The sequence below is a fragment of the Celeribacter sp. genome, from assembly GCF_048261515.1.
GTDB lineage: Bacteria > Pseudomonadota > Alphaproteobacteria > Rhodobacterales > Rhodobacteraceae > Celeribacter.
The window spans coordinates 451,344-505,468 of sequence record NZ_JBLXFZ010000001.1 but is presented as its reverse complement, the minus strand read 5'-3'; the positions used below and the strand labels follow the sequence as shown (position 1 = coordinate 505,468).

General features: G+C 61.0%; 59 protein-coding genes and 2 tRNA genes (2 of these 61 cut by a window edge). 29 read left to right on the top strand and 32 right to left on the bottom strand.

The window, feature by feature from the left end; genetic code table 11:
- Both ACN0SC_RS02500 and ACN0SC_RS02495 read right to left on the bottom strand, forming a co-directional pair.
- Positions 1–224: the 5' end (the start) of a valine--tRNA ligase gene (locus tag ACN0SC_RS02500; protein ID WP_417248542.1), read on the bottom strand. 2,818 nt of this gene lie to the left of the window's left edge; the window shows 224 of its 3,042 coding nt (coding positions 1–224); it begins with the start codon at positions 222–224; its stop codon lies off the left edge, out of view.
- A 108-nt stretch (positions 225–332) separates the two neighbouring features.
- Positions 333–767, bottom strand: coding sequence for an Lrp/AsnC family transcriptional regulator (locus ACN0SC_RS02495; RefSeq protein ID WP_417248088.1), 435 nt, complete (start codon positions 765–767; stop codon positions 333–335).
- 337 nt (positions 768–1,104) lie between these two features.
- On the opposite strand from ACN0SC_RS02495, the gene ACN0SC_RS02490 reads away from it, so the two are divergent.
- The 3 genes from ACN0SC_RS02490 (at position 1,105) to ACN0SC_RS02480 (ending at position 5,744) form a co-directional block, all read left to right on the top strand.
- Positions 1,105–2,271, top strand: a complete 1,167-nt coding sequence (locus tag ACN0SC_RS02490) for a type III PLP-dependent enzyme (protein ID WP_417248087.1) — start codon at positions 1,105–1,107, stop codon at positions 2,269–2,271.
- Positions 2,272–2,413: 142 nt separating this feature from the next.
- Positions 2,414–4,717: a xanthine dehydrogenase family protein molybdopterin-binding subunit gene (locus ACN0SC_RS02485; RefSeq protein WP_417248086.1), complete on the top strand. Its 2,304-nt coding sequence runs from the start codon at positions 2,414–2,416 to the stop codon at positions 4,715–4,717.
- Entirely contained in the window at positions 4,704–5,744 is a 1,041-nt protein-coding gene (locus ACN0SC_RS02480; RefSeq protein WP_417248085.1) for a DUF2235 domain-containing protein, read from the top strand. The genes ACN0SC_RS02485 and ACN0SC_RS02480 overlap by 14 nt, the downstream gene beginning before the upstream one ends.
- A gap of 32 nt (positions 5,745–5,776) precedes the next feature.
- Here the strand turns inward: ACN0SC_RS02480 and metF are convergent, their stop codons facing one another.
- Complete coding sequence (gene metF, locus ACN0SC_RS02475; protein ID WP_417248084.1) at positions 5,777–6,619, bottom strand: methylenetetrahydrofolate reductase [NAD(P)H]; 843 nt, start codon at positions 6,617–6,619, stop codon at positions 5,777–5,779.
- Positions 6,620–6,718: 99 nt separating this feature from the next.
- Here metF and ACN0SC_RS02470 point away from each other — a divergent pair, with 99 nt between their 5' ends.
- The 3 genes from ACN0SC_RS02470 to ACN0SC_RS02460 all read left to right on the top strand — a co-directional run bounded on the left by ACN0SC_RS02470 (position 6,719) and on the right by ACN0SC_RS02460 (position 8,883).
- Positions 6,719–7,621 carry a LysR family transcriptional regulator gene (locus tag ACN0SC_RS02470; protein ID WP_417248083.1) on the top strand — a complete coding sequence of 301 codons (903 nt, stop codon included), beginning with the start codon at positions 6,719–6,721 and terminating at the stop codon, positions 7,619–7,621.
- Positions 7,622–7,712: 91 nt separating this feature from the next.
- Complete coding sequence (locus ACN0SC_RS02465; RefSeq protein WP_417248082.1) at positions 7,713–8,501, top strand: inositol monophosphatase family protein; 789 nt, start codon at positions 7,713–7,715, stop codon at positions 8,499–8,501.
- 151 nt (positions 8,502–8,652) lie between these two features.
- Positions 8,653–8,883 (top strand): pilus assembly protein, encoded by a 231-nt coding sequence (locus tag ACN0SC_RS02460; protein ID WP_417248081.1) that lies wholly within the window; start codon positions 8,653–8,655, stop codon positions 8,881–8,883.
- 30 nt (positions 8,884–8,913) lie between these two features.
- Here ACN0SC_RS02460 and ACN0SC_RS02455 read toward each other — a convergent pair whose 3' ends face one another.
- On the bottom strand, positions 8,914–9,660 hold the full coding sequence (locus ACN0SC_RS02455; RefSeq protein ID WP_417248080.1) for a rhomboid family intramembrane serine protease: 747 nt from the start codon (positions 9,658–9,660) through the stop codon (positions 8,914–8,916).
- Positions 9,661–9,850: 190 nt separating this feature from the next.
- On the opposite strand from ACN0SC_RS02455, the gene ACN0SC_RS02450 reads away from it, so the two are divergent.
- A tRNA-Leu gene (locus ACN0SC_RS02450) sits at positions 9,851–9,937 on the top strand.
- A gap of 109 nt (positions 9,938–10,046) precedes the next feature.
- On the opposite strand, the gene metG is transcribed toward ACN0SC_RS02450, so the two are convergent.
- Together metG and ACN0SC_RS02440 are read right to left on the bottom strand one after the other, a co-directional pair.
- Entirely contained in the window at positions 10,047–11,765 is a 1,719-nt protein-coding gene (gene metG / locus ACN0SC_RS02445) for a methionine--tRNA ligase (protein ID WP_417248079.1), read from the bottom strand.
- A gap of 72 nt (positions 11,766–11,837) precedes the next feature.
- The gene (locus ACN0SC_RS02440) at positions 11,838–12,485 is read right to left on the bottom strand and encodes an ImuA family protein (RefSeq protein WP_417248078.1); all 648 of its coding nucleotides are present in this window, start codon (positions 12,483–12,485) and stop codon (positions 11,838–11,840) included.
- 211 nt (positions 12,486–12,696) lie between these two features.
- Between ACN0SC_RS02440 and ACN0SC_RS02435 the strand changes: the two genes are divergently transcribed.
- The 5 genes from ACN0SC_RS02435 (at position 12,697) to ACN0SC_RS02415 (ending at position 17,075) form a co-directional block, all read left to right on the top strand.
- Positions 12,697–13,740 (top strand): aldo/keto reductase, encoded by a 1,044-nt coding sequence (locus ACN0SC_RS02435; RefSeq protein WP_417248077.1) that lies wholly within the window; start codon positions 12,697–12,699, stop codon positions 13,738–13,740.
- Positions 13,741–13,810: 70 nt separating this feature from the next.
- Positions 13,811–14,173: a hypothetical protein gene (locus ACN0SC_RS02430; protein ID WP_417248076.1), complete on the top strand. Its 363-nt coding sequence runs from the start codon at positions 13,811–13,813 to the stop codon at positions 14,171–14,173.
- Positions 14,161–14,679: a lipocalin family protein gene (locus tag ACN0SC_RS02425; RefSeq protein ID WP_417248075.1), complete on the top strand. Its 519-nt coding sequence runs from the start codon at positions 14,161–14,163 to the stop codon at positions 14,677–14,679. The genes ACN0SC_RS02430 and ACN0SC_RS02425 overlap by 13 nt, the downstream gene beginning before the upstream one ends.
- Positions 14,680–14,709: 30 nt before the next feature.
- Complete coding sequence (locus ACN0SC_RS02420) at positions 14,710–15,600, top strand: NAD-dependent epimerase/dehydratase family protein (RefSeq protein ID WP_417248074.1); 891 nt, start codon at positions 14,710–14,712, stop codon at positions 15,598–15,600.
- 110 nt (positions 15,601–15,710) lie between these two features.
- A complete protein-coding gene (locus tag ACN0SC_RS02415; protein ID WP_417248073.1) occupies positions 15,711–17,075 on the top strand; it encodes an MATE family efflux transporter in 1,365 nt (454 codons plus the stop codon).
- A 179-nt stretch (positions 17,076–17,254) separates the two neighbouring features.
- Here the strand turns inward: ACN0SC_RS02415 and ACN0SC_RS02410 are convergent, their stop codons facing one another.
- Positions 17,255–17,659: a hypothetical protein gene (locus ACN0SC_RS02410; RefSeq protein ID WP_417248072.1), complete on the bottom strand. Its 405-nt coding sequence runs from the start codon at positions 17,657–17,659 to the stop codon at positions 17,255–17,257.
- Positions 17,660–17,741: 82 nt separating this feature from the next.
- On the bottom strand, positions 17,742–18,944 hold the full coding sequence (locus ACN0SC_RS02405; RefSeq protein ID WP_417248071.1) for a pyridoxal phosphate-dependent aminotransferase: 1,203 nt from the start codon (positions 18,942–18,944) through the stop codon (positions 17,742–17,744).
- 121 nt (positions 18,945–19,065) lie between these two features.
- Here ACN0SC_RS02405 and ACN0SC_RS02400 point away from each other — a divergent pair, with 121 nt between their 5' ends.
- Both ACN0SC_RS02400 and ACN0SC_RS02395 read left to right on the top strand, forming a co-directional pair.
- Positions 19,066–19,341, top strand: a complete 276-nt coding sequence (locus tag ACN0SC_RS02400) for a succinate dehydrogenase assembly factor 2 (RefSeq protein ID WP_417248070.1) — start codon at positions 19,066–19,068, stop codon at positions 19,339–19,341.
- Between the two features lie 131 nt (positions 19,342–19,472).
- Complete coding sequence (locus ACN0SC_RS02395) at positions 19,473–19,970, top strand: MarR family winged helix-turn-helix transcriptional regulator (protein ID WP_417248069.1); 498 nt, start codon at positions 19,473–19,475, stop codon at positions 19,968–19,970.
- 84 nt (positions 19,971–20,054) lie between these two features.
- On the opposite strand, the gene ACN0SC_RS02390 is transcribed toward ACN0SC_RS02395, so the two are convergent.
- From ACN0SC_RS02390 to ACN0SC_RS02380, 3 genes are all read right to left on the bottom strand, one after another.
- Positions 20,055–20,477 (bottom strand): VOC family protein, encoded by a 423-nt coding sequence (locus ACN0SC_RS02390; RefSeq protein WP_417248068.1) that lies wholly within the window; start codon positions 20,475–20,477, stop codon positions 20,055–20,057.
- A 137-nt stretch (positions 20,478–20,614) separates the two neighbouring features.
- Positions 20,615–21,946, bottom strand: a complete 1,332-nt coding sequence (locus tag ACN0SC_RS02385; protein ID WP_417248067.1) for a hypothetical protein — start codon at positions 21,944–21,946, stop codon at positions 20,615–20,617.
- A 62-nt stretch (positions 21,947–22,008) separates the two neighbouring features.
- Positions 22,009–23,004: a hypothetical protein gene (locus tag ACN0SC_RS02380; RefSeq protein WP_417248066.1), complete on the bottom strand. Its 996-nt coding sequence runs from the start codon at positions 23,002–23,004 to the stop codon at positions 22,009–22,011.
- Between the two features lie 334 nt (positions 23,005–23,338).
- On the opposite strand from ACN0SC_RS02380, the gene ACN0SC_RS02375 reads away from it, so the two are divergent.
- The 3 genes from ACN0SC_RS02375 (at position 23,339) to ACN0SC_RS02365 (ending at position 25,063) form a co-directional block, all read left to right on the top strand.
- Positions 23,339–24,133 (top strand): thymidylate synthase, encoded by a 795-nt coding sequence (locus ACN0SC_RS02375; RefSeq protein WP_417248065.1) that lies wholly within the window; start codon positions 23,339–23,341, stop codon positions 24,131–24,133.
- A gap of 7 nt (positions 24,134–24,140) precedes the next feature.
- Positions 24,141–24,623, top strand: coding sequence for a dihydrofolate reductase (locus tag ACN0SC_RS02370; RefSeq protein WP_417248064.1), 483 nt, complete (start codon positions 24,141–24,143; stop codon positions 24,621–24,623).
- Positions 24,624–24,763: 140 nt separating this feature from the next.
- Positions 24,764–25,063 (top strand): hypothetical protein, encoded by a 300-nt coding sequence (locus ACN0SC_RS02365; RefSeq protein ID WP_417248063.1) that lies wholly within the window; start codon positions 24,764–24,766, stop codon positions 25,061–25,063.
- Positions 25,064–25,066: 3 nt separating this feature from the next.
- Here ACN0SC_RS02365 and ACN0SC_RS02360 read toward each other — a convergent pair whose 3' ends face one another.
- The 3 genes from ACN0SC_RS02360 to ACN0SC_RS02350 all read right to left on the bottom strand — a co-directional run bounded on the left by ACN0SC_RS02360 (position 25,067) and on the right by ACN0SC_RS02350 (position 26,029).
- Positions 25,067–25,354: a hypothetical protein gene (locus ACN0SC_RS02360; protein WP_417248062.1), complete on the bottom strand. Its 288-nt coding sequence runs from the start codon at positions 25,352–25,354 to the stop codon at positions 25,067–25,069.
- Positions 25,315–25,408 (bottom strand) — tRNA-OTHER (locus tag ACN0SC_RS02355). The genes ACN0SC_RS02360 and ACN0SC_RS02355 overlap by 40 nt, the downstream gene beginning before the upstream one ends.
- Positions 25,409–25,822: 414 nt before the next feature.
- Positions 25,823–26,029: a cold-shock protein gene (locus ACN0SC_RS02350; protein ID WP_417248061.1), complete on the bottom strand. Its 207-nt coding sequence runs from the start codon at positions 26,027–26,029 to the stop codon at positions 25,823–25,825.
- A gap of 258 nt (positions 26,030–26,287) precedes the next feature.
- On the opposite strand from ACN0SC_RS02350, the gene ACN0SC_RS02345 reads away from it, so the two are divergent.
- Entirely contained in the window at positions 26,288–26,605 is a 318-nt protein-coding gene (locus tag ACN0SC_RS02345) for an arsenate reductase family protein (protein WP_417248060.1), read from the top strand.
- Here ACN0SC_RS02345 and ACN0SC_RS02340 read toward each other — a convergent pair.
- From ACN0SC_RS02340 to ACN0SC_RS02315, 6 genes are all read right to left on the bottom strand, one after another.
- The gene (locus ACN0SC_RS02340; RefSeq protein WP_417248059.1) at positions 26,581–27,138 is read right to left on the bottom strand and encodes a DoxX family protein; all 558 of its coding nucleotides are present in this window, start codon (positions 27,136–27,138) and stop codon (positions 26,581–26,583) included. The genes ACN0SC_RS02345 and ACN0SC_RS02340 overlap by 25 nt on opposite strands.
- Complete coding sequence (locus ACN0SC_RS02335) at positions 27,139–27,873, bottom strand: putative DNA-binding domain-containing protein (RefSeq protein ID WP_417248058.1); 735 nt, start codon at positions 27,871–27,873, stop codon at positions 27,139–27,141.
- A complete protein-coding gene (locus tag ACN0SC_RS02330; protein WP_417248057.1) occupies positions 27,870–28,742 on the bottom strand; it encodes a DUF692 domain-containing protein in 873 nt (290 codons plus the stop codon). The genes ACN0SC_RS02335 and ACN0SC_RS02330 overlap by 4 nt, the downstream gene beginning before the upstream one ends.
- Before the next feature lie 81 nt (positions 28,743–28,823).
- Complete coding sequence (locus ACN0SC_RS02325; RefSeq protein WP_417248056.1) at positions 28,824–29,126, bottom strand: DUF2282 domain-containing protein; 303 nt, start codon at positions 29,124–29,126, stop codon at positions 28,824–28,826.
- Between the two features lie 212 nt (positions 29,127–29,338).
- Positions 29,339–31,300, bottom strand: a complete 1,962-nt coding sequence (gene thrS, locus ACN0SC_RS02320; protein WP_417248055.1) for a threonine--tRNA ligase — start codon at positions 31,298–31,300, stop codon at positions 29,339–29,341.
- Positions 31,301–31,389: 89 nt separating this feature from the next.
- Positions 31,390–31,773, bottom strand: coding sequence for a VOC family protein (locus ACN0SC_RS02315; protein ID WP_417248054.1), 384 nt, complete (start codon positions 31,771–31,773; stop codon positions 31,390–31,392).
- A gap of 120 nt (positions 31,774–31,893) precedes the next feature.
- Between ACN0SC_RS02315 and ACN0SC_RS02310 the strand changes: the two genes are divergently transcribed.
- The gene (locus ACN0SC_RS02310) at positions 31,894–32,640 is read left to right on the top strand and encodes an alpha/beta hydrolase (protein ID WP_417248053.1); all 747 of its coding nucleotides are present in this window, start codon (positions 31,894–31,896) and stop codon (positions 32,638–32,640) included.
- A gap of 163 nt (positions 32,641–32,803) precedes the next feature.
- On the top strand, positions 32,804–33,517 hold the full coding sequence (locus ACN0SC_RS02305) for an alpha/beta fold hydrolase (protein WP_417248052.1): 714 nt from the start codon (positions 32,804–32,806) through the stop codon (positions 33,515–33,517).
- 89 nt (positions 33,518–33,606) lie between these two features.
- On the opposite strand, the gene phaZ is transcribed toward ACN0SC_RS02305, so the two are convergent.
- Positions 33,607–34,911, bottom strand: a complete 1,305-nt coding sequence (gene phaZ / locus ACN0SC_RS02300; RefSeq protein WP_417248051.1) for a polyhydroxyalkanoate depolymerase — start codon at positions 34,909–34,911, stop codon at positions 33,607–33,609.
- Between the two features lie 131 nt (positions 34,912–35,042).
- Here phaZ and ACN0SC_RS02295 point away from each other — a divergent pair, with 131 nt between their 5' ends.
- From ACN0SC_RS02295 to ACN0SC_RS02280, 4 genes are all read left to right on the top strand, one after another.
- Positions 35,043–36,836 carry a PHA/PHB synthase family protein gene (locus tag ACN0SC_RS02295; protein ID WP_417248050.1) on the top strand — a complete coding sequence of 598 codons (1,794 nt, stop codon included), beginning with the start codon at positions 35,043–35,045 and terminating at the stop codon, positions 36,834–36,836.
- Positions 36,837–37,001: 165 nt separating this feature from the next.
- Positions 37,002–37,445, top strand: a complete 444-nt coding sequence (locus ACN0SC_RS02290; protein WP_417248049.1) for a phasin family protein — start codon at positions 37,002–37,004, stop codon at positions 37,443–37,445.
- Between the two features lie 213 nt (positions 37,446–37,658).
- On the top strand, positions 37,659–38,210 hold the full coding sequence (gene phaR / locus ACN0SC_RS02285) for a polyhydroxyalkanoate synthesis repressor PhaR (RefSeq protein ID WP_417248048.1): 552 nt from the start codon (positions 37,659–37,661) through the stop codon (positions 38,208–38,210).
- Between the two features lie 78 nt (positions 38,211–38,288).
- Positions 38,289–39,248, top strand: a complete 960-nt coding sequence (locus tag ACN0SC_RS02280) for a LysR family transcriptional regulator (RefSeq protein ID WP_417248047.1) — start codon at positions 38,289–38,291, stop codon at positions 39,246–39,248.
- On the opposite strand, the gene ACN0SC_RS02275 is transcribed toward ACN0SC_RS02280, so the two are convergent.
- The 8 genes from ACN0SC_RS02275 to ACN0SC_RS02240 form a co-directional block, all read right to left on the bottom strand.
- Positions 39,249–40,460 (bottom strand): DegT/DnrJ/EryC1/StrS family aminotransferase, encoded by a 1,212-nt coding sequence (locus tag ACN0SC_RS02275; RefSeq protein ID WP_417248046.1) that lies wholly within the window; start codon positions 40,458–40,460, stop codon positions 39,249–39,251.
- A gap of 102 nt (positions 40,461–40,562) precedes the next feature.
- A complete protein-coding gene (locus tag ACN0SC_RS02270) occupies positions 40,563–41,282 on the bottom strand; it encodes a type 1 glutamine amidotransferase (protein ID WP_417248541.1) in 720 nt (239 codons plus the stop codon).
- 10 nt (positions 41,283–41,292) lie between these two features.
- Positions 41,293–42,120: an ABC transporter permease gene (locus ACN0SC_RS02265; protein ID WP_417248045.1), complete on the bottom strand. Its 828-nt coding sequence runs from the start codon at positions 42,118–42,120 to the stop codon at positions 41,293–41,295.
- The gene (locus tag ACN0SC_RS02260; RefSeq protein ID WP_417248044.1) at positions 42,117–42,995 is read right to left on the bottom strand and encodes an ABC transporter permease; all 879 of its coding nucleotides are present in this window, start codon (positions 42,993–42,995) and stop codon (positions 42,117–42,119) included. The genes ACN0SC_RS02265 and ACN0SC_RS02260 overlap by 4 nt, the downstream gene beginning before the upstream one ends.
- A 59-nt stretch (positions 42,996–43,054) precedes the next feature.
- Complete coding sequence (locus ACN0SC_RS02255) at positions 43,055–43,771, bottom strand: transporter substrate-binding domain-containing protein (protein WP_417248043.1); 717 nt, start codon at positions 43,769–43,771, stop codon at positions 43,055–43,057.
- Between the two features lie 32 nt (positions 43,772–43,803).
- Positions 43,804–44,625, bottom strand: coding sequence for an ABC transporter ATP-binding protein (locus tag ACN0SC_RS02250; RefSeq protein WP_417248042.1), 822 nt, complete (start codon positions 44,623–44,625; stop codon positions 43,804–43,806).
- Positions 44,626–44,797: 172 nt separating this feature from the next.
- Entirely contained in the window at positions 44,798–45,238 is a 441-nt protein-coding gene (locus tag ACN0SC_RS02245; protein ID WP_417248041.1) for a TerB family tellurite resistance protein, read from the bottom strand.
- Positions 45,239–45,304: 66 nt separating this feature from the next.
- Positions 45,305–45,898 carry a LysE family translocator gene (locus tag ACN0SC_RS02240; protein ID WP_417248040.1) on the bottom strand — a complete coding sequence of 198 codons (594 nt, stop codon included), beginning with the start codon at positions 45,896–45,898 and terminating at the stop codon, positions 45,305–45,307.
- Between the two features lie 82 nt (positions 45,899–45,980).
- On the opposite strand from ACN0SC_RS02240, the gene ACN0SC_RS02235 reads away from it, so the two are divergent.
- The gene (locus ACN0SC_RS02235; RefSeq protein ID WP_417248039.1) at positions 45,981–46,424 is read left to right on the top strand and encodes an Lrp/AsnC family transcriptional regulator; all 444 of its coding nucleotides are present in this window, start codon (positions 45,981–45,983) and stop codon (positions 46,422–46,424) included.
- A 52-nt stretch (positions 46,425–46,476) separates the two neighbouring features.
- The gene (locus ACN0SC_RS02230) at positions 46,477–47,157 is read left to right on the top strand and encodes an FMN-binding negative transcriptional regulator (protein ID WP_417248038.1); all 681 of its coding nucleotides are present in this window, start codon (positions 46,477–46,479) and stop codon (positions 47,155–47,157) included.
- Positions 47,158–47,375: 218 nt separating this feature from the next.
- Here the strand turns inward: ACN0SC_RS02230 and ACN0SC_RS02225 are convergent, their stop codons facing one another.
- Both ACN0SC_RS02225 and secG read right to left on the bottom strand, forming a co-directional pair.
- Positions 47,376–49,019: a CTP synthase gene (locus ACN0SC_RS02225; RefSeq protein WP_417248037.1), complete on the bottom strand. Its 1,644-nt coding sequence runs from the start codon at positions 49,017–49,019 to the stop codon at positions 47,376–47,378.
- 170 nt (positions 49,020–49,189) lie between these two features.
- Entirely contained in the window at positions 49,190–49,552 is a 363-nt protein-coding gene (secG, locus tag ACN0SC_RS02220; RefSeq protein ID WP_417248036.1) for a preprotein translocase subunit SecG, read from the bottom strand.
- A gap of 166 nt (positions 49,553–49,718) precedes the next feature.
- Between secG and ACN0SC_RS02215 the strand changes: the two genes are divergently transcribed.
- The 3 genes from ACN0SC_RS02215 to ACN0SC_RS02205 all read left to right on the top strand — a co-directional run bounded on the left by ACN0SC_RS02215 (position 49,719) and on the right by ACN0SC_RS02205 (position 51,941).
- On the top strand, positions 49,719–50,264 hold the full coding sequence (locus ACN0SC_RS02215) for a GNAT family N-acetyltransferase (protein ID WP_417248035.1): 546 nt from the start codon (positions 49,719–49,721) through the stop codon (positions 50,262–50,264).
- A gap of 123 nt (positions 50,265–50,387) precedes the next feature.
- Positions 50,388–51,683, top strand: coding sequence for an adenylosuccinate synthase (locus ACN0SC_RS02210; protein ID WP_417248034.1), 1,296 nt, complete (start codon positions 50,388–50,390; stop codon positions 51,681–51,683).
- Positions 51,684–51,692: 9 nt separating this feature from the next.
- Positions 51,693–51,941, top strand: coding sequence for a DUF2842 domain-containing protein (locus tag ACN0SC_RS02205; protein WP_417248033.1), 249 nt, complete (start codon positions 51,693–51,695; stop codon positions 51,939–51,941).
- A 93-nt stretch (positions 51,942–52,034) separates the two neighbouring features.
- Here ACN0SC_RS02205 and ACN0SC_RS02200 read toward each other — a convergent pair whose 3' ends face one another.
- Positions 52,035–54,125: the 3' portion of a hypothetical protein gene (locus ACN0SC_RS02200; RefSeq protein ID WP_417248032.1), read on the bottom strand. The gene runs 288 nt beyond the window's last position; the window shows 2,091 of its 2,379 coding nt (coding positions 289–2,379); its start codon lies off the right edge, out of view; the stop codon is at positions 52,035–52,037.

Here is a 54,125-nt window from a genome sequence, read left to right as displayed (position 1 = left end):
TCGAACCCGCGCATCCGGTGCCAGCGCACGAGGATGTCCTGAATGGTGTTGTTGAACGCATGGCCAACGTGAAGCGCGCCCGTCACGTTGGGCGGCGGGATCATGACCGAGAAAGTCTCGTCGCGTTTGGCATTCGCGCCTGCCTTGAAGGCACCCGCTTTTTCCCAAGCGTCATAAATCCGCGTTTCCGCTTCTTTGGCGTCAAAAGGTTTGTCCAGTTCCATAATATCCATGCCCGCAAGTCGCCTCTGATCCTGCGCTGTTTATCGCGCGCGGGAGCCAAGGGAAAGGGCGAAACCTGTGCGGCGACCATGTGCCGCTTCGGGGAGGGGTCACACGCTGCGGTCGAATTTTGTCGACAGGTGGATCAGACTCTCGATATCGGTGACGCCCGACAGCGCTGTAATCCGCTCCAGCGTATCATCGATTTCTTCGGTCGAGCCGCAGGCAATCTGCGCGATCAGGTCCACACGCCCCGTCGATGTGGCTACCATTTCCACTTCGGGGATGGCTTTGAGTTTGGTCACGACGCCCGCCGAACTGCGTGGTTCAATCTCGATCAACACGGTCGCACGCACCCGTCGCGCCTGCATCACGTCGCCGAGCTTGATTGTGTAGCCAGCAATCGTGCCGTTGGTTTCCATACGTTCGAGCCGCGCCTGCACCGTCGAGCGGGCCACTTTGAACCGACGCGCCATGCGCGACACCGAGGTGGAACTGTCCGCCACCATTGCGTTGAGAATCTTCTGATCAAGATCGTCGAGCATTGCGCCCTCCCTGACATCACGTCCCCGTATCCGCGCCGCCTGCCTGCCGCGCTCAATTCACAATTGCAGACATTGGGCGGTGCGAGAGCATAGGGTGGCTGAATATGTCAATTTAACCGACGAAACTAGCAAAATGTTACCACTTCCGAACATTTCAACTCTTTTTATCGGTCAAATCACCGCGCATATAGCGGAAACTGATTACAGGATGACAGGGCGCGTCGATCAGCAGATTCGGACCGCGCACCTGCCCTGGTTTGGATAACCGCGTAAGCGCAATCCCAACCGGAACCCCCGGGCAAGAGAGTGGCTGCGCCTTGTTGGTGAGGATACGCCGATGGGGCTCTCTAATCATATCTGGGCGACGCCCGCCGAATACCTGCGCAACCATGCTCCCGAGCATCCGGTTCTGTTCTTTTCGCCCGAGATCCTCGCGGCGAGTGCGCGTCATTTCCTTGACGCCTTTCCGGGCTTTGTGACCTATGCGGTCAAGGCCAATCCCGACGAGATGGTGCTCGAAAACCTGATCAATGCGGGTATCCGTGGCTTTGACGTGGCCTCTCCCGTGGAGATCGATACGATCCTGCGCCTCGCGCCCGATGCCGCGCTGCACTACAACAACCCCGTGCGCTCGCGCTCCGAGATCAAGCATGCGGTTAACGCAGGTGTGCAATCCTATTCGGTCGACAGCCATTCCGAACTGATCAAACTGGGCGAGTTGGTGCCCGCCGACGGTGTGGAAATCTCCGTGCGGTTCAAACTGCCCGTAGACGGAGCAGCCTATAACTTCGGCGCGAAGTTCGGTGCGACGGTTGAGGCTGCTATTGATCTGGTGCGTCTGGCGGAGCAACTAGGCTTCACGCCCTCGCTGACCTTCCACCCTGGAACGCAATGCACGGACCCGCAGGCGTGGAAAGCCTATATCCATGCCGCAGCAGAGATTGGTCGTGAGGCAGATGTGCAGATCAATCGTCTGAACGTGGGCGGCGGTTTCCCCTCCCATCGTCTGAACGACGTGGTGCCCGAGCTTGACGCGATTTTCGCTTTGATCGAGGCCGAAACCCGCGCCGCATTTGGTGAATGCGCGCCCACGCTGGTCTGCGAACCTGGGCGTGCGATTGTTGCCGAGAGCTTCAGCCTTGCCACCCGCGTCCGCGCGATCCGCGATGATCAGCATGTTTTCATCAACGATGGCATCTATGGAGCGCTCTCCGAGTTGCACCTCGTCGGTGTGATTGACCGCATCGAAGCCTTCGGTCCAGAAGGGCACAAGCGCAACGGCGCGCCTGTCCTGCGCACCGTTTTTGGCCCGACCTGCGACAGCACCGACAAGCTGCCCTCCGACATCGGTTTCCCCGCCGATATGGAAGAAGAGGACCACGTGATGTTCTATGGTGTCGGGGCCTATTCTCTGGCCACCGCGACCCGTTTCAACGGTTTTGGAAACATCACCGTAGAGACCGTGCAAGAGCATCTCGCAGCCCCCGTCGAAGTCGCTGCCTGACGTCACGCGTAATTGCGCCAAATGCACAAGGGTGATGCGCGCCTGACCCCTTTACCTTTGTCCCCCCGCCGCTACTCTCGATAGCGGCGGGGTTTTCATTTGTGACCCTGTGCGCGACAGAGATGGCAAAGGGAGAGGCGCAATGGACAAATTCGGCAAGAGCCAGCCAGTCAAGCGCAAGGAGGACACGCGCTTTCTGACGGGGCAGGGGCGCTATGTGGATGACATCGCGCCTGAGGGGGCGGCCCATGCGATTTTCCTGCGTTCGCCTGTCGCTCATGCCGAGATCACCGAACTGGATGTCGCGGATGCGCGCGAGGCCGAGGGCGTTCTGGCGGTTTTGACCTTTGACGATCTGGAGCCTTCGGGGCTGCACCCTTACCAGAAGGGCGAGGTCATCACCAATGCTGACGGTACGAAGGCGGCGGCTCCCAAACGTCCCATTCTGGCCGAGGGCCGCGTGCGTTATGTGGGCGAACCGATTGCCTGTGTGATCGCCGAAACGCTGGCGCAGGCGCGCGATGCCGCCGAGATGATCATGGTCGACTTCGACGATCTGCCTGTGCATACGGGCCTTGAGACGGGCGGGCCGCAAATCCACGAGGAAGCGCCTGACAATATCGCTTATGACTACGAGAAGGGTGACGGCGCGGAGGTGCGTGCCGCGCTTGAAGGGGCTGTGCATCGCGTCACGGTTCCCGTCTACGACAACCGCGTGATGATCGCGCCGATGGAGCCGCGCGGGGCTTTCGCCGAATGGGGCGAGGACGGGCGGGTGCATCTTTCATTTGGTGGTCAGGGCGTGTGGGGGATGAAAGGCGATCTGGCGGAAAACCTGCGCATTGACCCCGAGATGGTGCGCATCACCAACCCTGATGTCGGTGGCGGTTTCGGCCTCAAGGGGATGCCGTTCCCCGAGTATTTCGTCCTCGCGATTGCCGCCAAGGTCGTCGGCCGCCCCGTGCGCTGGATGTCCGAGCGCACCGAAGGGATGCTGTCGGATCATGCGGGACGTGATTTGATATCCATCTGTGAATTGGGCTTTGACGAGGATCATAAATTGATCGCCTACGCGGTGGACACGATCTCCAACCTCGGTGCCTACAACTCGCATTTCGGTCAGGCGATCCAGTCGGCGCTTTTCGAAAAAGTGCTCATGGGCACCTATGATTGCCAGAATGCTCATCTGCGTGTGCGGGGCATCTATACTAACACTACGCTGGTCGACGCCTATCGCGGTGCGGGGCGGCCAGAGGCGATCTTTGCACTGGAACGCGCGATGGATCAGGCCGCACGCGAATTGGGCGTCGATCCTGTCACGCTCAGGCGCAAGAACTTCATTCCCGTCGATGCCTTCCCCTACAGCACCGCCACAGGTGAGCTTTACGACGTCGGTGATTTCAACAAGGTGCTGATGCGCGGTCTGACCGAGGCCGATTGGGATGGATTTGCCGTGCGCAAGGCGGCGTCCGAGGCTGCGGGCAAACTGCGCGGGCGGGGGCTATGCTACTATATCGAGAGCATTTTGGGGGATGCCGATGAGTGGGCTCATGTCGAGTTCCGCGAGGATGGCGGCGTCAATCTCTATGTTGGCACCCAGTCGAACGGGCAGGGGCACGAGACTGTCTATGCCCAGTTCCTCGCCGACCAAACGGGCATTCCCGCCGAAATGATCGACGTTGTGCAGGGTGACAGTGACCGTATCCCGTCGGGCGGTGGCACGGGTGGATCTCGCTCGGTGACAACGCAGAACAACGCGACGCTGAAAACCGTTGAGATGATCGTCACGCGGATGCAGGCCTTTCTCGCGGAACGCTTCGGCGGGGCGGTGGACTTCGACGACGAACGCTTCCGCATCGAAGGCACCAACGAGACGCCGACCATGCTGGAGGTGGCCGCCCTTGCGCGTGAGGCGGGGCGTGACGATCTTCTGTCCGTGCGCCAGCAGGCAGTGCTTGACGGTCGCTCCTATCCCAACGGCTGCCATGTCGCCGAGGTCGAGATCGATCCGGAGACAGGACGGACGCAGGTTGTCAAATACAGCGTAACGGATGATTTCGGAAATCTTATCAATCCCATGCTCGCGGAGGGGCAGGTCCACGGCGGTGTCGCGCAGGGCATCGGGCAGGCGCTGACGGAGATGGTGGTCTATGATGAGGATGGCCAACTTCTGACCGCCTCCTTCATGGACTACGCAATGCCGCGCGCGGATGATGTTCCCTTTGTCAAATTCATCTCGGAACCCGTTCCCTCCACCCATAATGCTATGGGGATGAAGGGCTGCGGCGAGGCGGGGACCGTGGGGGCACTGGCCGCCGTGGCAAATGCCGTGACGGATGCGCTGTGGCCTCTTGGTGTGCGGCAGATCGACATGCCGTTTACGCCAGAGAAGGTCTGGCGCGCGCTCAACACCGCACAGAATGGAGCGGAGATTGCCGCGCAGTGATAGTCTAGCGGGGCGCATCGCGCGCCTCTTCACCTTCCGTCAAAAGGTCCACACGTCGGGCGGTCAACACCGTCGCGGACCGATGACGCATGTCATCGTGATCGACGGAACCATGTCCTCGCTGGAGCGTGGGCGGGAGACCAACGCGGGGCTGACCTATCGGCTGTGCACCGAGATGGCCGAGGGGGCGCAGGGTGCCAATATGCTGGTGCGCTACGAGGCGGGTATTCAATGGCGGACGTGGCGCGACGCGCGCAGTGTCATCGAAGGCCGCGGCATCAACCAGCAGATCAAACGCGTCTACGGCGCGCTTGCCTCACGGTATCATCCTGGTGATCGGATCTACCTCTTTGGCTATTCTCGGGGTGCCTATGCGGTGCGCTCGCTGTCGGGACTGATCGACACGGTGGGGCTGCTCAAGGCCGAACATGCGACCGAAAACAACATCACTACCGCTTTTCGCCACTATCAATCGGACCCGACGCGCGCGTCCGCAGTGGCATTCTCGAATGCCTACTGCCATGCAAAGACGCCCATTGCCTTTCTGGGGGTCTGGGACACGGTGTCGGCGGTCGGATTGCACTTCCCGATCCTGTGGCGTTTCTCGTCGGTCTTTCACACCTTCCACGACCAGTTTCCCGCGCGCTGTGTTCGCGCCGCCTATCACGCGCTCGCCCGCAACGAACGCCGTCGTGCCTATGCGCCCGTTATGTTCAAAACCAATCCCGACAACCCTGACCAGAAGCTGGTGCAGATGTGGTTTCGCGGGTCGCACGGCGATGTCGGCGGGCAGGTTGGCGATGACGAGTTGGCGCGTAAATTGGCCAATGTGACGTTGGTTTGGATGCTGGATAAGGCCGAGAGCCACGGCCTTGAGCTGCCGCGCGACTGGCGGACGCGGTTTCTCGGCGATCCGCAGGCGCGATCTGCGGGGATGAACCGCGGGTGGGGCAAGCTCTTCTGGCTGCGGGTGGAACGCGAGGTTGGCGCCGACCCATCGGAGATTGTCCACCCCGCCGCGCGATGAGCTGGCAGGGTGTGTGCGTGGTTCGCGTAGGCTTAAGCGCCCGCGATGCCGAGGTTGGCGAGCACGGCTTTCGACAGGCCAGGACGGTTGAGCGTGTAGAAATGCAGATCCTCGACGCCGCCCTCGATCAACCGTTCGCAAAGTTTCGTCGACAGATCGATTGACAGCGCCTCGCTGTCATTGCCCGCCGCGTCGAATGCTTCTTCGATATGCGTTGGCACCGTCATGCCGCAGGTTGCGGCAAAGCGTTTCAATCCGCCGAGCGAAACGATGGGAAGAATGCCCGGAATGATCTTGCCCGTGATTCCCTCTGACGCCGCGCGGTCGCGGAAGCGGAAGAAGGTATCAGGCTCGAAGAAGAACTGGGTAATGGCCGAATCCGCGCCCGCCTCAAACTTCCGCTTGAGCCAGAGCACATCGGCGTTTTCGTCGGCGGCTTCGGGATGCGGGTCGGGATAGGCGCCTACGCGCAGGGTAAAACGACCTGTCTCCGCGAGCGCCTCAATCAGCTCGACCGAATTGGCAAACCCGTCCTCGTGTGGTTCGAACTGCCCCTTGTCCTTGGGCGGATCACCTCGCAGCGCCACGATTTCGGTCACGCCTGCATCCGCATAAGCATTTGCAATTTCGAGCGTTTCCGCGCGGGTGGCATCAACGCAGGTGAGGTGCGCGGCCACGTTGAGGTCGAATTTCTTGTGGAGCAATTCCACAGCCTCATGCGTCAGCGTTCGAGTGGTCCCGCCCGCGCCATATGTCACCGAGACGAAGGAGGGATGCGTGGAATGCAGCGCGTTGACGGTCTCGAACAGACCGAAGGCAGCCCCCATGTTCTTGGGCGGAAAGAACTCGAAAGAGATGTTGGGCGCGGTGGCCATGGGCTAGTCCTCGTGTCAATTTGGAGGCTCTTGTCTCACGACACGCTCTGTGAGACAAATTCATAATTCTCAAGTTGAACATGAGCGGGCTTCACATTCATGCATCTCGAATTTCGCCATCTCAGAACCATCAAGGCCATCCACGAGGCGGGCGGGCTGGCGCGTGCCGCTGATCGGTTGAACATTACCCAATCCGCCCTTTCGCATCAGGTGAAGGGGTTGGAAGATCAAGCGGGCGTTGAGTTGTTTGTGCGCCGCTCGAAACCACTGAAACTGTCGGCGGCGGGGATGAAGCTCTTGGCTCTGGCCGAGGAAATCTTGCCGAAGATCGAAGCCGTCGAGGCGGAGTTTCTCGGGATCGAGGATGGCACGGCGGGGCGGTTGCACATCGCCATCGAATGCCACGCCTGTTTCGACTGGCTGATGCCGGTGCTTGACCAGTTCCGCAAGATCTGGCCCGATATCGACGTGGACATCCGCCTCCGTCTGGCTTTTGGTGCTCTGCCCGCGCTGGTCAAGGAGGAGGTCGATCTGGTCATTTCCTCAGACCCCGATGCGGGCGAGGGGGTGCAGTTCATCCCGCTTTTCGACTACGCGCCTAAATGCGTGATGTCGTCGAAAAACCCGTTGGCTGAAAAGGCATATGTCGACGCGGAGGACTTTGCCTCCCAAACGCTCTTTACCTACCCGATGGACCGCGCGCGCCTTGATGTATTCAAGGAATTGCTCACGCCCGCAGGTGTTGAGCCCGCCCATGTGCGACAGGTGGAGTTGACCGATGTGATCCTGATGCTCGTTGCCTCCAACCGTGGTGTTGCGGTGATGCCCGATTGGGTCATGCGCGACATTCGCGATCATGCCGATTACGCCGTGCGCCCGCTGACCAAAGAGGGGCGGACGCGGCGGCTCTATGCGGCGGTGCGTGACGAGGACGCGGCCAAGCCCTACATGGCCCATTTCATTCGCATTGCAAAAACCGAGGCGGTGAAATTGCAACGCTGAGCGGAGCCTTAACGCCACCACGCATTCGCGCTTCACATCGTGTCGGACGTGGCGTATACGCCCCATTTAAACGACCAATCGGAGCCGATCCATGCAAGGCAGCGCAAATCTCAACATCATGATCAAAGCCGCCCGCGCGGCAGGCCGCTCGCTGGTCAAGGATTTCCGCGAAGTCGAGGCGCTGACCGTCACCGCCAAAGGGGCGGGTGATTTTGTGTCCCGCGCCGACATCCGCGCCGAAGAGATCGTCCGCGACACGCTCATGGAGGCGCGCCCGAATTACGGTTGGGTCGGTGAAGAGAGCAAGCCGGTCGAGGGCAAAGACCCCACCCGCCGCTGGATCGTCGATCCGCTCGACGGCACGACGAACTTCCTGCATGGCCTGCCGCATTGGGCAGTGTCGATCGCGCTGGAGCATAAGGGCGAGATCGTCTCCGCCGTTGTCTTCGATCCCGCGAAGTCCGAACTGTTCTGGGCTGAGAAAGGTGCAGGCGCGTGGATGAACGAGACCCGTATCCGCGTGTCGCAGCGTGGCAAGCTGATCGAGTCGATTTTTGCCACTGGGCTGCCTTTCGGCGGACGTGCCGATCTGCCAGCGACCCTACAGGATCTTGCGCGTATCTTGCCGACCTGCGCGGGCGTCCGTCGCTACGGGGCCGCCGCGCTCGATCTCGCCTATGTGGCTGCTGGACGCTACGACGGGTTCTGGGAACGTCGTCTGAATTCGTGGGACATGGCCGCAGGACTTCTCCTCGTGAAAGAGGCAGGCGGTTTGGTTGAGCCCATTAACCCTGAAGGCGACTGCATTGCCGATGGCGAAGTGGTCTGCGCAAACGAGCCAGTGTTCGACCGATTTGCCGCCCTCGTGCGAAACACCTGATTTTCTTTGACACTTGTAAGGTGAGCTGCGCTCGGCAGGCGTGGCCCTATCCGCTCGTCTTGTTTTGACCGTATGGTTAACGGTTTCACCCAAGATCAACGTTTTCATGCCCCATTTTTGCCTATTTCGACTGGTTATTTCGGGGAAATGCATGGAGACAGATTCAGTGGCTTACATCAAAAACGCAATTTCCCGCTTTCATAAAAGCGAGGCTGGTGCCGTAACGGTGGATTGGGTCGTGTTGACCTCGGCGATTGTCGGTCTGGGCATCGCTGTGATGTTGGTGATTAGTTCGGGTACCACCGAATTTGCCGAGACGATTAACAGCGATCTCGAAAATGATGTCTATGACGCCGTAAAAGCGGCGACAGAACAGAATTAGTCCCTACGCGCTTGTGCGCAGCGAGATCCATCACTTTCTCCTCTTCACGACTGGAACGCGGCTGGCCTGCATCCTGTATCGCGCTTCCGCGTGTGGCGGATGGCCATGCGTCCGGTTCCAGAACCTACGCCCGCCGCGCTTTTTCCACGTTGGGTAGGCGGCCAGAACGCCTGCCGCGAAACCGCCCGCGTGGGCGAGGTAGGCGACGCCGCCTGATTGATCCAAACTTCCCAAGCCGCCGAAAAGTTGCAGTGCGAACCAGATGCCGAGCATCAACCACGCGGGGAAGGGGATCACCTTGAAGAAGATGATGAAGATGAACAGAACGTCCACCCGCGCCTTTGGGAAGAGCAGGAGATAGCCGCCCATGACGCCAGCAATCGCTCCCGAAGCACCGACCATAGGAACGCGGGACATCGGCGCGACCGCGTATTGCGCCAGCCCTGCCGCAATCCCGCACAGCAGGTAGAATCCGAGATAGTGCAGCGGGCCCATCTCGTCTTCGAGGTTGTCGCCAAATATCCACAAAAACAGCATGTTACCTGCAATATGCATGAAGCCGCCGTGCATGAACATCGAGGAAACAAGGGTCGTAACCCCGTCGCCCGATGACAGCCGCGCAGGGACCAATGCCCATTCGGAATAGATGCGGATCAAGGCCGCATCGTTGCCATAGGAAGGCAGCATCGCGGCGAAAACGGCGATGTTGATCGCCATGAGCACATAGGTGACGATGGCGGGGCTTCGGGAGGGATTGTGGTCGCGTATCGGGAACATTCGGTCACGTTCGCCGCAAACGCATGGAGCGTCAAGCGGATGTGTCGCACCCGCGTTCGCCTGTGTCGGCTATCCGTCTGCTATGTGTCGGACATCTGTCGGGCATTCGTCAGGCATCCCACTGCGAAACGGTCTTTTCACTCGCGCCGCCCGCGTCTATTGTCGCGCTGTTTTCGGCTGGCCCGAAAGCGCCCGCGTGGTGGAATGGTAGACACAGAGGACTTAAAATCCTTAGGCCGTATAGGCCGTGCCGGTTCGAGTCCGGCCGCGGGTACCATCATCTGATTCTCTGAAGACCGCGCCCGAAAGGGCGGATGGCTTGCGGCCCAAGCGCCCCCCGTCAGGGAGGCCGCTTGCACATTTCCAACAATCGCGGCGCGTGCCGTTCAGTCGCGCTTGCCTGCGAACTGCTCCTGCCACTCTTCGCGCTGCGCATCGGTGATCTTGCCGAAGAGGTTGTCGGGCACCGCGAAGGTGTGACCAGCGGGCAGGCGGGTGAAGGCGGCTTTGACGTCCTCGGGCCATGTGGCCGCGCCCGTTCCCATTGCCGTGGAGAGCTGTCCTGCGGCGTCGGGGATGAAGGGGGCGGAGAGGCCCGCGTAGAGCGGGATCAGGTTGAGGGCAAAACGGATTTGCATCGCTGCCGTTTCGGGATCTTCCTTAAAGGTTGCCCAAGGTGCGGCCTCTTGCAGGTATTCGTTGCCCGCCACCCAGATCGCGCGCAGCTCACCCGCTGCCTTGCGGATCTCAATTGCGTCCATGTGGTTCTGATATGCGACGACCTTCTCGGAAATCGTGGCGATAACAGCCTCTTCGCGCGCGCCGTAGTCGATGCCTGCGGGCACCTCTTCGCCGAACTTGGAACGGCAGAATTTGGTGACGCGGGAGACGAAGTTGCCCAGAACATCGGCAAGGTCTTTGTTCACCGAAGCCTGGAAGTTCTCCCATGTAAACTCTGCGTCCGAGCTTTCGGGTGCGTGGGACAGGAGCCACCAGCGCCAGTAGTCGGCGGGCAGGATCGAAAGCGCCTGATCCATGAAGACGCCACGTCCGCGCGAGGTGGAGAACTGGCCACCGTCATAGTTGAGGTAGTTGAACGACTTGATGTAGTCGACCATCTTCCACGGCTCTTTCGACCCCAGCATGGTGGCGGGGAAGGAAAGGGTGTGGAAGGGCACGTTGTCCTTGCCCATGAATTGCACATATTGAACATCGTCGGCGCCCTTGTCGGTGCGCCACCAGCGTTCCCAGTCGGCATCCGTCTTGCCATTGGCCTCGGCCCATTCCGCGCCACAGGCGATGTATTCGATGGGCGCGTCGAACCAGACGTAGAAGACTTTGCCCTCCATGCCTTCCCACGGCTCGTCGCCCTTCTGGACGGGCACGCCCCATTTGAGGTCGCGGGTGATGCCACGGTCTTGCAGACCATCGCCGTCGTTGAGCCATTTCTTCGCAATCGAGGTGGTCAGGATCGGCCAGTCGGTTTTGGAATCGATCCACTCGGAGAGGGCTTCGCGCATCTTCGATTGACGCAGGTAGAGGTGCTTGGTCTTGCGCTCCTCCAGATCGGTTGCGCCCGAAATGGTGGAATAGGGGTTGATGAGGTCGGTGGGATCAAGCTGCTTGGTACAGTTGTCACACTGGTCGCCCCGCGCGCCTTCAAACCCGCAGTTGGGGCAGGTGCCTTCGATATAGCGGTCGGGCAGGAAGCGGCCATCGGTCTTGGAATAGACCTGTGTTTCCTCGACTTCCTCGATCAGCCCCTCTTCAAAGAGGCGCTTGGCGAGGTGCTGCGTGAGCCTGTGGTTCTGCGGTGAGGAGGAGCGGCCGAAATGGTCGAAGGAGAGACGGTAGCCCGCTGCCAGTTGCGCCTGCACCGCGTGCATCTCGGTGCAGTATTCGGCAACGTCCTTGCCTGCCTTCTGTGCGGCGATCTCGGCGGGGGTGCCGTGTTCGTCGGTGGCGCACAGGAACAACACTTCGTCGCCGCGCGCGCGTCGGTAGCGCGCGTAGAGGTCGGCGGGAAGCTGTGAGCCGACGAGATTGCCGAGGTGTTTGATCCCGTTGATATAGGGCAGTGCGGAGGTGATGAGCGTGCGTGCCATGGCCGTGCGGCTCCGTGCGTTGGAATTCTGTCGCACCGTCTCTAGCGCGCCTTTGCCCAAAGGGCCAGAGGGTCAGGCGGTTTCGCGTGTCTGCGCGGGGGCGCGGGGTGCAGGGACAAGGCGCCCGCCGTGGCGGTGGAGTATCCAGTCCTTGGGCGGTGCGGTGCGGTCGCGCAGGCGTGAGAGGTGCCATCGCGGGTCTGTCTCGATCCTGTGGGCGGGTTCCAGCGACCAGCGGCTTTCGACCCCCGCTGCTCCGCCTTTGCCCGTGGTGACGATCAATCCGAGCGGGTGACACTTGCCGATCTCGCGTCCCGCCTCGGCCGCAAGGTGCAAACGCCGCACGGGCGTCAGTGGTGGCGGTTCGGGAACTTCGCAGATCACCAGCGGCACCACGCCCGAGCGCAGCGCCTCTTCCATGCACCACAGGATGTTCTCGGGCCGCGTTGGATGGACGAAGATCACGCGCCCCGGCTCCATGATATGAAACAGCCCGTCGCCGTTGATCCGTCCGGGCCACCATGCGGGCGCGATCCAGATCACATCACCCGAGGTCGCGGCGGCCACTTCGGCGGCGAGCGTATGGCGTGCCCGTCCGCAGATTTCATGCACCCGTCCGAGCGCCAGCGTCATCTCTCCCGCAAGCGTCACGGTGGGGCGGTCGCGGCGGGGCATCCCGCCTTTGGTGATCAGTTGCTGTGGCATGGTGGTAGGATACATGTTCTCTTTTTGTTCTTAAAGAGATTCGTTTCCTTCGGGGGCGAGAGGGCGGCGCAGGCTGCGGAGGCGTCCGACTCCCGCAAATGTGCAAGGCGCACCTACGCGAGGCGCGGGGTTTGCGCCCTTGTCATCTGTTGCCTGACCCATAGGATAGCGCCCGATAAAGCCACCCGCGCCAAGGACGGGTGCGCGGCAAAAGGAACGACTGCACATGCGCTACCGCAAGATCGGTAAAAGTGATCTCAACGTCTCCGAAATCTGTCTCGGCACGATGACATGGGGCACCCAGAACACCATGAAAGAGGGCCATGCCCAGATTGACCACGCCAAGGCGGCGGGGGTGAATTTCATGGATACGGCAGAGATGTACCCCGTGAACCCCGTCAGCAAGGAGACGGTTGGCGACACGGAGGCCATCATCGGGGAATATTTCGCCGAGCGCGGTGATCGTGAGGATTGGATCGTGGCGTCGAAGATCGCGGGACCGTCGGGGATTATCGGGCCGGAAGGAATCACGCCCGAGACACTGGAGACGCATCTGGACAACTCGCTGAAGCGGCTCAAGACCGATTACGTCGATCTCTACCAGTTCCACTGGCCCAATCGCGGTTCCTACCATTTCCGTCAGCACTGGAGCTATGATCCCAGCAAGCAACCGTCGAAGGAGGAGATCCTAGACGAGATGCGTGCGGTGAGTGAGAAAATGGCCGAGTTGCAAAAGGCGGGGAAGGTGCGCGAGTTCGGCACTTCTAACGAGACCGCTTGGGGCATGGCGCAATGGCTGCGCATCGCCGAGGAAACGGGCGGGCCGCGGATGCAGTCGATCCAGAACGAATATTCCCTGCTGTGCCGTCTCTATGACACCGACATGGCGGAACTGGCCAAGCATGAGGAGATCACACTTCTGGCCTATTCCTGCCTCGGCTGTGGTCTGCTGACGGGCAAATACGAGGGTGGCACCAAGATCGAAGAGGGCACGCGCCTTGCGATCAACGGCGACCTTGGCGGGCGCGTGACGCCGCAGGTCTGGCCCGCGGCCCAGGCCTATGTCGATGTCGCGGCCAAGCATGGTCTGGACCCGACCGCGATGGCGATTGCATGGACGATGACGCGGCCCTTCGACGTGATCCCGATCATCGGGGCGACCTCGGTGGAGCAGCTCCAGCACTCGCTGGATGCCGAGGATCTGACGCTTTCCGACGAGGTTCTCGCCGATATTGCCAAGGCCTACCGCCTCCACGCCTTGCCTTTCTGAGGAGGGCGCGTAACGTGCCATTCCAGAAGCGCCCGCGAGAGCGGGCGCGTGAAAGACAGGGGAGGCCACTATGAACCGACTGCGCCTTGCCGCCGTGCTTTGTGCGACGGTCTTGCTGACCGCATGTCAGACCGAACCCGAGGGCAGCAACTTTATTCTCGGCCCCGGTGCCGCGGAAAGCGACCCGTCCAATATCACCAAGGCCCAAGCCGCCTGCGAGGCGCGCGGAGGGGAGTGGAGAGAGGCTGGTCATGCGGGGTTGTTGGCCTGTTTCACCACGCCGCGTGACGCGGGCAAGACCTGTGAACGCTCCACTGATTGCGAGACCGAATGCCTCGCACGCTCACATTCCTGCGCGCCGATCAAGCCGCTAATCGGGTGCAATGACGTGCTCGACAGTTCTGGACGTATGGTGACGCTGTGCCTCGATTGACCCGCACGCGGCCCATGCTGGCAATGGCGGCGGTTATGATGCTGTCGGCCTGCCTTGGCGGTGCGCCCGAGGCAACGGGAACGCGGGATGCCTCCGTGCCGATGTCCTCGCTGGCCGCCTTCGATGCCAAGGCCTTCGCAGGGCGCTGGTACGAGGTGGAGACCTACCTGCCTGCAGGTGCGAGTTGCGTGATCGGGGCCGTGACCTTCTCGCCGCAAAAGAGTGGCGACATGACCGTGACCGAAGGCCCCTGCGCCGATGGTGCGCCGCAGCGCGGATTTGCCCGCCGCATCGGGCCAGGGCGGTTCGACTTCCAAGGCCGTGAGCTATGGGTGCTCTGGGTCGATCAGGAGTATGAGGTGGCGGTGCTCGCCACGCCTGAGGGCCGCGCCCATATCCTGTCGCGGCGTCTGGAGATCAGGGACGACAAACGCGCGGCGGCGCGGGAGATACTGGCGTGGAACGGTTTCGACATCGCCCGCCTCTCACCTGCACGACGCCGATAAGACAAGAAAGACGCTTAGGGAGGAAACATCATGCGCATTCTGTTTACAGGCGGTTCGGGCAAGGCAGGGCGGCACGTGGTTCCCTACCTGCTCGGCAAGGGCCACAGGGTCGTGAACGCCGACCTTGTGCCGCTCGATTGCGAGGGTGTGGACAACCTGACGGTCGATATCACCGACAGCGGTCAGGTCTTTAACGCGCTGACATCCTACGCCAATTTCGACGAGTTGGAGCCGGGAACGGGCGTGCCGAAATTCGACGCGGTGGTGCATTTCGCCGCCGTGCCGCGCATCCTGCTGCGCCCTGACAACGAGACCTACCGCGTCAACACGATGGGCACCTACAACGTGCTGGAAGCGGCGGTGAAGCTCGGTATTCCCAAGGTGATCTTCGCCTCATCGGAAACCACCTATGGCGTCTGTTTCGCCGATGGCGAGCGCAAGCCCGAGTATCTGCCTGTGGATGAGGAGCATCCCGTTGTTCCCGAGGACAGCTATGCCATGTCGAAGGTTGTCAACGAGGTCACGGCGAAATCCTTCCATCAGCGGTCTGGCATCGACATCTACGGTATCCGCATCAACAACGTGATCGAGCCGCATGAATATGCCGAGAACTTCCCTGCCTATTTCGCCAACCCCGACATGCGGCGGCGCAATATCTTTGCCTATATCGACGCACGCGACCTTGGCCAGATGGTCGATCTGATGTTGCACAAGGACGGTTTGGGATTCGAGATTTTCAACGCCTCGAACGACAACCATTCGGTCAACCTCACCACGCAGGAGATCATCGACCGCTATTATCAGGGCGTTCCTGTCAAACGTGCGTTGGAGGGCGAGGAGACCGTCTATTCCAACGAAAAAGCCAAGCGTTTACTGGGCTTTTCGCCCGTTCATAACTGGCGCGATGTGCTCGACGGGTAGCGGGCGGCGCGGCCCCTTCCGCACGATCACGAAGCGTTATGGGGGATGTGCAAAAATTTGACTAGGAGGTCAGGGCTGTTCGCGGCTATAGGCTCGTCATGAGCAGCCAAATGACATACTCCGAACACGTCCGTGCCGTGACCGCACTGGCCCTGCCTTTGGCGGCAAGCCAGTTGGCGAGCTTTGCTGTCCATATGACCGATGTCATCATGATGGGGTGGTATGGTCTCGACGAGCTGGCCGCACTGGTTCTCGGGTCGGGCTTCTGGTTTATCACCTTCATCTTCCTTGCGGGGTTCGCATTCGCGGTCATGCCGCTGGTGGCCAAGGCCGCAGGCGAGGGCGACACCACGATGGTGCGCCGCTCCACGCGCATGGCGATCTGGCTGTCGATCATTGCCGCTGTCGTGGTCTATCCGCTCTTCGGCTTTTCCGGACGGGTGCTTGTGGCACTGGGACAGAAAGAGGAACTGGCGGCGCTGGCGCGGCCCTATCTGGCCGTGACGGGGATCGAGATGCTGCCTGCGCTGGTCGTGGCTGTTTTCCGCTCTTATTTCTCCGCATTGGAGCGTACGCGGGTGGTTCTGGTGGGGACTATTCTGGCTGTCGCCTTGAACTTTTTCCTCAACTATGTGTTCATCTTCGGCAACTTCGGTGCGCCCGAACTGGGCATCGTCGGGGCGGGGATTGCGTCGCTTTTGGTGAACATCGCTCTTGTGGCGGGGTTCGCGGTTTATGCCGCTTGGGCAACGCCCGAAAACGACCTGTTCCGCAATGTGCTCAAACCCGATTGGGACATGTTCAAACGGGTGTTCAAGATGGGTGTGCCGATTGGTCTGACCGCTCTGGCCGAGGTTGGTTTGTTCAACGCGGCGGCGCTGATGATGGGGTGGATTTCCACAGTGGCGCTGGCTGCGCATGGTGTGGCGCTGCAACTCTCGGCAATCGCTTTCATGCTCCAGATCGGCCTGTCACAGGCGGGCACGATCCGTGTGGGCAACGCCTATGGTCGCCACGACGAGGACGAATTGCGCCGCAGTGCAGTGGTGGTTACAGTGATGTCTCTGGTGGTGGCGGCGATGACGTTTGCGGTCTTCCTGCTTTACTCCAAGCCATTGATCGGACTGTTTATTGCGCCCGACGAGCCTGCGCGTGACATGGTGCTGGCAACGGGTGCGGGCTTCATGCTCTTTGCCGCTTTGTTCCAGTTCTCCGACGGGGGACAGGTCACGGCACTGTCGCTTCTGCGCGGGGTGCAGGATACCACGGTGCCCATGTGGTATGCGGGTGTGTCCTACTGGCTCATCGGCCTGCCTGCCGCCTATGTCGCGGGGTTCGTGATGGACTTCGGTGGCAAGGGTATTTGGTTCGGCCTGCTCGTGGGCCTCTCCTCGGCATGGGTGATGATGGGGCTGCGTTTCTGGCTGAACAAGTCGCGGATCGGGCCGAAACCTGCGACGTCTGACGCGGCCTGACGCGCCCCGCGCGAAAGCCACCAACCCGTCCAAAATTCCCTGTCGGATATCTGTCGGCTATGTGTCGGACATCTGTCGGACCCCATCGGGCGTTGCATTTACCCGCGCGTCATACCTGTCGAGATTGATTGATCCGCGCGTGCGCACCGCAAGCGGGGAGCCTTCGCCCCCGTGTCGCGCTACGGTCTTTTTGTGAGCCGATCCGCCTTCTTGCGCACCAATACCGTGCGCAGGTCGTGCATCGCCAACAGGAGATCGTCGGTCACATGCTCCAACTGCTCGTCGGTAGCGCGGGTCTGCGCCCAATGGGCGGTGAGGTTGAGATGGTCCACCGCGCGGTGAATGTCGTCGATGTCACGCTCGGCAAGAATCTCCCTGCGCGCCTCCATCCACTCGCGGATCACACGGATATCCTCGTCGCTCAACTCGCGCTGACCATGCGGCTTGATCTCGCCATTGCGGATGTTGAGCGAGGCGATCTGGTCCATCTCGATCCGCCGCTGGCGGTTCGAGGTGTCCACGCGGAAGACAAAGGCGCCGTTCTCGCGGACGCGGAAGTAATATTCTGGAAGCTCGGAACTCATGCCAATGGTCTCCCGTTCTCAGCCACGCGCCACGGTGCGCCGCTTGGGCCGCTCTGGGTGGTGCGTGCTGTCATCCATGCTGTCATTTCAGCCCCGCGCAGAAGGTCTGGATGCGGGTGCAGGCCTCTTTGAGCGCCTCGTCCGAGGTCGCATAGGAGACGCGGAAGTTCGGTGACAGGCCGAAGGCCGCGCCAAAGACCACGGCGACCCCATGCTCTTCGAGAAGCGCGGTGCAGAACTCCTCGTCATTGGTGATCTTCGCTCCGCCTGCGGAGGTTTTCCCGATGCAGCCCGAAATGTCGGGATAGACGTAGAAAGCCCCTTCGGGCATGGGGCAGGTGATGCCCTCGGCGGCATTGAGCATTTCGACCACCATATTGCGGCGGCGCACGAAAATCTCGTTGTTGGCGGCGATATAGTCCTGCGGCCCGTTGAGCGCCTCGACGGCGGCATATTGCGAGATGGAACAGGGGTTGGAGGTGGACTGGCTCTGGATCTTGCGCATGGCGCCGATCAATTCGACAGGCCCTGCCGCATAGCCGATCCGCCAGCCCGTCATCGCATAGGCCTTGGACACGCCGTTGATCGTCAGGGTGCGGTCGTAGAGTTTCGGTTCGACTTCAGCGGGGGTGCAGAATTGGAACCCGTCGAAGGCGAGATGCTCATACATATCGTCGGTCATCACCCAGACATGCGGGTGGCGTAGCAGAACATCGGTGAGTGCCTTCAATTCATCGCGCGAATAGCCCGCGCCCGTGGGGTTGGAGGGGGAGTTGAAGATCAGCCATTTGGTCTTGGGCGTGATCGCGGCCTCAAGCTGCTCTGGCGTCAGTTTGAAGTCGTTTTCGAGCGTCGCCGCCACGGGGACAGGCGTGCCGCCCGCAAGCAGCACCATGTCGGGGTAGGAGACCCAATAGGGCGCGGGGATCACCACCTCGTCGCCCTCATTGAGCGTCGCCATGAGCGCATTATAGAGAATCTGTTTGCCGCCTGTGCCGACCGAGACCTGCGCGGGGGTGTAGTCCAGCCCGTTGTCGCGTTTGAACTTGGCGCAGATCGCCTCTTTCAACTCGGGGATACCGTCAACGGCGGTGTATTTCGTCTTGCCTTCCTCAATGGCGCGAATGCCCGCCGCCTTGATATTCTCGGGCGTGTCGAAGTCGGGTTCGCCCGCGCCCAGACCGATCACATCCTTGCCTGCTTCCTTCAACTCGCGCGCCTTGTTGGTCACGGCGATGGTCGGCGAAGGTTTGACGCGAGACAGTGTGTCGGAGAGAAAGGGCATATGCGGCTCCTGTGGTTGCAAGCATCGCCTTGATAGACCGCTTTTCGCTCGCGTGCAAAGGCCGCACTTGCGCCGCCCGCGTGGCGGGTGCAAAAAGCGGCGACCACAAAGGAGACCACCCATGTCCGAGACCCATGAACACCGCCTCAAAAGGATCAATATCCGCGCATGGCGTCGCGGGATCAAAGAGATGGACCTGTTGATCGGTGGCTATGCCGATGCAAATCTGGCGTCGATGAGCGAGGCGGAGCTTGATGCTTTCGAGGCGCTGATGGATGAGAACGATCAGGATTTGCTGGCTTGGGCCACAGGACAGCAGGACGCGCCCGCCGATCTCAAGCCCACGCTCGACAAGGTTGTTGCCTTCGCCGATCCCGAGTTGTGGTTGAAAAAGTAACGCGCGTTTTCGGCCCTGCGCGCCTTTGCGAACCGCCCACCTGTTGCATTTGCAGAAAATTCGGGCGGTTTAACTTTATCTTGGTGAATTGGCGTCACAGTCGTTCCTGCAATGATTTCGCGGAGTGACATATGAGCGTCCATCCCATGATTCCCAATCCGAACGACACGGCATTCATGTCGCAGTATCTGGAGGCCCTTTCTCTTGTGGAGCGCCTGCATCGGCTTCTTCTTGACGTGATCAAGGACGAGTTCGAGCGGGTCGGTGTGCTGGAGATCAATGCCGTTCAGGCCCTGCTTCTTTTCAATGTCGGGGATAACGAAGTGACCGCGGGCGAGTTGAAATCGCGCGGCTACTATCAGGGATCGAACGTGTCCTATAATCTCAAGAAGTTGGTGGATATGGGATACATGCACCATCAGCGCTGCGAGATCGACCGTCGCTCGGTGCGTGTGCGGTTGACCGAGAAGGGGCGGCATGTCTGCGATACGGTGGCCAATCTCTTCTCGCGTCATGCGGAAGGGTTGCAGGGCAAGAATGTGATTTCTTCGGAAGGAATCGAGGAGATCAACACCGCGCTGCGCCGGGTCGAGCGGTATTGGTCCGATCAGATACGCTATATTTACTAGGGTATCCTTGTTGTCGGCGGCCGACCCTATCAGTCGCCCGCCAACAGTCGTTTGTGTCCGCGCCGCCGTCAGGCGCGGCTCATCTTACCAGTGGCCTGTGTTCTCCATTGAGGCCCAAGGCTCGGCAGGGGGGAGCGCATCGCCCTCTTGCAGCAACTCGATCGAGATATTGTCAGGCGAGCGCACAAAGGCCATATGCCCGTCGCGCGGTGGGCGGTTGATGGTCACGCCATTGTCCATAAGGTGCTGGCACAGCTCGTAGATATTGGGGCAGCTATAGGCCAGATGCCCGAAATGGCGGCTGTCGGAGGGCAGGCCGTCGTCGCCGTCCCAGTTGTAGGTCAGCTCGACGGGGCATTCTTCCTGCCCTTCGGGGGCCATGAAGATCAGCGAGAAACGTCCCGCCTCATTGTCGATCCGCTTGGTCTCTTTCAGGCCGAGCAGGGCGTAAAACGCCATCGACGCCTCAAGATCCTTGACCCGAACCATCGTGTGCAAATATCGCATGTGTCCTCCAGTTTTCTGTCAGTCTTGTCTGCTATTGGCCGAAAGATAGCACGCATCCACGTCCCCGCCACCCGCCCTTATGCGCGGCCCCTATGCGAAAACAATCGCGAAGGCGTGAGCGGTTCAGGGCGCGTAGGTCAGAAGGTGGATTTAATCCCGAGGCCGATGGAGGATGTGCGCGTGTCGAAGCGCGAGATGTTGGACCATGTCTTGCCAAAATCCATCCGCACTTCGGGTGCGAAACCGTAGAAGGAATGCTCGACCAGCGTAAAACGCGCCGAAAGATAGAGCGATTTGTCGGTTCTGTCGGTGGCAACGAGGAAGGGATAGACCTCGTAATGGCTCATCTCCGCGCCAAGCGTAAAGCTCGCCTTCGTGCCTAAAACGGGCTTTCCTAGCTCAAGCGACGTGGACAGGCCGAGGCTGTCACGCGCTTTTGACGGGTCGTCGGAAAACACTCGCTCGACATAAGCCGCATTGCGGAAAACGCCGATGTCACGCGCCAGTTTTGCGTGTTCAACACTGTATTGAAGGCTGCGTGCGGGCGCGCGGGTGGCCTCCGTGGGGCGCTCGTAGCGTGCGGTCAGACCATGGCGGAAGGTCGCGCCGCTCTTGAGCTTGTGGTGATCGGTGAGCGTGAGGCTCGCGGTGTCGGCATAAGGCGCGTGGGCCGAATAGATCCGCCCCGCGCCGAGGCTCCACGTCAGGCCGTGGCGCGCGTTGAGCGTTGTGCTGCCTCCGAAGACAAGCTCCACGGTGTCAGTGTCGTAGTCCGAACCCTTCGCGCTGGGCGCGCTGGCCTTGGCCTCTGACGAAAGGACGACGCGGGTGCTGCTTAGTTTGATGCCGAGCGAATAATCGGTGCCCGCGTCCCCGTCCCATGTGTAGCTGGCGCTGCCCGAGAGCGAGGCGCGATAGCCCGAAAGCGCCTGTGAGGTCGGGCTGACCGAGAGGTCGAAGGGCAGGGTGATGCCATCGACGACATAGCGTGACCCTTGCGCACCGTTATTGACGTTCGAGGAGGGCGCGACGTTGAAAGACAGTTGCGTGCGCCACGGATCGGCTTGGCGCACCTGATTGAAATTGCGAATGATATTCTGCTTCGCCAGCGGGCTCTTGGCGGTGTTCATCGCGCGGCGCAGCCAGAATTTCGACTGGAAGTTCCGACCGTTGCGATAGGCCTCATGTGCCGCCAGCCGTGCGATGCGGGTGCGTTCGGCGTCCGATGTGGCCTCGCGCCATGCCGCCCGCGCACTGGGCAGAACCTCGTCGGTGCGGCCCAATTGGCGCAAAGCATCGGTGCGGATCAGGTGGGCGTCATAGACATTGGGGCGCGTGGCAAGCAGCCCCTCAACGAGATCAAGCGCCACCTGCGCCCGCCCCGCAGCCAGTTCACGCGCGGCGAGGTCGAGGAGTTGCGACTGGGTCAGTTCCAGCGGTGCAGGCGCGGATTGCGCGGTGGCAGCCAAAGGCGCCCCCATAAGGCAAAACGCAAGCCCGATCCCATGGAGAATGCGGCGTGGCGCAGGCATCAGGGATTGCGGTCGAGGATAAATCCGCCCGTCTCGACGACGGAACCATTGGTGGCCTCATCATACTCCATGACGACCGTGCCGACCGCGACTTCAGCGTCGTCGCCAGCCAACATGCCTTGGATCGTAGCGTTGCCCGTCACTGTGCCTGTAATCTCTATGTCATTCGCATCAGCCTGAAACTCGCCCTGTGCATCGAGTGCGCCGTTTTCCGCAAACACTCCAATTGGATCGAGAGAACCGATCGGGTCACCGTTTATATCGAACACCTGACGGTCGGAAATCACATAGCGGATCGCCCCCGCGCTATTGAGCTCTTCAAAGTCGATTTCGAGCTCCATGAAGCCCGAGACATAGTCGAGCATGTCGGTGTCGTGGAACGTGCGCACGGCGGCGTAATCACCCGTCCATTTGCCCTGATTGGCGGTGGCCATGACAACACCACCCGTCCGTCCGTAGACGAACCCTTCCAAAGGGATGGAGTCGGAAGACTGGTCGCCCCCCACAATGGTGACATAGACGCGGTCGTCGCCCACGTTTTTCGACTGGTGGAGGGCGATATAGTAGAATTGGTCAATCGTGCTGCCGCCAACGGGGTCCGTTTGCGTCGACTCGGCGTTCTCATAGAGGAAAAATTTACCGTTCTGCCCCGCCGTGCCTGTATTGCTTCCTGAGGTCAGCCGCACATAGCTGTCATCGCCGTCGAAAGGCATGCCCTCGATGGTCAACGTGTCGCCATTGTCACGCACGGTCACGCTGTCTTCGCTGAGGAAGTAGTCCGCCGCAGGGTCGGTGCTCGCCGCATGCAGGCGCACGATGGCACCATCCGCACTGACGTCTTCGGCCTCGGTGCCACGCAGTCCACTAACAGCCGTATAATCATCGCCATCCCCTCCCGAACCACTCCCGTCGAGGCCAACGGATGTTCCAGGGCCGCTACAGGCGGCGAGGGCGGGGAGGAGGAGGGCGGAAATGGTCAAACGGGTAATGGACATCGTGGCCTCTTGGCGGGTTGGTGCGCCCGCGTTCACGGATATCTTCCCGCTGTGCAAGGGCGTCAAATGCTCGAATTGCACCATTGGTTCCAAAGTGGGGGGGCGCTGTCAATAATGTGAACGCTTCAAGGCTCATAATTCCGTGCGCCCGTGTGCTGCGTGCCGCGGTTGGGGAGTGATTTGGCTTATCTAGCGGGTGAATATGGCTCGCAGGGCAGATATGGTGGGCCGTGATTCGTCCCTGCATCGCGCCATTCATGCACCGTGGATCGGCCTCAGTCGCATTTGCGGCTGCGCCAAGTGGGGACCAAACGGGGGAAGGGCCGACAGCCAAATGCAGCAATATCTCAACCAGCTACGCACCATTCTCGACCAAGGCGTCGAGACCACGGACCGCACGGGCACAGGCACGATTTCCTATTTCGGGATGCAGGCGCGCTATTCGCTTGCCGACGGTTTCCCGCTTGTGACGACAAAGAAGCTGCACTTGCGTTCGATCATCCACGAGCTTTTGTGGTTTCTGTCAGGGGACACCAACATCCGTTACCTGCGCGACAACAAGGTGACTATCTGGGACGAATGGGCCGACGAGAACGGCGATCTCGGCCCCGTCTACGGGCGTCAGTGGCGCAAGTGGCCAGGTGGCGAGCGCGGCACGATTGACCAAATCGAAGAGTTGCTCAAGGCGATCAAGGCCACGCCCGACAGTCGCCGCCTCATTGTCTCGGCATGGAATCCCGCCGATGTGCCCGATATGGCGCTGCCGCCGTGTCATACGCTGTGGCAGGTGAAAATTCTCGGGCGGAAGATGCATCTGCAACTCTACCAGCGTTCGGCGGATATGTTCCTCGGCGTGCCGTTCAACATCGCCTCCTATGCGCTTCTGCTGAAGATGCTGGCGCAGGTGACGGGCTATGAGGCGGGGGAGTTCGTGCATTCCATCGGGGACGCGCATATCTACTCCAACCATCTCGATCAGGTGCATGAGCAACTCTCGCGCAGCCCCAAGCCGCTGCCGCAGGTGCATCTCAATCCTGATGTGACGGACCTTTTCGACTTCACCTATGACGACATAGAGGTGCGCGACTACGATCCCGATCCCGCGATCCGCGCGCCCGTGGCCGTGTGAGGCTGGTATGATTACGCTTATCGTCGCCCGCGATCGCAACGGAGCCATTGGCAAGGACAATGACATCCCGTGGCATATTCCGCAGGATCTCGCCTTTTTCATGCGCGAGACGCTGGGCGGGGCGGTGATCATGGGGCGCAATACGTGGGACAGCCTGCCCGCCGCCGTGCGTCCGTTGAAGAACCGCCTGAATATCGTGGTTTCGTCAAAAGGCGTGGATCACGAGCATGTCTTTGCGACGCTGGAGGATGCGATGGCGTTTGCCCGTGCGCAGGGGCAGGCGCGGATTTACGGCATGGGTGGCGCGGGGATTTATGCCGCGATGCTGCCCGTGGCCGACCGTTTGCTGATCACCGAGGTGGATACGGTGGTGGAAGGGGCAGATACGCATTTCCCCGAGTTCGATGACGCGCAATGGCGCGAGGCGGGACGGTTGGAGCTTGCGGGGGCGGAGCCTACCGCGTTCGTGGTGGAATGGTTGCGGGTGTAGTCAATCCGCGCTGATTGGGCGGATTGTTCGTACCTCCGCAACAATGCCAGCGCGCGCGTTTACCTTGTTTGACGCTGGAACGCCTTGCGGCCTATGCTGTGGATAACGCGAATTCGGTTGGTATGTCAGGAGTGTCGCCCATGTTCAAAACCGCTCTCACCGTCGCAGGTCTGACCCTGCTCGCCGCCCCAGCACTCGCGGGCGGAACCCAGCCCGCGCAGCATGGCGTGGAGCTTTTTGCCTATGAGGCCAATGTGGCAAACTACTGTCCCGCAGGCACGCAGCCCGTCCGTTACAACGGTGTGGTCTGTTGCGGCACGCCGACGGCGACGGGCTATGTCGATGCGCCCGTCACGCGCCGCTATGTAGCGAATGCGCCTGTCTACGCGCCCGAGAGAATCCCGATGGGCAAGTCGCCCGACAGCTGGGACGGCTCCTGAACCCTAGCCCGCGTGGGTCTCGATTTCCGACAGAAGAAACTTGGCAAAGGCTTGGCCAAGCTCGGCATGGGCTTCGGCTCCGAAATGGACGCCGTCGACGGGTGAGCAGGCGATCACCTGGCCCGCATCGAAAAACGCCACGTCGCGGGCTTCCGCTTGTTTGCGCAGGGCTTCGGTGAACTGTTCTGCCTTGGCACCAGACCCTGCAAACTCCTCGCTGAGAACCCCCGCTTCGAAGGGTGGGGGTGGGGCGATGAGGAAGGGCTCGAACCCGCCGTGGCGCTTTTGCATCTCGTCGGAGAGCGCGATGTCGAGAAGCGTGCCTGCACCCTCGGCCACCTCATCGGGGCTCAGGCCGAAATGCGCCTTGAGATCGTTGGTGCCGAGCATGATCGCCAGCGCATCAATCGGCCCGTGGCTTTCGAGCGCGATGAACATGCCGATCCGCCCGTCCATATGCGGCCCCATCACGGGGCAGGGGCGGGCGGTCGTGCGTCCGGGAAGGCCCTCTTCGACCAGATCCCAACCAAGCGCGCGGGCAGCGTGGATCGGCCAGCGCAGATCAAAGCGCTCAATGGGCGCGTCTTGATCGGTGAGCGGCGCGGCGCCGTAGGTGTTGCTGTCGCCGTAGCAGAGCAGTCGGGGCATGACGGTCACTTTCTTCGATGGTTCGGAAGGGCAGTTGCGCGGGGCGCAAGATACAAAAACGGCCCCCAATTTAGCGTTGGGAGCCGTTCGGATGCAAGTCTGTTGGGCGTCTTAGAGCGCCTTGAGATCGCCTGCGGAGGCGCGTCCGTCGCGGCCTTCGATCAGTTCGTATTCAATTTTCATATTGTCCGCGAGGCCCGTCATCCCCGCGCGTTCGACCGCGGAGATGTGCACGAACACATCCTTGCCGCCATCATCGGGTGCAATAAACCCGTAGCCTTTAGTGGTGTTGAACCATTTCACGGTGCCCGTCGGCATTTCCGTTCTCCTTCTTCAGTCTTCCGCCGCCAACGTGCGACGGGTCCGGTGCAGCCAGGCTTCCAAGGTCTCCAGCTGCCCCTTGGGAAAAGGAGCACGTCGTTCCAGAAAGGTAGCAGTCACGCCGTCAGTTTGAATCGATCCGTTGCTAAAACAAGTGACAATTTACTAAAACGGGCAATGTTAGCGCTCTCACGCTTGGATGCGGGGGCGAAATCGGCGAATTTATGCGCGAAAATCCGTGCGAGAGGGGGCGACATGACGCGCGTTTATGGGATCAAGACCTGCGACACCTGCCGCAAGGCGGTGAAGGCACTGGGGGCAGATTTGCGCGATGTGCGCGCTGAGCCGCTTTCAAGCGAGGAAATCACGCGCTTTGTCGGGGCCTTCGGAGCGGCGCTGGTCAATACCCGCTCAACCACGTGGCGCGGGTTGGACGAGGCGGAACGCAGCCTTGATCCCTCCGCCCTGATTGCCGCCCATCCCACGGTGATGAAGCGCCCCGTGATCGAGCGCGACGGGCAGCTCTACCTCGGTTGGGGCAAGGATGTTCAGGCGGCTTTGGGCGTCGCCTGACCCCGCCGCTTCAACAGTCCGTCGAGGGAAAAGGCCCCCGCGCCGAAGCCTACAAGCGTGAGGAAGAGCAGCACCCAGAAGGCCCGCTGGTCGAGGATCAGCGCGTCTGAGGCGCGGTCGAACCATGCGCCGATGGTGGTCGTATCGGCATGGTGGCCGATGATGTCGGTGAGCGACTGCACGAGGGTGAAGCCGATCATGCCAAGCGCGGCGAGGCGGGTGAACAGGCCCACCACGATCAGCAGAGGCAGGACGTATTCGGCATAGGCTCCGCCCATCACTACGAGCCAGTGAAACGCGCCGAATTGCGACACGTCATAGCCTGCCGCCTCCATCTGGCGCGGGAATATCTGGGCATAGGCGCCGAGCGAGGGAGTGAGCAGACCGTCGAGCTTCGTCGCCGCTGATCCCCAGAAGTAGCGCAGCAGGACGCCAGCAAAGACGAGGCGTGCAAGCAGCGGGAGGAGCGCAGGCGCGGTGCGGTCGAGCGCCTGTGTGGCGCGGCCGTAGGGGGCGAGCAATCGGGCAAGCATTTAGAAATCCTCCAAAGCAATGATGGCGCCGCCCGACAGAAGGGCTGCGATGAAATCGGACAGGTCGAGCGCGGCGGGGGCCAGTTCCAGCGCCGTGCCAAGGGAGCGGCCTGCGGTGAGCGCATCAATGATCGCCGCCGTGCCGGAGGGGAAGGCCGTTACCGTCGGGTCGAAAGCGGGGCGCATGACAAGCACATCTTCCGCCCCGCCCGTGGGCTTCGGTCCGCCAAGGGCTGCGGCTTGGATCTGACTCACGGGGAAGGGCGAGCGCAGCACGTGTAGAGCAGGGGCCAGTGTGACGCTGCGGGTGAAGGCGAGCGGGTCGCGGAGTTTTTCGGCCTCCACGGGTGCTGCATCGGCGGCGTGGTAGGCGGCGCGCAGGGCATATTCGAGCCGCGCAACATCCGCGAGATAGGGCAGCGATTTGGCGGGTTCGAACCCGTCGAGAAAATCGGCAAAACTCTCGCCATAGGCAGGCATGAGCGGCGAGCGCGGCGGGTGGGCGCGCACGTAATTCCCTGCCATAGCGTCGAAAAACTCCGCGCCGACAAGGGAGCGCACAGCGGGAAAACCCGTGGCCAGCGCGTCTTTGAGCCCGACGACGATATTATTGCGATAGACGTTGAAGCGCTTGACCGTGGGGTGTCCGTCCGCGCCCGTTAGGCCCTGCGGCACGGGGGCCGTGGGGTCGAGGGCGGCGGCGACGAAGGCCTCTTGTGTCAGGGTACTACTCATGCGGAGAGGCTCTCGCGCGGGGCGGTGTGCTTGGCGAGCGTATCGGCGGCGCGTTGCGCCTCGGACGCTAGCGCGGACCATTCGGGCACATCATTGTCCCATTCGATCAGCGTGGGCTTCGCGCCGCCGACCGTCAATGTGTGCGCATAGAGTGTCCAGACGGGATCGGCCACCTCGCGCCCATGGCTGTCGATGAGCAGCGGCGCACCGTGGTCATCCTCGTCCTCGTCATGGCCGCCAAGATGGATCTCGCCTACGGCCTCATGGGGGAAGGCGTCGATATAGGCGCGCGGATCGAGGTCGAGATTGGTGCCGGAAACAAAGACGTTGTTGACGTCGAGCAGCAATCCGCAGCCCGTGCGCGAAACCACTTCTTTCAGGAAATCGACCTCGCCGTAGGTGCTCTCGGAAAAGGCCAGATAGGAGGACGGGTTTTCGAGCAGCATCCGCCGCCCAAGGGCCTCCTGCACCGCGTCGACATGGGCGCAAACCCGCGCCAGTGTCGCCGCCGTATAGGGCAGGGGAAGCAGGTCGTTGAAATAGGCCGAGCTGCCAGGAATGTCATGGGTGGACCACGCCAGATGTTCGGAGAAAGAGGCGGGGTTCAGCCATGACACGAGGTGTTTGAGGCGGGCGAGATGGTCGGGGTCAAGCGGCCCTTCGCCGCCGATGGACAGGCCGACGCCATGCACAGAAACAGGCATCCGCTCGGCCAGCGCGCGAAGTTGCGCAATGGGACGTCCGCCCGCACCCATGTAGTTTTCGGCATGGACTTCGAGCCATTCGACGGGCGCGGGATCGCGGATGATCTCGGCGAAGTGCTGCGCCTTGTAGCCAACACCTGTGGCGGCGGGAAGGGACGGGGACATGGCGAATGCTCGCTTGTTGCTCGTGGACGGAGGTGCTCGACGCGCCGCAGGGTAGCACGGCGCGTCGAAACGGAGCGTATCTTAGGCGGGAATGTCGCGGTCGAGGGCTTCAAGCGAGCCTGCGCGTGCCGTGCCGTCAGCCATGGCAGGCAGTTCGATGTCCATACAGGTGCCAGCAGGCACGAGGGTCCATGCGTTGCCTTGGTAGTCGACGGACGAGGTGCCCGCGCAAGTCGTGCCAGGGCCAGCCGCACAATCGTTCTCGCCAGCGAGAGAAACGCCGAAGCACTTCTCTTGTTCCTGAGCGGCGGCAGTGTTGGTGTGCGCGGTCAGTGCAGCGGCAGCAGCGGCGGCGATGGTGAGTGTCTTGGTGTAGTTGGACATGTGTGTCTCCCTTAGGGTCATGCGTTTGTCCGCAGTGATGCGGTGGAGGCAAGATGACGGGTTAAGGCGATCACAGGCCACTCACGAGGGTGTGTGCGCACGCGCCTGTCAGCCCCTGTAACAAACGGTTTTGTGAGTTGCGCGGCGTAAATAATGCGAAAAAGCGCCCCGATATCGGGACGCTTTTCCAATGGTTGCAATGCTTTGAGGGATTATTTCAAGTCGGGAGGAAGCGCCTCATCCTTGAGCGTTGCCACGATCTCGTCGAGCGTGACGACAGAGGTTTGCTTCTCGCCAAGGCGGCGAACTGAAACAGTTTTCTCCTCCACCTCGCGTGCGCCAACCGCCAGTATGACGGGGACTTTACCCAAAGAGTGCTCGCGAACCTTGTAGTTGATCTTCTCGTTGCGGATGTCGGCCTCGGCCCGCACGCCTGCCGCCTTGAGCGCGGCGACGACTTCATGCACGTAATCGTCGGCGTCGGAGATGATGGAAGCCACGACAACCTGACGCGGTGCGAGCCAGAAGGGCAGCTTGCCCGCGTGTTCCTCAATCAGAATGCCGATGAACCGTTCGAAAGAGCCGAGCGTTGCACGGTGCAACATGACGGGACGGTGCTTGTCCCCGTCCGCGCCGATATAGGTCGCGTCCAGACGTTCGGGCAGGTTGCTGTCCACTTGAAGCGTGCCGCATTGCCAGTTGCGCCCGATGGCATCGGTGAGGGTGAATTCGAGTTTCGGGCCGTAGAAGGCACCTTCGCCCTCAAGGATCTCGTAGTCATATCCTGCCGCGTGGCAGGCATCGCCCAGAGATTTCTCCAGCTTGTCCCACGTCTCGTCGCTGCCGATCCGCTGTTCGGGGCGGGTGGACAGTTTGATCGTCCAGTTGTGGAAGCCCAGATCGTCATAGACCTTCGCGAGGAAGGAGATGAATTTCTTCGTCTCGGACTCGATCTGGTCCTCGGCGCAGAAAATATGCCCGTCATCCTGTGTAAAGCCGCGCACACGCATGATGCCATGCAGCGCGCCCGAAGGCTCGTAACGGTTGCACGAGCCGAATTCGGCCATGCGCAGCGGCAGGTCGCGGTAGGATTTGAGGCCTTGGTTGAACACTTGCACGTGGCAGGGGCAGTTCATCGGCTTGAGCGCGTTGATCGCCTTTTCTCGGGCGTGATCCTCGTCCACTTCGACGATGAACATGTTCTCTTGATACTTGTCCCAGTGGCCCGAGGCTTCCCAGAGTTTGCGGTCCACGACCTGCGGGGTGTTCACCTCGACATAGCCGTCGCGCTCCTGCATCCGACGCATGTAGTCTTGCAACGTCGTGTAGATGCGCCAGCCGTTCGGGTGCCAGAAAATCTGACCAGGGGCCTCTTCCTGCATGTGGAAGAGGTCCATCTCGCGGCCCAGCTTGCGGTGGTCGCGTTTGGCCGCTTCCTCCAACATGGTTAGATGCGCCTTGAGTGCCTTGGGGTCTTTGAAGCCCACGCCGTAAATCCGTTGCAACATGGCGTTGTTGCTGTCGCCGCGCCAGTAGGCGCCCGCAACGGACATCAGTTTGAAACTGTTGTTGGGCACTTGGCCAGTGTTCTGCAAATGCGGGCCGCGGCACAGGTCTTGCCAGTCGCCGTGCCAATACATGCGGATCGGCTGCCCGTCGTCGGGGATCGCGTTGACCAGCTCGACCTTATAGTTCTCGCCCGTCTTCTCGTAATGCGCGATGGCATCGGCGCGGCTCCACACTTCGGTGCGCACGGCATCGCGGGCGTTGATGATCTCTTTCATCTTCGCCTCGATTGCGCCGAGGTCTTCGGGCGTAAACGGCTCTTCGCGGTCGAAGTCGTAATACCAGCCGTCTTTGATGACGGGGCCGATGGTCACTTTGACATCGGGCCAAAGCTCTTGCACCGCGCGGGCCATGATATGTGCGAGGTCATGGCGGATCAGTTCAAGCGCCTGCTCATCATCCTGCATGGTGTGGATGGCGATGGAGGCATCTTCTTCGATCGGCCATTGAAGATCCCAATGCGCACCGTTCACGGTCGCGGAGATGGCTTTCTTGCCCAGCGATTTGGAAATAGAGGCGGCGACTTCGGCGGCGGTAACGCCAGCGTCGAATTCACGCGAATTGCCATCGGGAAATGTCAGGGAAACGGAAGGGGTATCAAGGGCCATATCGGCTCTCCTCGTCGGTTTGGCGCCCACGGAACGCCCGGTTGCGGGTAAGTATGTGTGCTGCTTTTTCTTCCCAGCGGGAGGGTTTGTCAACGCCTCTCGGGCGCTTCGGTCAACTCGATGAGGTTTCCAAAGGGGTCGGTGATGAAGATGCGTTCCTTGCCCGCGATCTGCACATCGGGCTCGTAGAACTCCACTTCGTGCTTGGTCAGATAGGTGCGCCATTCCTGTGCGCTGCCCACGTCCAGCGCGAAATGCGCGCGTCCATCGGGGGTCGGTTCGCCCTTCATCACGTGCAATTGGTTGCCACATCCCAGATCAAGCCAAAGCACCGACCCCTTCAGCCCATCGGGCAGGGGCAGGGGCGACAGGCCGAGGATCACGCCGTAGAACTCAAGCGCATAGTCGAGGTTCGGCGCGAGCACGGCGACGTGGTGAAACCCGTTCACCAATGGGGGTGTGCAGCAATCCATGGCCTCGGTTTTCCCCGATTGCAGACCCGTTGCCAAGCCCGCGCGGGCAAGCTACCCAGTGTGCGGAAATGGCGGTGCGACACAGGCGCGCCCCTTTGAATATAGCACGGGAGGCCTCTCATGACCGACTTTCTCAACTGCGACAACGGACGCCGCATCGCCTACAACCGCATTGATGGAAAAGGGGTCGGTATCGTCTTTCTAGGCGGTTTCATGTCCGACATGGAGGGCACGAAAGCGGTGGCTCTGGAGGACTGGGCGCGCGCGCAGGGGCGGCCGTTCCTGCGGTTCGACTACTCGGGGCACGGGCAAAGCAGCGGCGCATTCGCTGACGGGTGCATCGGGGATTGGGCCGAGGATGCGCAGGCCGCGATCACGGAACTCACCGAGGGGCCACAAATCCTGATCGGCTCCTCCATGGGCGGCTGGATTTCGCTACTGATGTGCAAGCGGATGCCGCAGCGTGTGGCGGGGCTCGTCGGCATTGCCGCCGCGCCAGACTTCACCGAGGACCGTTTCTGGGCGGGGTTCTCGCAGGACCAGCGCGACGAGTTGACAGAAAAGGGCGTGACCTATGTGCCATCGGGCTACGAGGAGCCCTATGCGATATCCCGCCGCCTCATCGAGGACGGGCGCGAGAACCTTGTGCTGCGCGAGGCTTTGCCGCTGCCATTCCCTGTGCGTCTGCTGCAAGGGACCGAGGATGGATCGGTGACGCGCGAGGTGGCTTTGCGGTTGCTTGATCATATCGAGGGTGAGGATGTCTCGCTGACCTTCGTGCGCCACGCGGATCACTCCTTCTCCACGCCAGCTTGTCTCGAACGGGTGCAAAACGCGGTGTTGGAGATTGATGCCGCAATTGGGTGACTTGCCCTTTTCGCACAAATTATCGCGAAAATTGCACGTATCTGCGGCTCAAATTGCACATATTCGACAAATCTTGCATCGGCAGATCGCGCAACGCTTGACCCGTATGCGCGGCGCGTCATTGTGAAGCCAACAACAGTCGAAAAGACGAATGGTGAGGCAGATGAGCGAAGCACTGGTGCTTCTTCCCGGCTTTTTGGCCGACGGGCGGGTTTATGCGGATGTTATCGCGGGGCTGTCCCGCAAGCGCGCGGTCATGGTCGCGCCGCTTGTGGGGACATCGGTGGCCCAAATGGCCGAGCAGGTGCTGGCCTATGCGCCGCCGCGTTTCGCGCTTGGCGGTCACGATCTTGGGGCCGCCGTGGCCTCCGAAATCCTCTCCCGCGCGCCCGAACGTGTGAGCCGTATCGCGCTGATCTGCGCCAATGCTCAGGCCGAAATGCCGCAAGTTGCCGCCGCGCGCGAACCGCGCATGGTCAAGGTGCGGGCGGGGCGGATGGGGGATGTGCTGTTTGAGGACATGCCGACGGGTGCGCTGGCCGAAGGGCCGCTGCGCAACCAGATCCGCGATTACTGGATCGACATGGCGCTGGAGGCGGGGCCAGAGACCTATCTCAACCATTGCCGCGCCGTGCAGCGCCGCCCTGATTTCCAAGGCACCCTGCGCCGCGCGAAGATCCCCGCGCTTGTGATCGGCGGCAGGTATGACACGCTCTGTCCGCTGCGCAGGCAGGAATTCATCGCCGAACTGATGCCGCGGGCGGAATTGCACGTCATTGAAAACGCAGGGCATTTGCCGATGCTGGAGGCGCCCGAAACGGTGAGCCGCGTAATTGGCGATTGGCTTGATGTCTCCGCGCCGCTGGTCCTGACCTGAGCGCTCCGAAACTCCCATGACCAAAGAAAAGGCCCGCGAGATGATCGCGGGCCGTGTCGTTTTTTCGGGTGCCGTAACGCGCCCTCTCGTCAGGCTGCGCCTGCGCGGGTTGCCTTGCCGCTGCCTGACTTGGTGGCCGTCTTCTTGCCACCCACAACGCGCGGGCCAGAATTCTGGTCAATGAAATCCAGCACCAGCGGGCGGATGTTGTTGCGCCAGCTGCGCCCTGCGAAAATCCCGTAGTGACCCGCCCCAGGTTCGACATGCGATGCCTTCTTGCTGTCGTCGAGCCCTGTGCAAAGATCGAGCGCGGCGACACATTGCCCTGGCGCGGAAATGTCGTCCTTCTCGCCTTCGACCGTTTTGACCGCGACATCGGTGATCGCACCGATATCCACCTGTTTGCCAGCCACGGTAAAGCAGTTGCGCGCGACTTCGCGCCCTTTGAAAATGCGCTCCACGGTGGAGAGGTAGAATTCGGCGGTCATGTCCATGACGGCGAGATATTCGTCGTAGAATTTGTTGTGCTTGTCGTGCTCGGAAGCCTCGCCCTTGGCCGTGCGGGTGATCTGGTCGGAGAAGGCCTTCATGTGGTTTTCAGCGTTCATCGCGACGAAGGAGCTGAGCTGCAACAGGCCAGGGTAGACCTTGCGACCCACGCCTGCGTATTTCATGCCGACACGCTGGATCATGCTTTGCTCAAGCTGTCCCATTGTGACGCGGTTGCCGAAATCAGTGACTTCGGTGGGTGTCGCGTCGGGGTCGATCGGACCGCCGATGAGGGTGAGCGAGCGGGGCTGTGCGGCAGGTTCTTCGCCTGCGAGATAGGCGGTCGCTGCAAGCGCCAGCGGGGCAGGTTGGCAGACCGCGATCACATGGGTTTGCGGTCCCATATGCTTCAGGAAATCAACGAGGTAGAGGGTGTAATCCTCGACGTCGAACTTGCCTTCGGACACGGGAATGTCGCGCGCATTGTGCCAGTCGGTGATATAGACTTCGCAATCGGGCAGGAGCGACACCACGGTAGAGCGCAGAAGCGTGGCGTAGTGGCCTGACATCGGTGCGACGAGCAGAACCTTGCGCGGCTGTTCCGCGCGGCCCTGCACTTTGAAGTGGATTAGATCGCCGAATGGGCGGGAAATCGCTTGAACGATTTCGACGAGGTGGTCGCGACCATCCTCACCGACAACGGATTGAATGTTCCAGTCGGGTTTGACGACCATGCGCGAAAAGGCGCGCTCGGTGACTTCGCCCCATGCGGCAAGCCATTGGAACCCGGGGTGAGGCGCGAAGGAGACCGCAGGGTAGGACCCCAGTGCCTGAGCCGTCGCGCCCATCCACTGGTTGGTGTTTCGAATTGTCTCCATGAGGTCGTAAGTCGCCATAAAACGCATGCGTTTCTCCAAGCTCTCGGGTGATAGCGCTCGCAGCGCCTTTCCTCGCACCCATCCTATAGGTAACGTGGATTACACATTCTTACAGCATTATGGGATGCTGCAAGTGCAAAATAGACGGAGGCAACGAGATGGCCCAAGACGAGACACCGAAGACTGGTGATGTCGACGCGCTCAATGCGAACATCGCGCGCATCGAGGAATTGTCGCAGCGTCTTGCCACGGCGCTCACCCGCCGAAAGCCAATTCCTCCCGCACTTCAAGGGCCTAGCCAAGAATTGTTCCTCAAGGCAGCCACAGCCTATATGGCCGAAATGATGAACAATCCCGCCAAGATCGTGGAGCATCAGATCGGCTATTGGGGCAAAACGCTAAAACATTACGTTGAGGCACAACAAAAACTGGCTAAGGGCGATCTGGCCCCGCCCACCGACGAGACGCCGACGGATCGCCGTTTCTCGAATCCCCTGTGGGAGACCAATCCCTATTTCAACTTCCTCAAGCAGCAATACATGCTCAACGCCGAGGCTATTGAGACTGCTGTTGACGATATTGAGGGCGTGGACCCGCACGATCACAAGCGGTTGGAGTATTTCACCCGCCAGATCGTCGATATGCTCGCGCCCACCAACTTCCTCGCCACCAACCCCGATGCGCTGGAGCAGGCGGTCGCCACCAATGGCGAAAGCCTGGTGCGCGGGCTGGAGAACCTTGTGCGCGATCTGGAGGATCATGACGGGGAGATGATCGTCAATCTCGCCGACAAGGATGCCTTTGAAGTGGGGCGCAATCTCGGCACGACCAAAGGCTCTGTGGTCTTCCGCAACCGCATGTTCGAGCTGATCCAATACGCGCCGACAACGGAGACGGTGCATAACAAACCGCTCCTGATCTTCCCGCCGTGGATCAATAAGTTCTACATCCTTGATCTCACCGAGCGTAATTCGCTGATCAAGTGGATCGTGGATCAGGGTTACACGCTCTTCGTGGTCTCTTGGGTCAATCCCGATGAAAGCTACGGTGATGTCGGCATGGAAGAATATGTCGAAGAGGGCTACATGGCCGCGATCGAGACGGTCAAGAAGATCACCGATCAGAAGTCGATCAACGTGATTGGCTACTGTATCGCGGGCACCACTTTGGCCATCGCTCTGGGGCTGATGAAGAAGCGGGGCGACAAATCGGTGAACGCGGCGACCTTCTTCACCGCACTCACGGATTTCTCCGATCAGGGCGAGATCGGTGTGTTCCTCGACGACGACTTCGTGGACGGGATCGAGGAAGAAGCGGCGCGCACGGGGGTGATGAAATCGCTCTACATGGCGCGGACCTTTTCCTATCTGCGTGCCAACGACCTGATCTACCGCCCAGCGATCCGCTACTACATGCTGGGCGAGACCCCGCCCGCCTTCGACCTGCTCTACTGGAACGGCGACAGCACCAACCTGCCTGGAAAGATGGCGACGGAATACCTGCGCAACCTGTGCCAGCACGACCATCTGGCGACGAAAGGCTATGACATCGCGGGGGAGACGGTGCATCTGTCTGATGTGACCGTGCCGCTTTGTGCCATTGGGTGCGAGACAGACCACATTGCCGCTTGGGACAGCTCCTATAACGGCGTGCGCAAGATGGGATCGAAGAACAAAACCTTCATCCTGTCCGAGAGCGGCCATATCGCGGGCATCGTCAATCCGCCCTCGAAAAAGAAATACGGCCATTACACCAACGAGGACATGACACTGGAGCCACAGGAATGGAAAGGCACCGCCCAATTCCACGAAGGCAGCTGGTGGCCTCGCTGGGAAAAGTGGCTTTCCAAGCGTTCAGGTAAGCAAATTCCTGCTCGCGTTATAGGTGAGTCGGGCTTTGAAGAGCTTGTGCCTGCGCCGGGCCTCTATGTGAAGGTTGAGTCAAGTGACTGATTTTGATGTGTAAAATTCTGTGTCACTGAGTTTTTCTGCACTGCAGCATTGCGGGGGCTTGATTTTCTGCGTTGCAGCGTGCATATTGTTTGCAGACGCAGAAACGGCAGCCACCGAAATCGTTGGTAGTCCCGCCGTGAGAAAAGCCAGTTTAGGAGTTTTACCATGGCCAAGACCGATGAAATGACCAAGATGATGAAAGACATGATGGGCGCATTCCCGATCGACATGTCCGCGATGCAGGAATCCTTCAAAACCCAAGCCTCCCTTGGTGAGAAAATGTCCAAAGTCGCCATCGAAGCCGCTGAGAAATCCACCGAGATTTCTTCCAAGTGGACCAAAGAAACCCTCGCTAAGGTTGGTGACTTCGCCAAGCTGAAAGACGAGCCCACCGACTACACCAAAGCGATGACCGACTTCGCTTCCTCGCAGGCTGAGCTTGCCGCCGAAAACATGGCTGCATTCGCTGAAGTCGCGAAAAAAGTTCAGATGGAAACCGTCGAACTGATGCTCGCTGCTGGCAAGGACATGGGTGAAGACATGACCGCAGCCGCTAAGAAAGCAACGACCGAAATGACGGCCGCTGCCAAGAAAGCGACCGCGAAGTAAGATCGCACCAATAGTCTGAACTCTGCACCTCCTCCCGCAGACGTTCGGATCGCGAGACGGGTTCCCTTTATCCAAAGGGGACCCGTTTTTGTTTTCTTCGCACCCTCATACCTTGCGTTGCACAGTCCGCGACCCTGACGGCGGCAAATTCCTTTGCTTTTGCAAAATCCATGCCGTAGCCTTTCTGCATTGCGGAATAGGGAAGGGGAGACCATGGCAGACAAGAAAGATCCACTGCTGATCAAACGCTACGCATCGCGGCGTCTCTACAATACCGAGACATCCGACTACGTGACCTTGGAAGACATCGCGGGTTTCATCCGCGAGGGGCGCGATGTTCAGATCGTTGATCTCAAATCAGGAGATGATCTGACGCGCCAATACCTGCTCCAGATCATTGCAGAACATGAAGGCCGCGGTGAGAACGTCTTGCCACTCAACGTGCTGACCGACCTCGTGCGCAGCTACACCACCGATATTCAATCCGTCGTGCCGCAGTTCCTCGCCCAGAGTTTCGAGATGTTCCGCGACAGTCAGGAAAAGATGATCCAAGGCTTTGGCGTCGGCGGCGCGCTTCCAGGGATGGAAGCGATGCAGGCGCAGCAAGAGGCTTTCCTCAAGGCGATGACAGGCGGCATGGCGGGCAACTGGTCCGCACCTGTGCGCGACGACGATCCCGCCGAGGAGACCCGCGACAAGGAAGACCTTGGCGAGATCAAGAAACAGCTCGCCGAACTTCAGGACAAACTGTCCAAGCTGAAATAACCACGCCCCCGCCGCGCACCCCCTCTCGGGTAATGTGTGGCGGCGGCGGTCACATCGGACCGCGAGGGGATCTGTGCGATGAGCGATACCGTCAACCGCCTGACGCTATGGGCTGTGGATGTGTTCCTGACCACGGCGGAAGAAGGCTCGATCACCGCCGCCGCGCGCCGTCTTGGCGCATCCCCCTCCGCGATCTCGCAACAACTCACCAATCTTGAAGCGCTTTTCGGGGCCGAATTGCTCAACCGTCGCGAACGGCCTGTTACGCTCACGCCTGCGGGGCGGATTTTCCGACCGCGTGCGCAGAGGATTCGCGACGAGGCCAACAGCGCGCGCTCGGATATGGCACGGCTGGATCTGAGCCAGTTGGGCAACCTGCGGCTCGGAATGGTTGAAGATTTCGAGGCCACCGTCACGCCGCAACTCATCACGGGCATGGCCGAGCATTTGAAAAACACGCGATTCGAGTTGGAAACGGGACCGTCGCACCGCCTTCTTGACGCGTTAGAGCATCGCGCCTGTGACGTGGCTGTGGCTGCCGACATGGGAACGCACGCGCCGTGGATGGAGGTGCGCCCGCTTTTGCGTGATCCCTTTGTCGCCATGGTGCCCAAGGGGATGCGCGCGGATCAGGCGCTGGCTGAAGGCCTGCCACTTATCAACTACACCCGCCGCCATGCTATGGGCCGCGAGCTCGCCAGCCATCTCTTGGACGCGGGCTTGGCCCCTGCGCAGCGGTTCGAGTTGGACAGTTATCGCGCGATGATTGCCATGGTTGCGGCAGGGAATGGCTGGACCATCCTGACCGCACTCGGCGCGTTGCACGCGGGACGGTTCGCGGATCAGATCGAGGTGGAGGAAATGCCCGTTGCCCCGCTGGAGCGCCGCTTGAGCCTGTTTGCCCGCCGCGACGAGATGGGCGAGATTGCCGACGACATCGCCGCCCGTCTGCGCAGGCTCATTGGCGACAATATCGTGACCCCCGCGCGGGCCGATTGGCCGTGGCTCGGGGATCGTCTTTCCGTGTTGGGCGGGTGACTACTGCGCCGCGACCTCATCGGCGCGGACGGATTTCGCCTCACCTGCTGCGGCGATCAACGCATCCGCGATGAAATCGAGATCGGCGCGTTCAAGCCGCGCAGGCAGGCGCGTGTCGCAGGCTTTCGAGAGCATCTCGCGTGTCTTGGGCAGATCGGGTGTCTCTCCCAAAAACTCCCAGTTCCAGAACGCCCGCGCATTGTCCGTGGACAGGCCAAAGACCTGAACCGAGACACCGCGCGCCTTGGCCGCTGCCTGAAACGCCGCTGCTTCCTCGCGGGAGAAATCGACCAGATTGAACTGGAGGCTGTCGGGCGCGCGTACCTCCTTTTCGAGTTTCGCAGGCACCGTCAGATGCGGGCAAGCCTCAAGCCGTTCGGCCACATAGTCATGGTTCGCACGACCATCAGCCACGCGACGCGGCACTTCCTTGAGCTGCGGACGCACGATGGTGGCCGACATATTCGACAGGCGCGTATTGTAGAGCGGCAGCTTGTTCTGCCAACGTGCGAAAGCCTCGACCAGTGCATTGTCGCGTTGCGGATTGTGCTTGGCCCAGTTGTGCTCGTAAGCGCCCGACATGATGACTGCGCGGGCGATAACTTCCGGGTCGTCGGTGATCAAGATACCACCTTCGCCCGCGTTAAGAAGCTTGTAGGACTGGAAGGAGAAACAGCCGATTTTCCCGATCGTGCCGATATTCTGCCCGTCCCACTGCGTGCCAAGCGAATGCGCGGCGTCCTCGATCAGGGGGATGCCGCGCGCGTCACAGGCCGCCTTGATTGCGTCCATGTCGGAGGTGTGGCCGCGCATATGCGAGATCATCACCGCGTCGGCGTCCGCGATCTTGGCGTGGAAGTCGTCGAGGTCTACGCGGTAGTTGTCGCCGCATTCCACCAAAACGGGTTTGCAATTGGCGTGAACAATCGAGGAGGGCACGGCGGCAAAGGTGAAGGCGGGGATCAGCACCTTCGCATCACGCGGCAGGTCAAGCGCCTTGAGCGACAGGAACAGCGCGGCGGAGCAGGAGGCCACGGCCAAAGCGTAACGGCTGCCCATCATCTCCGCGAACTCGCGCTCCAGAAGCGTCACGGGCGCGTTTTCGGGTGCCGTGTAACGAAACAGGTCGCCCGTCTCCAACAGGCGCAACACCTCGTCGCGTGCGCTTTCGGGGATCGGCTCTGCATCGTAGACATTTGGCCCGCTGGTCATTCTTTTCACCATTTCTAAATTCCATCTTTGGAATAACTGTAAAGGGCGCGCCGCCATGAATCTAGCGTGCTGCAGCGAGAACGGCGGGTTTTCGCAGAAATGTCACAAATGAGCGGATGGATCGCGCTGATCGAGCGCCCCGCGGCCGTCGCGCAGGAATGCCGCAAGCATCGCCCCCACGGTGGTCTCGTCATTCGGCTGCCCGCCCTGCGCCCGCGCCGCGTCAAGCACCTCGGGAGGGTAGGCGGGGGAGCCGTCAAAGGCGCGCAGGTAATCCGAAACCACGGGATTGGTGATTTCGGGATGGGGCTGCAATGTCAGGATCGTGTCGCCGTAGAGCAGCGCGGCATTGGCGCAGGTCGGGTTCGACGCCACTACCTCCGCCCCTTGCGGCAGGGCTACCACCTGATCCTGATGCCATGCGTTGAGATGCAGAGTGCCAAGCGTGCCAAAGTCATAGGCTCGTCGCCCCACCGACCAACCGCCCGCGTATTTCTCCACGCGCCCGCCGAGCGCCTGCGCGATGATCTGGTGGCCGAAGCAGATACCCACCATCCGCCGACCTTCCGTGTGGCAGTCGCGGATGAACTCTTCCAAAGGCGGGATGAAGGCGTGATCCTCGTAGGCGCCGTGCTTCGACCCCGATACCAACCACGCGTCGCAGTCCGTAATGCCCTCGGGAAAGACCATATCGACCACGTTATAGGTCACGATCTCCACGTCATGCGGCGCAAAGAGACGCGTAAACATTGCCGCGAAATCACCATGCGTCTCGCGCACGAGGTCGGGGGGATAGCCGCATTGCAACACGCCAAGCCGCATCACAGATGCCTCACCGAACGATTTGCGGACGGATACGCAGACGCGGGCGCTGCGTCTGCGGTAGGTGACGGTTAAGGCGGCGGTTGATCGCGCCAAAAGTCAGGATAACGGCCAGCGTCAGCACAACGAAATACCCCGCCACGATGGGATAAGGCACGAAGGGGTTGAAAGTCTTCTCCGCGAAATAGGAGGCATAATAGAGCGCATCGCCCTTCTGCTGCCACGCGGGGAAGCCCGAGAAAAACACCAGTGCTGTGGCGTGGAAGAGGAAGATAGCCTCGTTGGTATAGGCGGGCCACGCCAGCCGCATCATCGTCGGCCACGTGATACGACGGAACCGAGTCCAGCCTGTAATGCCGTAGGCATCCGCTGCTTCCAGATCGCCCTTGGGCACGGAGCGCAGAGCGCCATAGAAAATCTCGGCGGAATAAGCGGAGGTATTGAGAAACAGCACAATGAGCGCGCCCGCCCATGCCTTTGTCAGATTGGCCGTGGCGAGTGTGATCCCGAACAGCTCGATCCCGACACGCGGCAGGTTGACGAACAATTCGTAGGCCAGAAAGAACTGGATGAAGAGCGGGGAGCCGCGAAAGATAAAGATGAACCACTCGGCGGGCTTGCGGATGAGGGGCGCAGGGGTGGCCTTGGCAACGGCCAGCGCAGTGGCGAAGAAGAAGCCAAAAGCCAGCGCCAACGCGCCGAAATAGACGTTCCACAACATCCCCGACCCGATCAGCGTCACCTGTTCGCACAGGGTGATATCCGCGCGCGGCAGAAGGCGTTCCCCGATGCCGATGGAGCGCAGCGCGTAGTCGGAAATGGTCTGTGCGCAGCTCATCCCGCTTTCCTCATCTCTTCGCCGAGTGCCGTGGCCTGACCATGGGACAGGCGGCGGGTGATGCGGTCGAGGACGACCTCGGAGACGCGGGTGAAGCTGAGGTAAAAGACCAGCAGCCCAAGGAAATACCACAGCCGCCAGTCAGGGTGCGGATAGCTGTATTGCGAGGTTTTCGACGCGCCAAGCTCGCGCGCCCAGTAGACGATATCTTCCACGCCAAGCAGGAAGAGCAGAGGCGTGGCCTTGATCAGGATCATCCACAGGTTCGACAGGCCAGGCAGGGCGAAAAGCCACATCTGTGGCACCATCACACGCCAAAACGCCTGACGGTGCGACATGCCATAGGCTTCCGCCGTTTCGATCTGGCCATGAGGGACGGCCCGCATCGCGCCCGAAAGCACATTGGCGGCAAAGGCGCCGAAGACGATGGCGAATGCCACCACGGCGAGCGCGAACCCGTAGGCCTCGTGCCAGAACTGTGGCGCGGAGTTGAGCGGCATTTTAGCTTCCGCACAGACGAGGAAGTCATTGCCCTGTCGGATTGGCTCGGACCAGTCGGGGCACTTCACCTTATGGCGCAGCCACTCGATGCCCTGATCCATGCCGAAGGGCACGAAGAGAAAGAAAACAATGTCGGGGACGCCGCGCACCATGGAGGTGTAGGCCGTCCCGATCCAGCGCAGCGGCGCAAAACGCGCACGTGCCGCCATCGCGCCCGCAAAGCCGAAAGCCAGCGCAATCGGCGCGGTGATCGCAAGAAGCGCGAGCACCACGAAAAACGACTGGTAGAACAGCATATGCTTGCCCGTCGTGAGATAACACGCAAGCCAGCTCAGTCCTTCGAGGCTGTCGGGGTCACTGCAAAATTGAAACATCGCGATGCGCGTATAAAGAGGCGGGGGCTCGCGTGGAGCCCCCGCCGATACCTGTCAGATCAATAGGTCGTGGTTTCTTCGCCGAAGTATTTGATGAGCAGCTCGTTGAGCGACCCGTCAGCCTTCATCGCGTCGATTGCGGCGTTAAGCTTGGCTTTCAGCTCGGTGTCGCTTTCGCGCACGCCGACACCGATACCGCCACCGAGCGGGATATCGTCGCCTACGAACATGAAGCCGTTTTCTTCGACGAAGGGCACAAGCGCGTCCTTGTCGGCGAACACGGCATCAACTTCACCGTTCTGAACGGCGGCGATGGTGTCGTCGAGGGTTGCGTATTCCACCAGCGTCGCGCCGGTTTCGGCCACGTAGCCCGCTTGGATGGTCGAGGTCTGACCTGCGATCACGCCACCTTCGAGGTCCACGTCTGCGCTCAGAGCGGCGTAGGCGGAGGCGGTCGGCGGGTAGTAGTCTTGCGTGAAATCAATCACTTCGTCACGTTCTGCGGTGATCGACATGCCCGCAATGATCGTGTCGTAGTTGCCGCTCACGAGGTTGGGGATGATAGTGTCCCATTCGTTCGTCACCCACTCGCACTCAAGCTCGGCGATCTCGCAAAGTTTGTCACCCACTTCGCGCTCGAAGCCAGCAACTTCGCCGTCATCGTCGATGAAGTTATACGGAGGGTAGGCGCCCTCGGTGCCCATGCGGATGGTGTCGGCGGTCGCAGCACCAGCCATCAGCGCCAATGCGGCGGCGGAAAGGATCAGTTTGTTCATTGAGTTACTCCCAGGTTTGGTTGCGCATTTTTTCAGGCCGGCACAGTCGCGCTCAAAAACTGTTGCAGGCGTTCGGATTTGGGATTTCCGAAGAGTTCCGAGGGCGCGCCCTCTTCTTCGATCAAACCCTTATGAAGAAAGACAACATGGTCGGAAATATCAGCCGCCATGCGCATGTCGTGGGTGACGATAAGCATGGTGCGGCCTTCCTCGGCCAGCGCCTTGATCACGCGGATCACCTCTTGTTCCAACTCAGGGTCAAGCGCCGATGTCGGCTCGTCAAACAGCAGCGCCTTGGGCTCCATGCACAGCGCCCGCGCAATCGCCGCCCGCTGCTGCTGGCCGCCCGACATCTGCGCAGGGTAGACGTCGCATTTGTCGCCGATTCCCACCTTGTCGAGATACATCCGCGCGCGTTCCTCGGTCTCTGCCTTGTCGCGGCCAAGCACCGTGACGGGAGCCTCCATGACGTTTTCGAGAACCGTCATGTGGGACCAGAGGTTGAATTGTTGAAAGACCATCGAGAGGTTCGTGCGGATGCGCATGAGTTGCTTGCGATCGGCGGGGCGGCGGTTGAGACCCGTCCCTTTCCACGCAATCGGCTCACCCTCGAAAAGGATTTCGCCCTGCTGGCTGTCTTCAAGCAGGTTGGCGCAGCGCAACAGTGTGGATTTCCCCGAGCCTGACGAACCGATCAGCGATACCACATGGCCACGCGGCGCGGTCATCGACACGCCCTTGAGCACTTCGAGATCGCCATAGGCTTTATGCAACCCGCGAATCTCGATCACGGGGGTCGCCGCAGCGGTAACTGGCGCCGCCGCATCGGCGGAATTTGAATCCTTGGTCAACATCGAACCGAGTTAGGGCGAAAATTGAGGCAGATGCAATAATGATTAGCACGATGACGGCGCGTCGCGTGGAGAATTTCGCGAATCCTCCCCTCCGTGGCGCAGGTTTGTGCAGTTTGCGAAGCCCTTCGCACCCGACATCCTGCGCACAGGGTGCTCAGGCTTGCGCCCTCGCTTACCCTTGGGCTTCGACGTTCTTGCGCGCCAAGGCACTGTCGCGGTCATTCACGCCCAGAAGGTTGGCCACCAGTCGCAAGAGCGCATCTTCCTCGTGGTCGCGTTTCCCGTCAGCCAGAACCACCGACCAAAGCGCCTCGATCACGGTAAACCGGTCCTCATAAGGCACCGCATCCTTGATCGCGCGGGTGAAGCGCACCGTGTCGGGGGCCTCCTGCTCCAACTGCTCGGCCTGCGCACGTAACCCAGTCGCCTCATTCGGCGAAAGCCCGTAGCGACGCGCCAGCGCATCATCGATCATTTTTTGCTCGGTGGGGTCATAGCGTCCATCCGTTCGCGCAACGCGCACCAAAAGGGCGGCAAGCGCAAGACGGGCATCTGTGTCGGGCAGGCGAGGCGGGTCGGGCTGTATCAGCTTTTTGAGAAATTCTGCGAACATGCCCAGAGATATAGGCCTCCCGCGCGTCAAGGGGAAGCCCGCACTGATTGCGATTGCGTGAGTGCCCTAGTGAAACAGGATCGGAAGGAGCGAGGCCACGAGCAAAAGCGCCATGGTCCAGTTGAAAACCACCAGCCGCCTTTGATCGGACAGGAGCCGCCGCACCTCCGTTCCCAACCACGCCCAAAGCGTAATCGCGGGCAGGTTCACCGCGAGAAACCCCATGCCCACCAATGCCGCCGCCGTCCAACCCGCGCCCTGCGCATAGGTTGTCTGCGCACCGATTGCCATGATCCAAGCCTTCGGGTTGACCCATTGAAAGGCCGCCGCCTGAAGAAAGGTAAACGGACGCCCTTCGGCCTGACCCGCGCGTGGGGGCGCGGCGTGGGCGATCTTCCACGCCAGCCACAACATGTAGAGCACCGAGACCACTAGCATCACACGCCGCAGAACGGGAATGGTCTGGAACAGGGTGGCAAGCCCCAGGCCGACCACAAAGACCATGAAGGAATGGCCCAGAGAGACCCCGAACATATGCGGCAGCGTGCGCCGTAATCCGAAATTTGCCCCCGACGCGAGCAGCATCAGGTTGTTCGGCCCTGGTGTGACCGAGGCGACGAAGGCGAAAGAGAGCAGCGCGAGAAAGAGGGTTATATCCATGGGCGCAATTTAAATGCGCTTTGTCTCCTATTGTGTGCAATCTTGCGCGTATTGGATTGAATATTCGCAAGGAATAGTGGTCATGGACAAAATTTATGAGAATATCTTGCGTGAGCTTGTGCGCGACGGCCGCATCTCTAACCAGAGCCTCGCCGACCGCGTTGGTCTTTCCGCCTCCGCCACTTCGCGGCGCGTGGCCGAACTGGAGCGCAGGGGTGTCATTCGCGGCTACCGTGCAGTGACCGACCCGAAGGCCACAGGGCGCGGCTTTGCCACCTATATCGCCGTGGGTCTCAAGGTGCATTCCAAGGAGGCGCAGAAGGGATTCGAACGCGCTATGGCCGTCGCGGATGAGGTCGTCGAATGTCACAATATCGCGGGGGCCTTTGAATATCTCCTGCGCGTGGAGACCCGTGACATCGAGCGGTACAAGCAATTCCATACCGAGGTTCTCGCCACGCTTCCGCAGGTAGCCTCGATCACCTCCCATATCGTCATGGAAAGTCCCAAGGATCTGCGCGCGTAACCGCTCAATTGGGCGGGCGCGGCGTTTCTCCGGTTCTGCCCTTGCGCTGCGCATGATAGGCGGGATCGACATCTCCAAACGCGCAAGGCCCGCCATGTATCGCCCCAACAACACCGCCATCGACGACCCTGCTTTTCTGCGTTCTGCCATGACGGAGTTGTCGTTTGGCGCGCTGGTCACGCCGCATACCGAGGGCATCGAGATCACCCATGTGCCGTGGCTGGTGCGCGAAGAGGCGGGGAAGACCTATCTCGAAAGCCACATCGCGCGCGCCAACCCGCATTGGCAACTGGCAGGGCGGGGGCGATCCGTGGTGATCTTTCAGGGGCCGCAGGCCTATATCTCCCCGAGCCACTACCCCTCCAAACAGGTCCACGGGAAGGCCGTGCCGACATGGGCCTATATCACCGTCCATGCCCACGGGAGCCTTATGGCGATTGACGATGGCAACTGGCTTCATGCCCACCTTGCCGCACTGACCAACCGCCACGAGGCGGGTCGCGCCGATCCGTGGGCCGTATCCGATGCTCCCGTCGCCTATATCGCCGCGCTCAAACGCGGGATCGTCGGGCTGCGTGTCGAGGTGGCGCGGATGGAGGGCAAGTGGAAGGTCAATCAGGACAAGAGCGAGCAGGACCGCGCGGGCACCTACCACGGCCTCATGGCCGAGGGTGGTGAACAGGGAATCGACATTGCCCAAGCACTCGCGAGCTTTCCTAAATCGGAGGGGTGAGGGGCGGTCGCGTCGCCGCGTCCCCGCGCGGGATGGCTTGTGCGTGAGGTGAGAAAAAGGCGCCCCAAGGGGCGCCTTTTGTGCATTGGTGCTGATGTCGTCCTGACGCCCGATTGTTTGAAGTCACCGTCATAAAGACACGCAACGCTTGCAAATGGCGGTCACAAAGACATGCGACACTTGCAAACCCGCGCCCTAAAGACGTTGAACCTTCCGCATTAGACCAGTCGCGAATTTTCCTTCGCCGCTCGGATGAAATCGCGGAAAAGCGGCGCGGGGGCGAAGGGTTTGGATTTCAGTTCGGGGTGATACTGCACACCGATATACCACGGGTGATCCTTGGCTTCGACGATCTCGGGAAGCCGTCCGTCGGGCGACATGCCAGAGAAGATCAGCCCGCAGTCTTCGAGCTTTTCGCGATACTTCGTGTCCACCTCGTAGCGGTGACGATGGCGTTCCTCGATCTCGGTCGTGCCATAGACTTCGGCCACTTTCGAGCCTTCCTTGAGAACCGCCGTGTAGGCGCCCAAACGCATGGTGCCGCCTTTGTCGTCGGTCTCCTTGCGGCGCACGGTATGGTTGCCCTGCACCCATTCCTTGAGGTGGTAAACCACGGGTTCAAAACGCTTTTTACCTGCCTCGTGGTCAAATTCCTCGGAGCCTGCCGTCTCGATCCCTGCCAGATTTCGGGCCGCTTCGATGACCGCCATTTGCATGCCGAGACAGATGCCGAGGTAGGGCACCTTGCGCTCGCGCGCGAATTGCGCGGCCTTGATTTTGCCCTCTGTCCCGCGCTCGCCAAAGCCGCCAGGGACGAGGATCGCGTGGTAGCCTTCGAGGTGCGGGGCGGGGTCTTCTTTCTCAAAGATCTCCGCGTCCACCCATTCGACCGAGACCTTCACACGGTTGGCCATGCCGCCGTGGGTGAGCGCCTCCGCGATGGACTTGTAAGCGTCTTCAAGCTGGACATATTTGCCCACAATAGCGACCTTGACCTCGCCCTCGGGATTGAAAACCCGATCCGCAACATCGTGCCAAACCGTCAAATCAGGCTTCGGCGCCGGCGCAATCCCGAACGCATCCAGCACTGCCTGATCCAACCCCTCGCGGTGATAGGCCAGCGGGGCCTCATAGATGGATTTCAGATCGGGTGCGGCGATCACATCCTCAGTGCGGACGTTACAGAAAAGGGCGATTTTCTCGCGTTCCTTTTCGGGGATCGGATGCTCGGAGCGGCAGACCAACACGTTCGGCTGCAAGCCGATGGTGCGCAGCTCCTTGACCGAGTGTTGTGTCGGCTTGGTCTTCAGCTCGCCCGACGCGGTGATATAGGGCAGCAGCGTGAGATGCATGAAAATGCACTGTCCGCGCGGCTTGTCCTGCGCGAATTGACGGATCGCCTCGAAGAAGGGCAGACCCTCAATATCGCCGACCGTGCCGCCGATTTCGCAGAGCATGAAGTCCACCTCATCGTCGCCGATGTCGATGAAGTCCTTGATTTCATTGGTGACGTGCGGAATGACCTGAATGGTCTTGCCAAGGTAGTCGCCGCGACGCTCCTTCTCCAGCACGTTGGTGTAAACGCGGCCCGATGAGATCGAGTCGGTGTTGCGCGCAGACACGCCTGTAAAGCGTTCGTAGTGGCCGAGGTCGAGGTCGGTTTCCGCGCCATCGTCGGTGACAAACACTTCGCCGTGTTCGAACGGGCTCATCGTGCCTGGATCAACGTTGAGATAGGGGTCGAGCTTGCGCAGGCGCACCGAGTAGCCGCGTGCCTGAAGCAGGGCGCCAAGGGCCGCGGATGCGAGGCCTTTCCCCAATGAAGATACAACACCGCCGGTGATGAATACGTAGCGTGCCATGGGTTGAGGAGGCTCCCGTGATAGTCAAAAAAGTCTTTGCACAGGCGATCGAATATCACCTGCATCACGGGATTTAAGAGCTATCAGATTCGGCCGTCCCGCGCAACCAAACCGCTACATGTTGCGGGATATTTTCCCGCAACGCCAAGTTTTAGGGGTCGTTTGCCGTATCAGTCGGCGCGCGGCGGTGCCACAGGCGCATCTGTCGCGGAAGGCGGCAGGAGGCTGTCGCCGTCAGGCAGCGTGGGTGTGACAGGTGCGTCGACGACCTCTTCGAGAACGGTGTCGTTGATCACCGAACCGGAGCTGGCTTTCTGACGTGCGATGACTGTCAGGGTGATGGAGGTGATGATGAACCCGGCCGCGAGGATCCATGTCAGCTTGCCCAGAGCGGTAGCTGCACCGCGGCTCGACATGACGTCGCCGCCACCGCCGCCCATGCCAAGTCCACCGCCCTCAGAGCGCTGCAACAGCACGATGCCGATCAGGCAGAGCGCGATGACAAGGTGGATAACAAGAACGACGTTTTCCATGGATCAGACCTTCGATTGGTTCGATGCGGCTACTTAAGGTCTATAACAGGCAGGCGCAACCCCGAAGGCGGGAGGAGGGCGAACTTGTGCGTGCACTCTTGTGCTTTCGTCGCCTGCGCGCCACCAATGGGCCGCAAATCGCCCCGAAATGACAGACGAGAAACCGATGACCCGCCCGATCCACATCCGCCAAGCCACCCTTGCCGACGCCCCCGAAATCGCCCGTGTTCAGGTCGAAACATGGGGCGTGGCCTACCGTGGTCTGGTCCCTGATGCTCTCATCGATCAGATGCGTGTGCCTGACCGCACGACGATGTGGGAAAAGATCCTGAACACCTATGATGAAAGCGGGCGCGGTGCGGCGGCGGTGGCCGAGCGGGACGGGGAAATCGTGGGCTTCGGCTCGTGGAATCCGCAACGCGAGGCGGAGTTGGAGGATGAGGGATTCACGGGCGAAGTGACATCTCTCTACGTGTTATCCGATCATCAACGCGCGGGTGTCGGGCGGGCGCTTATGTCGTGGCTCGGTCACGGACTTGCGGACGGTGGACATGCCGCCGCCGCTCTCTGGGTGCTCAGTAACAACGCGGGGGCCTGTGCCTTTTACGAGGCGCTCGGTGGTGAAGCGATCCGCACCCGCACCGACCCGCATGGCGGTGATGTGAGCGAGACGGCCTTTGGTTGGGTCGACCTGTCTGCGCTCACCCGCTAGGCGGGGTCTGACGCCCCCTGCGCCATAGGTCGCACAGGAGACGCCGTTCGCGTTTTTCGGTTTCATCGCATCGCGCGGACCGTTATACGGGCGCGGGTTTAATCCAACACCAAAGGATTCATCATGGCTAACGTCGTCGTTGTCGGCGCCCAGTGGGGTGACGAAGGTAAAGGCAAGATTGTGGACTGGCTCTCGGAGCGCGCGGATGTGATTGCGCGATTCCAAGGCGGCCACAACGCAGGCCACACGCTTGTCATCGACGGCAAGGTCTACAAGCTCCACGCGCTGCCCTCGGGCGTTGTGCGCGGCGGCAAGCTTTCGGTCATCGGCAACGGCGTTGTCCTTGATCCGTGGCACCTGATTGGCGAAATCGAAACGGTCCGTGCACAAGGCGTGGAAATCACGCCCGAAACGCTGATGATCGCGGAAAACACGCCGCTGATCCTGCCGATCCACGGTGAGCTGGACCGCGCACGCGAAGAGGCCGCATCGGCGGGCACCAAGATCGGCACGACGGGCCGTGGCATTGGGCCGGCCTATGAGGACAAGGTGGGCCGCCGCGCGATCCGCGTGATGGATCTTGCTGATCGCGCCACGCTGGAGGCGCGGGTGGATCGCGCGCTGCAACACCACAATCCGCTGCGCCGTGGCCTCGGCTTTGAAGAGATCGACCGTGACGCTCTGATCGCTCAACTCGAAGAAATTGCACCGAAAATCCTGCCCTATGCGGGCCCTGTTTGGAAGGTGCTCAATGAGAAGCGCAAAGCAGGCAAGCGCATCCTCTTTGAAGGGGCGCAGGGCGCATTGCTCGACATCGACTTCGGCACCTATCCCTTTGTGACCTCCTCCAACGTAATCGCGGGTCAGGCGGCGACGGGTGTTGGCATCGGACCAGGCTCTATCGACTACACGCTTGGTATCGTCAAAGCCTACACCACTCGCGTGGGTGAGGGGCCGTTCCCAACCGAGCTTGAGGATGAAGACGGTCAGCGCCTTGGTGAGCGCGGCCACGAATTCGGCACCACCACGGGGCGTAAACGCCGTTGCGGTTGGTTTGACGCCGCCCTCCTGCGCCAGACCTGCGCGACTTCAGGGATGAACGGTATCTGCCTGACCAAACTCGACGTGCTCGACGGGTTCGAGACACTCAAGGTTTGCGTTGGCTACGAGCTTGACGGCAAGCGCCTCGACTATCTCCCCACTGCGGCAGAAGAGCAGGCGCGTTGCGTGCCGATCTACGAGGAAATGCCTGGTTGGTCGGAAAGCACCGAAGGCGCGCGGACGTGGAATGATCTGCCCGCCAACGCGATCAAATACGTGCGCCACATCGAAGAACTGATCGACTGCCCCGTGGCACTGGTGTCCACCTCGCCCGAACGCGAGGACACGATCCTTGTCACCGACCCCTTTGCGGACTAACTCACGCCTATGGCTATGAGTTACAAAACCCGCAGGCGCCTGTCGCTGTTGATCCTTGTTGTGGGTCTGCCCGCCTATATTCTGGTGGCGACATGGCTCGCGACGTGGATCGCACCGCAATCGATGTTGGGCGAGTTGGCGATCTATGTGGTGCTGGGCATCATCTGGATCGCGCCGCTTAAGTCTGTGTTCAAGGGGATAGGACAACACGACCCCGACGTGCCGATCAAGCGGTTCGACGACGATCCACTCCCCTGATCGGGATACCTTAGTCTGCGATTTCCAAAGTGAAAAAGGCCACCCGCGCGGGTGGCCTTTTGCGTTGTTGGTTGCGCGCCGATGCGCGCGGGATTAGCCGTGTTTGCGATCGTCGGGGGTGAAACGCGAGCTTTCGGAGACTTGGAACTTGCCGCGCGCGATCTTCTTGATCTTGCCCTGACGCAGAAGTTGGCCAAAGGAGCGCAGACGCTCTTCCAACGGTGTTTCCTCGGGCAGGGCCTCGGCCACCAGACGCATGATTTGCGGGCGCGAAACAGTGTCCTTGCCTTCGACATGGTTGGAGTAAGCAGCGGCGGCTTCGAGCAGTTCGGCGAGCCCTTCGGCCCCGACAGTCTCGGCGTATTCCGCGAAGTCGCTGGCATCGCCCACATCGACCTGCGAGTCGCTCTGCTCCTCTTGCATGGCAATTGCGGCGGCGGAGATGCGGCGCGGGCGCACGGGCGTGATGTCGGCACCAAGCGGCGTGTCCTCGGGCGTGTCGATACGCTGCTCGGAAACCAGCATCAGCGGCGGCAGATTGCGGCGCGTGGATTTGCTACGTTCGGGGCGCACGGGACGCACGACGCGGGCAAGGTCTTCGCGGTAGGCTTCTTCGGGCTCCTGCTTTGGTTCAACTTCGAGGTCGGACTTATCCGCGCGGGTGGCGAGAACTGCGGCCTTGAGGTGGGCGATGGCGGAGCGGCGGCGGGGGCCATCGCCACGTTCCATCTCGCGTTCGGTGGTGTCCAGAATACGCGAAACATCGTCGTCGGTGGCTTTCGAGAAGACGTTCTGCGCCTCGGCCTGTAAGTCTGTGTCCTCGTCGTCTTCCTGCTCCGTGTCGTCAAGCAGGTTGACGGGCGCGTCATCCTCGTCGGAAATTTCTTCGGCTTCGGCTTCGGCTTCGGCTTCGGCTTCGGCTTCGGCTTCGGCTTCGGCTTCGACTTCGGCTTCATGTTCGATCTGGTCTTCGTCCGTATCAATCGCGTCGAAGTCCATGGCGGCAAGTGCGCTCAGGTCGACGTCATCGTCCTGCGCATCCTCTTCCGTCAGATCTTCTGCGGCTTGGCTTTCGGCGGCCACTTCGGCCAGTTCGCGCAGTAATTCGTCTTCTTCGTCTTCCGGCAGGCTGGTCTCGCCCAATTCGCGACGCAGTTTTTCCGCGAGGTCATCTTCCTGCGTGTCGTCGGTTGTGGCGGCCTCTTCCTCTGGTGCGGTCTCTTCAAGCATGGTGTCGTCGCGCTCGGCGGCGGCCATGGCCTTCTGCTCGGCAATCTCGGCCTCGTAGTCGGAGCGGCGCATTTTGATCACGCGAGCACGCACGCGGGTCAGCGGGTCTTGGGGAGCCTCCGCATCTTCCTCGGTCGCGGGCATTGCAGTGGCTTCGGCGATGTCGGCGGCGAGGTTGGGGTCCATCTCGTGTAGGGAAGCATCCTCGTCGACCGTTTCCGCAACATCCTCCTCCGCAATCTCTACCTCATCGGTTTCGAATGCATCGGACAGGTCGATGTCTTCGGCTTTGGTTTCGTCCTCGGCGTCGCCTTCCATCGCGTCGGCTGTGTCATCTTCGGCAACCGCGGCGGTCACATTGGCAAAGAAACTGTCGTCCACATCGGGAAGGTCTATCACCTCGGAAGTCGTGTCGGCGACCTCATCCTCTGCCTCTGCCTCTGCCTCTGCTTCGAGCGTATCGGCCTCGGAGGCCTCCTCTTCGACAAGGTCGTTTTCTGAAGCGGTGTCCTCTTGAACGTCTTCGACTTCCGCAACTTCGTCAGCACTCACACCGTCCAAGGCGGCGAGGTCAGCGATGTCTTCTTCCGCAGCATCCATTTCGGGAGCCGCGATGTCATTGGCTGGATCATTGGCTGGCGCGGACGGCTCTTGTGCAACCTCTTCCTCAACCTCGGCCTCGGCTTCGACCGCAGGGGCGGCTTCGGTGGCAGGAGCAAAGGTGGCAGCCTGCTGGTCCTCGGCAAAGGGCGCATCCTCGCGGTTGGCAACGGCGGCGCGGATGCGGGCGAGTTTCTCGGCAATGGAACCTGCGGGCGCTGCAGAGGCTGCGGCGGCGGTTGTCGCGGCTGCGACAGTGGGGGCAGAGACAGGGGCCTGCGCGACTTCGGCTGGCGCGGCGTCCTCGACTTTTGGTGCAGGCGTGGGGGCGACGACAGCCGCGGCGGGAGCAGA

Bases quoted from the DNA above. Each gene is read 5' to 3' on its own strand.
- ACN0SC_RS02420 (WP_417248074.1), top strand. From the start codon at position 14,710: ATGCGCATTCTGTTTACAGGCGGTTCGGGCAAGGCAGGGCGGCACGTG.
- ACN0SC_RS02280 (WP_417248047.1), top strand. From the start codon at position 38,289: ATGAGCGATACCGTCAACCGCCTGACGCTATGGGCTGTGGATGTGTTC.
- ACN0SC_RS02325 (WP_417248056.1), bottom strand. From the start codon at position 29,126: ATGTCCAACTACACCAAGACACTCACCATCGCCGCCGCTGCTGCCGCT.
- metF (WP_417248084.1), bottom strand. From the start codon at position 6,619: ATGGCCACCGCGCCCAACATCTCTTTCGAGTTCTTTCCGCCCAAGAAC.
- ACN0SC_RS02365 (WP_417248063.1), top strand. From the start codon at position 24,764: ATGTTCAAAACCGCTCTCACCGTCGCAGGTCTGACCCTGCTCGCCGCC.
- ACN0SC_RS02240 (WP_417248040.1), bottom strand. From the start codon at position 45,898: ATGGATATAACCCTCTTTCTCGCGCTGCTCTCTTTCGCCTTCGTCGCC.
- ACN0SC_RS02305 (WP_417248052.1), top strand. From the start codon at position 32,804: ATGAGCGAAGCACTGGTGCTTCTTCCCGGCTTTTTGGCCGACGGGCGG.
- ACN0SC_RS02295 (WP_417248050.1), top strand. From the start codon at position 35,043: ATGGCCCAAGACGAGACACCGAAGACTGGTGATGTCGACGCGCTCAAT.
- ACN0SC_RS02405 (WP_417248071.1), bottom strand. From the start codon at position 18,944: ATGCCCTTTCTCTCCGACACACTGTCTCGCGTCAAACCTTCGCCGACC.
- ACN0SC_RS02315 (WP_417248054.1), bottom strand. From the start codon at position 31,773: ATGGATTGCTGCACACCCCCATTGGTGAACGGGTTTCACCACGTCGCC.
- ACN0SC_RS02455 (WP_417248080.1), bottom strand. From the start codon at position 9,660: ATGTTCCCGATACGCGACCACAATCCCTCCCGAAGCCCCGCCATCGTC.
- ACN0SC_RS02245 (WP_417248041.1), bottom strand. From the start codon at position 45,238: ATGTTCGCAGAATTTCTCAAAAAGCTGATACAGCCCGACCCGCCTCGC.
- ACN0SC_RS02375 (WP_417248065.1), top strand. From the start codon at position 23,339: ATGCAGCAATATCTCAACCAGCTACGCACCATTCTCGACCAAGGCGTC.
- secG (WP_417248036.1), bottom strand. From the start codon at position 49,552: ATGGAAAACGTCGTTCTTGTTATCCACCTTGTCATCGCGCTCTGCCTG.
- ACN0SC_RS02470 (WP_417248083.1), top strand. From the start codon at position 6,719: ATGCATCTCGAATTTCGCCATCTCAGAACCATCAAGGCCATCCACGAG.
- ACN0SC_RS02410 (WP_417248072.1), bottom strand. From the start codon at position 17,659: ATGAGTTCCGAGCTTCCAGAATATTACTTCCGCGTCCGCGAGAACGGC.
- ACN0SC_RS02400 (WP_417248070.1), top strand. From the start codon at position 19,066: ATGTCCGAGACCCATGAACACCGCCTCAAAAGGATCAATATCCGCGCA.
- ACN0SC_RS02230 (WP_417248038.1), top strand. From the start codon at position 46,477: ATGATAGGCGGGATCGACATCTCCAAACGCGCAAGGCCCGCCATGTAT.
- ACN0SC_RS02215 (WP_417248035.1), top strand. From the start codon at position 49,719: ATGACCCGCCCGATCCACATCCGCCAAGCCACCCTTGCCGACGCCCCC.
- ACN0SC_RS02350 (WP_417248061.1), bottom strand. From the start codon at position 26,029: ATGCCGACGGGCACCGTGAAATGGTTCAACACCACTAAAGGCTACGGG.
- ACN0SC_RS02335 (WP_417248058.1), bottom strand. From the start codon at position 27,873: ATGAGTAGTACCCTGACACAAGAGGCCTTCGTCGCCGCCGCCCTCGAC.
- ACN0SC_RS02255 (WP_417248043.1), bottom strand. From the start codon at position 43,771: ATGAACAAACTGATCCTTTCCGCCGCCGCATTGGCGCTGATGGCTGGT.
- ACN0SC_RS02440 (WP_417248078.1), bottom strand. From the start codon at position 12,485: ATGTATCCTACCACCATGCCACAGCAACTGATCACCAAAGGCGGGATG.
- ACN0SC_RS02395 (WP_417248069.1), top strand. From the start codon at position 19,473: ATGAGCGTCCATCCCATGATTCCCAATCCGAACGACACGGCATTCATG.
- metG (WP_417248079.1), bottom strand. From the start codon at position 11,765: ATGGCACGCACGCTCATCACCTCCGCACTGCCCTATATCAACGGGATC.
- ACN0SC_RS02210 (WP_417248034.1), top strand. From the start codon at position 50,388: ATGGCTAACGTCGTCGTTGTCGGCGCCCAGTGGGGTGACGAAGGTAAA.
- ACN0SC_RS02380 (WP_417248066.1), bottom strand. From the start codon at position 23,004: ATGTCCATTACCCGTTTGACCATTTCCGCCCTCCTCCTCCCCGCCCTC.
- ACN0SC_RS02490 (WP_417248087.1), top strand. From the start codon at position 1,105: ATGGGGCTCTCTAATCATATCTGGGCGACGCCCGCCGAATACCTGCGC.
- ACN0SC_RS02435 (WP_417248077.1), top strand. From the start codon at position 12,697: ATGCGCTACCGCAAGATCGGTAAAAGTGATCTCAACGTCTCCGAAATC.
- ACN0SC_RS02330 (WP_417248057.1), bottom strand. From the start codon at position 28,742: ATGTCCCCGTCCCTTCCCGCCGCCACAGGTGTTGGCTACAAGGCGCAG.
- ACN0SC_RS02270 (WP_417248541.1), bottom strand. From the start codon at position 41,282: ATGCGGCTTGGCGTGTTGCAATGCGGCTATCCCCCCGACCTCGTGCGC.
- ACN0SC_RS02465 (WP_417248082.1), top strand. From the start codon at position 7,713: ATGCAAGGCAGCGCAAATCTCAACATCATGATCAAAGCCGCCCGCGCG.
- phaR (WP_417248048.1), top strand. From the start codon at position 37,659: ATGGCAGACAAGAAAGATCCACTGCTGATCAAACGCTACGCATCGCGG.
- thrS (WP_417248055.1), bottom strand. From the start codon at position 31,300: ATGGCCCTTGATACCCCTTCCGTTTCCCTGACATTTCCCGATGGCAAT.
- ACN0SC_RS02460 (WP_417248081.1), top strand. From the start codon at position 8,653: ATGGAGACAGATTCAGTGGCTTACATCAAAAACGCAATTTCCCGCTTT.
- ACN0SC_RS02205 (WP_417248033.1), top strand. From the start codon at position 51,693: ATGGCTATGAGTTACAAAACCCGCAGGCGCCTGTCGCTGTTGATCCTT.
- ACN0SC_RS02360 (WP_417248062.1), bottom strand. From the start codon at position 25,354: ATGCAAAAGCGCCACGGCGGGTTCGAGCCCTTCCTCATCGCCCCACCC.
- ACN0SC_RS02390 (WP_417248068.1), bottom strand. From the start codon at position 20,477: ATGCGATATTTGCACACGATGGTTCGGGTCAAGGATCTTGAGGCGTCG.
- ACN0SC_RS02290 (WP_417248049.1), top strand. From the start codon at position 37,002: ATGGCCAAGACCGATGAAATGACCAAGATGATGAAAGACATGATGGGC.
- ACN0SC_RS02275 (WP_417248046.1), bottom strand. From the start codon at position 40,460: ATGACCAGCGGGCCAAATGTCTACGATGCAGAGCCGATCCCCGAAAGC.
- ACN0SC_RS02495 (WP_417248088.1), bottom strand. From the start codon at position 767: ATGCTCGACGATCTTGATCAGAAGATTCTCAACGCAATGGTGGCGGAC.
- ACN0SC_RS02260 (WP_417248044.1), bottom strand. From the start codon at position 42,995: ATGTTTCAATTTTGCAGTGACCCCGACAGCCTCGAAGGACTGAGCTGG.
- ACN0SC_RS02430 (WP_417248076.1), top strand. From the start codon at position 13,811: ATGAACCGACTGCGCCTTGCCGCCGTGCTTTGTGCGACGGTCTTGCTG.
- ACN0SC_RS02370 (WP_417248064.1), top strand. From the start codon at position 24,141: ATGATTACGCTTATCGTCGCCCGCGATCGCAACGGAGCCATTGGCAAG.
- ACN0SC_RS02415 (WP_417248073.1), top strand. From the start codon at position 15,711: ATGACATACTCCGAACACGTCCGTGCCGTGACCGCACTGGCCCTGCCT.
- ACN0SC_RS02310 (WP_417248053.1), top strand. From the start codon at position 31,894: ATGACCGACTTTCTCAACTGCGACAACGGACGCCGCATCGCCTACAAC.
- ACN0SC_RS02340 (WP_417248059.1), bottom strand. From the start codon at position 27,138: ATGCTTGCCCGATTGCTCGCCCCCTACGGCCGCGCCACACAGGCGCTC.
- ACN0SC_RS02235 (WP_417248039.1), top strand. From the start codon at position 45,981: ATGGACAAAATTTATGAGAATATCTTGCGTGAGCTTGTGCGCGACGGC.
- ACN0SC_RS02225 (WP_417248037.1), bottom strand. From the start codon at position 49,019: ATGGCACGCTACGTATTCATCACCGGCGGTGTTGTATCTTCATTGGGG.
- ACN0SC_RS02265 (WP_417248045.1), bottom strand. From the start codon at position 42,120: ATGAGCTGCGCACAGACCATTTCCGACTACGCGCTGCGCTCCATCGGC.
- ACN0SC_RS02250 (WP_417248042.1), bottom strand. From the start codon at position 44,625: ATGTTGACCAAGGATTCAAATTCCGCCGATGCGGCGGCGCCAGTTACC.
- ACN0SC_RS02345 (WP_417248060.1), top strand. From the start codon at position 26,288: ATGACGCGCGTTTATGGGATCAAGACCTGCGACACCTGCCGCAAGGCG.
- phaZ (WP_417248051.1), bottom strand. From the start codon at position 34,911: ATGCGTTTTATGGCGACTTACGACCTCATGGAGACAATTCGAAACACC.
- ACN0SC_RS02485 (WP_417248086.1), top strand. From the start codon at position 2,414: ATGGACAAATTCGGCAAGAGCCAGCCAGTCAAGCGCAAGGAGGACACG.